General features: G+C 34.0%; 28 protein-coding genes (2 of these 28 cut by a window edge). 27 read left to right on the forward strand and 1 reads right to left on the reverse strand.

Annotation, left to right across the window (positions count from 1 at the left end; translation table 11 throughout):
* From CSW08_RS02240 to CSW08_RS02255, 4 genes are all read left to right on the forward strand, one after another.
* On the forward strand, positions 1-508 hold the final stretch of the coding sequence (locus CSW08_RS02240) for an MFS transporter (RefSeq protein ID WP_203226836.1). The gene continues 836 nt to the left of window position 1, outside the view; only the last 508 of its 1344 coding nucleotides appear in the window; its start codon lies off the left edge, out of view; the stop codon is at positions 506-508.
* An 11-nt stretch (positions 509-519) separates the two neighbouring features.
* Positions 520-1755 carry an MFS transporter gene (locus CSW08_RS02245; RefSeq protein WP_106658280.1) on the forward strand — a complete coding sequence of 412 codons (1236 nt, stop codon included), beginning with the start codon at positions 520-522 and terminating at the stop codon, positions 1753-1755.
* Positions 1752-3605: a trehalase family glycosidase gene (locus CSW08_RS02250; protein WP_106658281.1), complete on the forward strand. Its 1854-nt coding sequence runs from the start codon at positions 1752-1754 to the stop codon at positions 3603-3605. Before CSW08_RS02245 ends, CSW08_RS02250 begins: the two co-directional genes overlap by 4 nt.
* Positions 3606-3699: 94 nt before the next feature.
* Entirely contained in the window at positions 3700-3996 is a 297-nt protein-coding gene (locus tag CSW08_RS02255) for a type II secretion system F family protein (protein ID WP_238987181.1), read from the forward strand.
* A gap of 622 nt (positions 3997-4618) precedes the next feature.
* Here CSW08_RS02255 and CSW08_RS02260 read toward each other — a convergent pair.
* Positions 4619-7015 (reverse strand): glycoside hydrolase family 95 protein, encoded by a 2397-nt coding sequence (locus tag CSW08_RS02260; RefSeq protein ID WP_106658282.1) that lies wholly within the window; start codon positions 7013-7015, stop codon positions 4619-4621.
* A 390-nt stretch (positions 7016-7405) separates the two neighbouring features.
* Here CSW08_RS02260 and CSW08_RS02265 point away from each other — a divergent pair, with 390 nt between their 5' ends.
* The 23 genes from CSW08_RS02265 to CSW08_RS02375 form a co-directional block, all read left to right on the forward strand.
* Entirely contained in the window at positions 7406-10525 is a 3120-nt protein-coding gene (locus CSW08_RS02265; protein WP_106658283.1) for a glycoside hydrolase family 2 TIM barrel-domain containing protein, read from the forward strand.
* Positions 10526-10530: 5 nt separating this feature from the next.
* Positions 10531-12099, forward strand: a complete 1569-nt coding sequence (locus CSW08_RS02270) for a glycoside hydrolase (protein WP_238987182.1) — start codon at positions 10531-10533, stop codon at positions 12097-12099.
* Positions 12100-12118: 19 nt separating this feature from the next.
* Complete coding sequence (locus CSW08_RS02275) at positions 12119-13144, forward strand: family 43 glycosylhydrolase (protein ID WP_106658285.1); 1026 nt, start codon at positions 12119-12121, stop codon at positions 13142-13144.
* Between the two features lie 397 nt (positions 13145-13541).
* Entirely contained in the window at positions 13542-15728 is a 2187-nt protein-coding gene (locus tag CSW08_RS02280; protein ID WP_106658286.1) for an alpha-N-acetylglucosaminidase, read from the forward strand.
* A 55-nt stretch (positions 15729-15783) separates the two neighbouring features.
* Positions 15784-17121, forward strand: a complete 1338-nt coding sequence (locus CSW08_RS02285) for a sugar MFS transporter (RefSeq protein ID WP_106658287.1) — start codon at positions 15784-15786, stop codon at positions 17119-17121.
* A gap of 39 nt (positions 17122-17160) precedes the next feature.
* Complete coding sequence (nagB, locus tag CSW08_RS02290) at positions 17161-19089, forward strand: glucosamine-6-phosphate deaminase (RefSeq protein WP_106658288.1); 1929 nt, start codon at positions 17161-17163, stop codon at positions 19087-19089.
* A gap of 159 nt (positions 19090-19248) precedes the next feature.
* The gene (locus CSW08_RS02295; RefSeq protein WP_106658289.1) at positions 19249-22296 is read left to right on the forward strand and encodes a SusC/RagA family TonB-linked outer membrane protein; all 3048 of its coding nucleotides are present in this window, start codon (positions 19249-19251) and stop codon (positions 22294-22296) included.
* A 27-nt stretch (positions 22297-22323) separates the two neighbouring features.
* Positions 22324-23955 carry a RagB/SusD family nutrient uptake outer membrane protein gene (locus CSW08_RS02300; RefSeq protein ID WP_106658290.1) on the forward strand — a complete coding sequence of 544 codons (1632 nt, stop codon included), beginning with the start codon at positions 22324-22326 and terminating at the stop codon, positions 23953-23955.
* Between the two features lie 142 nt (positions 23956-24097).
* Positions 24098-26404, forward strand: coding sequence for a GH92 family glycosyl hydrolase (locus CSW08_RS02305; protein WP_106658291.1), 2307 nt, complete (start codon positions 24098-24100; stop codon positions 26402-26404).
* A gap of 44 nt (positions 26405-26448) precedes the next feature.
* Positions 26449-28728 (forward strand): GH92 family glycosyl hydrolase, encoded by a 2280-nt coding sequence (locus CSW08_RS02310; RefSeq protein ID WP_106658292.1) that lies wholly within the window; start codon positions 26449-26451, stop codon positions 28726-28728.
* Between the two features lie 7 nt (positions 28729-28735).
* Positions 28736-29302, forward strand: a complete 567-nt coding sequence (locus CSW08_RS02315) for a hypothetical protein (RefSeq protein ID WP_106658293.1) — start codon at positions 28736-28738, stop codon at positions 29300-29302.
* Between the two features lie 27 nt (positions 29303-29329).
* Positions 29330-32293, forward strand: coding sequence for a glycosyl hydrolase 115 family protein (locus CSW08_RS02320; protein ID WP_106658294.1), 2964 nt, complete (start codon positions 29330-29332; stop codon positions 32291-32293).
* Between the two features lie 7 nt (positions 32294-32300).
* Positions 32301-34136, forward strand: coding sequence for a metallophosphoesterase family protein (locus CSW08_RS02325; RefSeq protein WP_106658295.1), 1836 nt, complete (start codon positions 32301-32303; stop codon positions 34134-34136).
* Positions 34137-34192: 56 nt separating this feature from the next.
* A complete protein-coding gene (locus tag CSW08_RS02330) occupies positions 34193-38236 on the forward strand; it encodes a hybrid sensor histidine kinase/response regulator transcription factor (RefSeq protein WP_106658296.1) in 4044 nt (1347 codons plus the stop codon).
* Positions 38237-38358: 122 nt separating this feature from the next.
* Positions 38359-39231 (forward strand): inositol oxygenase family protein, encoded by an 873-nt coding sequence (locus tag CSW08_RS02335; protein WP_106658297.1) that lies wholly within the window; start codon positions 38359-38361, stop codon positions 39229-39231.
* 66 nt (positions 39232-39297) lie between these two features.
* Positions 39298-40878, forward strand: a complete 1581-nt coding sequence (locus CSW08_RS02340) for a solute:sodium symporter family transporter (RefSeq protein ID WP_106658298.1) — start codon at positions 39298-39300, stop codon at positions 40876-40878.
* Between the two features lie 36 nt (positions 40879-40914).
* Complete coding sequence (locus tag CSW08_RS02345) at positions 40915-42057, forward strand: acyltransferase family protein (protein WP_106658299.1); 1143 nt, start codon at positions 40915-40917, stop codon at positions 42055-42057.
* Positions 42058-43588: 1531 nt separating this feature from the next.
* The gene (locus tag CSW08_RS02350; RefSeq protein WP_106658300.1) at positions 43589-45595 is read left to right on the forward strand and encodes a glycoside hydrolase family 97 protein; all 2007 of its coding nucleotides are present in this window, start codon (positions 43589-43591) and stop codon (positions 45593-45595) included.
* 32 nt (positions 45596-45627) lie between these two features.
* On the forward strand, positions 45628-47199 hold the full coding sequence (locus CSW08_RS02355; protein WP_106658301.1) for a GH39 family glycosyl hydrolase: 1572 nt from the start codon (positions 45628-45630) through the stop codon (positions 47197-47199).
* 24 nt (positions 47200-47223) lie between these two features.
* Complete coding sequence (locus CSW08_RS02360; protein WP_106658302.1) at positions 47224-49617, forward strand: glycoside hydrolase family 31 protein; 2394 nt, start codon at positions 47224-47226, stop codon at positions 49615-49617.
* Positions 49618-49694: 77 nt separating this feature from the next.
* Positions 49695-51935, forward strand: a complete 2241-nt coding sequence (locus CSW08_RS02365; protein WP_106658303.1) for a beta-glucosidase family protein — start codon at positions 49695-49697, stop codon at positions 51933-51935.
* Positions 51936-52211: 276 nt separating this feature from the next.
* On the forward strand, positions 52212-56225 hold the full coding sequence (locus tag CSW08_RS02370; protein ID WP_106658304.1) for a hybrid sensor histidine kinase/response regulator: 4014 nt from the start codon (positions 52212-52214) through the stop codon (positions 56223-56225).
* A gap of 451 nt (positions 56226-56676) precedes the next feature.
* Positions 56677-57671, forward strand: partial view of a SusC/RagA family TonB-linked outer membrane protein gene (locus CSW08_RS02375; protein WP_106658305.1) — the 5' end (the start) only. Its footprint extends 2188 nt past the window's final position; 995 of the gene's 3183 nt are visible here — the first part of the coding sequence; its start codon is at positions 56677-56679; the stop codon falls past the right edge of the window.

Raw genomic sequence — 57671 nt, forward strand, 5'->3', positions numbered from 1 at the left:
AACTTCCGAAGCAGTGTCGCAAGCAGCAAAAATGAGTTTAACATACAATATCGTAACCATGTTGGTGGCACTGGCTTTAGTGCCTTTAACATTGCATTTTGGTAAAAAAAAAGTTTATGCATTAAGCTTAATTGGTACTGCCTTTGCATTATTTTCCATACCCTATATTACAAATCCCACATTAGTTTTAGTGCCCATGGTATTGTTCGGTATAGGATGGGCAGCAATTATGGGAATACCTTACACTATGGTTTCAAAAATTGTTCCTCAAGAACGTAGAGGCGTTTATATGGGTATTTTAAACATGATGATTGTAATACCTATGTTTATTCAAACGTTAACATTTGGTCCCATCTATAAATATCTGTTAGGAGATAATGCAGTTAATGCCATGTTGTTTGCAGGTGTTTTCTTTGCCATTTCTGCATTATTAGCAATGCGTTTAAAAGAAACAAAATCAATATATGATACCAAATATACATTTGTGACAACTGGTGGAGGCCATTAATAAATATAGAAATGAAAAACCTAAGTATTAAAATATCCATTTTCTTAAACTATTTTGTTTTTGCTATTTTACTGAATAGCGTGGGCATTGTTATCGCTAAATCAATCAATGTGTATCATATTAGTGAATCACAAGCATCATTATTAGAAGCATTTAAAGATTTACCAATTGCGATTGTCTCGTTTTTTGTAGCTTCGTTTTTGCCACGATTTGGTTATAAAAAGGCCATGTTAACGGGGTTGGCAATCGTATTTTTTGGTTGTCTTTTAATGATTTTTGGCAATTCATTCATTTACACGAAATTTTTATTTCTATCGATAGGAGTAAGTTTTGCACTTATAAAACTTTCGGTGTATTCGCTTATAGGAATTGTAACAACCACAAAAAAAGACCATTCTTATTTAATGAGTTCTATTGAAGGCGTTTTTATGGTAGGTATTGCATCAGCTTATTTCTTGTTTCCAGCTTTTTATTCTGAAACCAACGAAAAAGCTTGGTTAAATGTATATTATTTACTTGCTGTGTTAATAGTAATTTCTTTCCTTTTCTTATTGTTTTCTAAAATTGAGTATGAAGTAGAAGCCATAGGCACTAATTTAAAAGAAGATATGACCCGTTCTTTAAAATTAATAATTGTACCATTGGTTTTAGTGTTTTTGGTGTCAGCATTTTTCTTTGTTATGATTGAGCAAGGAATTATGAGTTGGTTGCCCAGATTCAATGAAAAAATCTTCAAATTTAGTGCAGTATTAAGCGTTCAAATGGCCAGTATTTTGGCATTATCTTTAGCATTGGGTAGGTTTATGGCTGGTTATTTGTCCAAATTTATATCTTGGGTTTATTTGGTTATCATTTGCGTTGTTATTTCTGGTATTACTTTATTAAGTGTTTTGCCTCAATTAAATACAGAAATAGATTCGTTGGTAGAAATTAAAACTTTAACCGAAGTGCCTTTACTTGGGTATATCTTACCTTTAATCGGACTTTTTATAGCGCCAATTTACCCATTATTAAATTCAACGGTACTAAGCTCGTTACCAAAAAAATTACATTCTCCTATGTCTGGTTTAATTATCATTTTTTCGGCATTAGGAGGCACTATAGGTTCTAGAATTGTAGGAGAATTATTCGAAAGTATTGGTGGAGCAAAAGCTTTTTATTTTCTTTTAATACCAATGGTGTTGTTAATAATATTTGTTTTACTGATTGATAGAATAACCAAAAAACAAGTAATTAAAACACTATGATTTTTCACTTAAATATACAAGACACTTTAAGTAAACTATTGCATCAAGAAGATACAGATGGTGATAAAAAAATCACTATTGAAGATAAAGGTTTAAAAACATTTGTAGTTAAAACAACTTCTGGGGAAGATTACATAATTAAAGGCACCTACCATCTTTCTAATTTATTGCAAGAATTGGCAATTGCAAAACTTGAAGGTTGTAATGTTGCCAAAATCCCATTATCTAAAATTGAAGAGCCGCCAGTAACACGTATTTCTAGATTAATAAAAGATTATTTTTGGGAAGCTCTTACCAGAACCATGGATAAAAACGGTGTAGAGGATCTTATTCACGATACAAAAAATGAATCATTAACTTCAAGTAAATTAAGAATATACATTCCGTATCAAGATTCGGTAGCTTTCAATTATTATAAAAATCTTGAATCATCATTGCCCATAGAAACCATTCAGCTACCAGAAAACGTAACGCCTCAGTTCGTAAAATCCATTAACATTAAACCAGGCATATTATCATTAAAACTTCAAGAAAATAATGGTTTAATTGAAGGTGTTCCATTTGTAGTTCCTGGTGGGCGTTTTAATGAGATGTACGGTTGGGATAGTTATTTCGAGTCGGTTGGATTGTTAATTGATGGTAAAGTTGAATTATCTAAAGCTATGGCAGATAATTTTCAATACGAAATTGAATATTATGGTAAAATTTTAAATGCCAACAGATCTTATTATTTAACCAGAACCCAACCGCCTTTTTATACCAGTTTAATTAAGGAAGTTTTTGAATTAGCAAAAGATAAAACATGGTTGAAAAGCCATCTTCAAACCGCAATAAAAGAATATGAAACGGTATGGATGGTAAAAGGAAAACGGCTTACAGACAATGAGCTTAACCGATATTTGGCTGAAGGTATTGGGCTTCCACCTGAATGTGAAGAAGGTCATTTTGATACGGTTCTTAAACCATTTGCCGATGCACTAAATATGAGTGTTAGAGATTATGAAAAACGATATGCCGAAGGTGCTATTAGCAATGATGCTTTAGATATTTATTTTACACATGATAGGACTGTAAGAGAATCTGGTCACGACACTTCTTATAGAATTGAAGGTCATTGTGCGGACTTAAACCTTGTGGAACTTAATGCGATGTTGTATAAATATGAAAGAGATTTTTCAGAAATAATTGAGAGTGAATTTAATGGTGAGTTTCAAGGATACACTACTACTTATTGGAAAGATAAAGCGAAAACCAGAAAAAAAGCTGTCGATAAATATTTATGGAACGACAGTAAAGGCTTGTATTTTGATTTTAATGTTATCACCAATCAGCAATCACAATTTATTGGGGCAACAACCTTAATACCATTGTGGGCTAATTTGTGTTCAGAGCATCAAGCTAATAAACTTGTTAAAACAGCCATCCCATTACTAAAAGAAAAAGGAGGAATTGCAGGTAGTACAAAAGCAAGTATTGAAATGGTTTCTAAAAATCAACCCCAACGCCAATGGGATTATCCAAATGGATGGGCACCGCATCAAATGATAATCTGGAAAGGATTGTTAAATTATGGTTTTGTTGAAGAAGCACAGGAATTAATTTATAGATGGTTGTTCATGATTACTAAAAGTGTTGTGGATTATAATGGAACTATACCCGAAAAATACAATGTTGTTGAAGCTACCCACAAAGTATATGCAGAATATGGCAATGTAGGCACCAATTTTCAATACATATCTCAAGGTGGTTTTGGCTGGATGAATGCTTCCTATCAATATGGTTTATCCTTATTAAAACAGGAATACATAAAAAAACTAAATAATCTTATCGAGCCAAAATTAATTTTTTGAAGGATTTTATTTAAATGTTAATAAAACTAAACAATATGAAGAACATCACATTTTTGGGTTTGTTATTTATGACTGGATAGAACGGACACCAATAATGACTAACAAAGGGCAGCATATTCTAAAAGGTCAGTCGCTTAGTCAAAGTTTGGCTCAACATAAATTGTTTGCTGATAAAATGATAGCCTTGGTAAAAGTAGCAGAGGAAACCAACCAAACGGAGTTTATTTTTGACAGACTCAATATGCAATACAATACCCAAGTTCAACAGCAGTCCAAAATGTTGTCCACCATTATGGAACCCTTTATTATTTTAATTGTAGGTGTACTGGTTGGTGTTATTCTTATTGCCATGTACTTGACAATGTTTAAGTTAAGTAGTGTGATTGGGTAGAATAACTCAATTAGTTTGCTTTGTTTTTATTTAGAATATCTGAGGCTAAGCTTTTATATTTTATCAGCAATTAACTAACAAGCCTTTTATAATTACTCAAATGTGCTAGTGATTTAGAATTTGGTTTTTGTTAATATTATGAGAGACAAAAACGATAGGAGTATTAAAACATAATAAATATTATTAAGCAGTTTAATAATCTAGATCACTTCCATTAATCTATAATAAAAAACATTAATTTAAATTATGTTTTTTTACCATATTTTGTATATTGGCAATCTCAAAAGACAGATAAAATTTGTTTTTAAATAGTTCTTTTTGACTTTAGTGTGCAATTCGGTGAACCATACTAAATTAAAAGTGTTTAAAATACTGATAATAAAGGGGTTGCGGATTTGTTGAAAATCCTGCCACCCCGACTTTTTAGTATATCAAATAGTGTCAAAAACTTGGTAATCGAATGATTATCAAGTTTTTGCATTTTAAAGGCTCTCATTTAATTTGCTTTGGTTTGATTAAAAAAGTGACCTATTCGGTTACCACTTTCAAAAACCCATAAAAAAGGTAACCGAATGCATTGATTTGACTTTTGTTTTTAATGTTCTCTTATTATCAAGTAATCTCACCAAATAACATCTATTTTTTCGCCCTTTTTTAACTCAATTTCCTTTTGTTCGTTATTGTAAACTAAGGTTGCTTTTCCTGATATTTTAGAAGTTATTTGTGTTTTTGTTAATGCGTTATTTTTCCACACCATAGAGATTTCAAAGCCACCACGGGCACATATACCTTTTATAGAACCATCTTTCCAAGCATCAGGTAAAGCAGGTAATAAATAGATTTTATCATTAGTTGATTGCATGAGCATTTCAATAACGGCAGCGGCACCACCAAAATTGCCATCTATTTGAAATGGAGGGTGTGCATCAAAAAGATTGGGATAAGTACCTCCGTGCCCTTTGTGAATTCCAGTGGACTTGTCGGGGTCAACATATTTAAGTAATTCCCTGTACATTTTATAGGCACGATTGCCATCCCAAAGCCTTGCCCATAGATTTATGCGCCATCCTTTGGACCAGCCTGTGGTTTCGTCACCTTTTATTTCTAAAGTTGTTCTGGAAGCATCAGCTAGATCTGGAGTATTGGTTACGGTAATATGGTTTCCGGGATAGAGACCAAAAAGATGGGATTGATGGCGGTGTTTTGGGTCTTCATCTTCCCAATCATAATACCATTCTTGCAAATTACCTTTTTTCCCAATAGTGTAGGGATGTAAATTGTTTTTTGCCTTAATGACTTCATCTAGAAATTCATCATGAATGTCTAAAGTTTTTGAGGCACTAATAAAATTATTAAATAATTCCCTTATCATAGCTAAATCGGCCGTTGCACCGTACAAAGTGGCTCCATGATAACCTGTTGGGGTAATATAAATGTTTTCTGGTGACGTTGAGGGGGATGTTATCCAATGCCCTTTATCATCTTTCACCATCCATTCCAAACAAAATTGTACAGCACCCTTCATTAATGGATAGGCATCTTCCTTTAAATAATTTTTATCTTGAGTAAAAGAATAATGCTCCCATAAATGTGTAGCAAGCCAAGTGCCACCCATATTCCAATTTGCCCAATTAGGATCACCACCACCAAAATCGCCAACAGGATTACTCAATGCCCATATATCGGAGTTTTGGCAAGCTGCCCAACCATTGACACCATAATAGGTTTTGGCCGTAACGGCTCCAGTAGTTGCAACATTTTTTATAAAAGTTAATAAAGGCTTATGTAATTCTGAAAGGTTTGCAATTTCTGCAAGCCAATAATTTTCTTCGGCATTAATGTTTAAGGTGTAATTACTGCTCCATGGTGGACGCATATAAGGATTCCAAATGCCCTGTAAGTTAGCAGGAACACCTTCTGTTCTTGATGAAGATATTAGCAAATACCTTCCAAAATTAAAATATAGAATTTCTAAATTTTTATCTTCAGGGCCATCCTTATAACGTAATAGCCTTTCGTCTGTTGGTAATTTAGGAGCATCGGAATTTCCTAAATCTAAGGCAACACGGTTGTATAATTCTTGGTAATCTTTTATATGCCTTTCTTTTAAGGATGTATATGATTTTTTATAAGCTTTTTCAAGATTTTTTATAGCTAATGCTTTGTTATCAACGCCTTCAGTCACTGGATTTTTATCAAAGCCATTAAAACTGGTCGCTATGGAAACATAGATAGTAGCTTCAGTACAATTTTTGAGCTCTATGGAATTACCAGTGTTTATTACATTTCCATCTTTGTTTGAAACTTTAAAAAGGGTTGTAAAACGAGTGCCTTTTTTCTCATCAAATAGGATGGCATTTGGTATATCCCCTCTATAGCTTGGTTCTGCATGATAAGGCGCATAACCATTAACTTTCATGATGTTTTTTTCTCTTGTGATATTGTATTTTAAAAGACTTTCAAACCCAATGGAACAATTAATGGATTCTTTCTTATTACTTGTTAGGTGAATAACCATTATTTGGTCTGGGTAGGATATAAAATATTCACGCTGAAATTTAACACCATTGGTTTCATAAGATACTTTGGAAATAGCGTTGCTAATATCAAGTTCCCTGTGGTAATTTTTAAATGTTTCTTGGTCTTTATAATGTATGGATATAGTTCCTAAAGGTGCATAGGATTGAGAAAACTGACCTTGAATAAAACGGTTTAACGAATCGGCAAGCTTATAGTTCCCTTCTTTTAAAGCGTTTCTAACGGGCTCCACATATTTGTAAGCTTCAGGATTATTGTTGGGGTTTATAGGTTCGCCCGACCATAATGTGGCGTCGTTAAGGTATATTTTATCTGAACTCACACCCCCAAAAACAGAAGCCCCCATTTTGCCGTTACCTAATACCAAGGTTTCCTCAAAGTAATTGGCGGGTTCATCATACCATAAAACTTGGCTTGATTGAGAATAACAGAGGCTAGGAACAGATAAAAGAATAATTAAGATGGATAACGGTTTAATCATAAATTATTAATATTTAAAATAGTATTCAATTTGATGATGATTTTATAATTAAGATTTGAAGTTTCAAGCAGTAAGAAAATCGAAGATATATAATTAAAAAATCTTTGTCAAAACTTTTAAAGGATTAAAAGACTTAAATCAAAGTATGTCCATGCATTTGGATAATATATCTATGCCGACACTATATGTTCTCTATAATTTTACTATCTCTATTGATTTGCGAATGTTTATTTTGAAATCTTTAGTTTAGTTGGGATCGATTAGGAGAGGTGTTTTTTACCTCCCCTTTTTCCAAATATTTGAATTGGTTGATAGAAAAATGATTAACAACACAATGGTAAATACCTACCTTATATTCATTTTAAAAGTAATAACAATAACATTCACCCTATGAAAAAAATCATTTTCTATTTATTGATAATAATCTTTTGTCAAAATGCATTCAGCCAAAACGATTGGGAAAATCCTGAAATGTTCCAACAGAACAGAGAAAAAGCCCGAGCTACTTTTCATCCTTATTCAAATACAAAGAATGCTTTAGACAATTATATAGAAAATGAAAACTTTGTTAAATGTTTAAACGGAAAATGGAAATTTAGTTTTACGGACCATTCCGATAAAGGTATTCCAGATTTTGAAAAAACGGGTTTTGATGACAGCAACTGGGATGAAATCCCCGTACCTGGAAACTGGGAACTCTACGGATATGGCTATCCAAACTACACCAATATAGAGTATCCTTTTGAGAAGAATCCGCCATTTATAAAAGACACACAAAACTCGGTAGGCTCTTATATAACTTATTTTACAGTAGATGAAAATTGGTTGAACCGTGAGGTCTATATCCAATTGGGTTCTGTGAAATCCGGTTATTATCTATGGATAAACGGAATTAAAGTGGGCTACAACCAAGATTCCAAACTTCCTGCAGAATTCAACATCACGCCCTATGTGAAAAAAGGGAAAAATAAATTGGCGGTTAAAGTCTTTAAGTTTACCGATGGCAGTTATCTGGAAGACCAGGATTTCTGGAGGTTATCGGGGATCCAACGGGATGTTTTCCTGTATGCTAGATCAAAAACCCACATAAGTGATTTCTTTTCAAAAGCCTTATTAGATACAAACTATGAAAACGGTGTTTTTACTTTAGAAACAAAAATAAGGAATGCATCCACTAAAAAAGTGTCCAATTTAAAATTGCAATATCAAGTTTTGGATGCTCAAGGCAAAGAAGTTTTATCAAATGAAAGTTTATTCAGTATTAAAGCTTCAAGCATACATAAATTGAGCTTTTCTGGCGACATCACTAAAGTGAATGCATGGTCTGCGGAAAACCCATACTTATACACTTTAGTATTAAATTTAAAAGACAGTAAAGGAAACACCATGGAGGCGACTTCAATAAAAATAGGCTTTAGAACCACAGAAATTAAAGGAGGACAGTTATTGGTAAATGGGAAACCCATTCTTCTAAAAGGCGTCAACCGCCATGAACATAACCAATATCATGGACATGTTGTCAATGAAGAAAATATGGTTGCGGACATTAAAATGATGAAACTGAACAACATCAATGCCGTTCGAACCAGCCACTATCCCAATGATCCGCTTTGGTATAAATTATGTGATCAATACGGTCTGTACATTTATGATGAGGCCAATGTAGAATCACATGGTATGGGTTATAAGCCATCAGAAACTTTGGCAAATAAACCAGAATGGAAAGCGGCGCATGTAGAACGTATTTTGAACATGGTAAAAAGAGATAAAAACCATCCCTCTATAATTATTTGGAGTATGGGCAATGAAGCCGGTGATGGTCCTAATTTTTTAGCAGGTTATAAAGCTATTTTGGAATTGGATAAGAGCCGACCCATACATTACGAGCGTGCCGAACGCATGTCGGATATTACAGAGCAACATACCGATATTATTGGTGAAATGTACAGGTCCATAGAAGATGTTGCAAAGTGGGTGGGCACGGATGCGGAGCGTCCTTTTATATGGTGCGAGTATTCCCATGCCATGGGCAATAGTTCTGGCAACTTTAAGGAATACTGGGATTTGGTGCGTGGCAACAGACAGATACAAGGGGGGTTCATTTGGGATTGGATGGATCAGGGTATTACAAAATACAGTGAGAACGGTACCAAGTTTTGGGCCTATGGAGGACATTTTGAACCAGAAGGCATACACCATGATGATAATTTCTGTTTTAATGGCTTGGTGAATCCAGATTTAACACCGCATCCCGGACTGTTTGAAGTTAAAAAAGTCTATCAAGACATACATTTTAAGGATTTGAAAATTTCTGAGGGAACGATTACCGTTTTCAATGAGCATTTTTTCTCGAATTTGGATAATTACTTAGTTAATTGGGAATTAATGGAAAACGGTAAAGCCATTCAATCGGGGACATTCAACCCAACTGGTATTTCTCCTCAAACAGAAAAAATAGTCAACCTTGGCATAAAAAATTTCAATCCTGAAAAAGGGAATGAATATTTCTTGAGTATCTATGCTTTGCAAGGAAAAGAAACTGAACTGATTCCATTCGGGCATGAGGTAGCTTCAGAACAGTTTTCGTTGCAAACCTCAGATTTGCAATTTATCAATCCAATGGCTTTAGGTAAGTTACAGGTTGAAGATGGCCAAGATGGCATTGTTGTTAAAGGAGGAAATTTTATTATAAATGTTTCTAAAAAAACGGGAGCTATCACGTCATACAAATTGAATCATTATGAATTGATGAACAATCCTTTAACCCCAACATTTTGGCGAGCCCCAACGGATAACGATTTTGGAAATAAAATGCAGGTAAGAGCCGTGGTGTGGAAAGAAGCCATGAACAATGCCATGTTAGAAAGCATCAACCATAACATCGTGTCCACTTCGGAATTAACCATCAATACAACATTAAAATTACCAACGGTGGAAGGTACGATAGATATGGTCTACAGCATTTATGGTAACGGGGAAATTAAAGTGGACTATACTTTTAAATCCAGTAAAGCAGATTTACCTGAAATCCCACGTATTGGAGTTGTGTTCAGAATGCCCAAAGAATTCGATAATCTAAAATATTATGGTCGCGGTCCTTGGGAAAATTATATAGACAGAAACACGGCGGCATTTATTAGCATCTACCAATCGAAAGTAGCAGATCAATATGTGGTGTATGGCAGACCACAAGAAAACGGACATAAAACAGACACTAGATGGCTAAGTTTAACCAATCAATTTGGAATGGGTTTTACAGTTAAAGCTCATAACACGCCTATTGAATTTAATGCCTTGCACCATGGTGCCGAAGATTTTGATGAAGGCAAGAAAAAGAGTTTAAGAACTCCAATTGATGTCAAAAAAAGGGATTTTGTGGAAGTGCATTTAGACCATAAAATGATGGGCGTTGGTGGCGATGATAGCTGGGGCGCAAAACCACACGCTCCATATATGTATTATGCAAATACAGTTTACCAATATTCGTTTTCAATGGTTCCAAAAATGTGATTAAAATGATGAAGTATTTTAAACATTTTAGAACATTTTATCTCATACTTCTGGTTTTCTTTGTTAAGAATGTGGATTGTATGGCACAAAAAGAACCTGTTTTAGAAATCACATTGCATACAAATAAAACATTTCAAACCATACATAACTTTGGCGCTTCGGATGCCTGGTCCATACAAGCTGTTGGTAAATATTGGAGCGAAGATGTAAAAAACAAAATAGCATCTCTATTATTTAGTACCTCAAATAAGCCAGACGGAAGTCCAGAAGGTATTGGGTTAACCGCCTGGCGATTTAATATTGGTGCAGGTAGTACAGAACAAGGTGAAGATAGCCAGATACTTACGGAGTGGAGAAGATCTGAAAGTTTTTTAAACGCAGATGGCACCTATAATTGGAACAAACAATCTGGGGAACTTTGGTTTTTAAATGAAGCTAAAAAAAGAGGGGTTAAAACATTTGTTGGTTTTGTAAATAGTCCGCCCGTTTTTTATACAAAAAATGGTAAAGCATTTTCAGAAGATGGGCTTTCAGCAAATATTAAAAGTGAAAACTATAAAAAGTTCGCCGATTTTCTATCGGAAGTTGTAAAAGGCGTAAAAATTGAAACAGGCGTTGATTTTGATTATATAAGTCCTTTTAACGAACCTCAGTGGGATTGGAAATGCTGTAAACAAGAAGGGTCTCCTTGGAACAATGATGAGATAGTTGAGGCAACGAAAGCGATAGATGCCTCTTTTAATACACATAATATTTCAGCTAAAATAGAAATTACCGAAGCGGGTCATTTGGATTTTTTGTATTCGGAAAAAAACAGACCTAACCGAGGAAATCAAATCGCCTACTTTTTTGATAAAAATTCGCCCGGTTATATCGGGGATTTAAAATCAATCGCTAAAAAAATTGCAGGTCATAGTTATTTCTCTACATGGGATTTAGAAACCCTAAAAAATACAAGACACCTATTAAGCAAGGAAATACAAAAAGTTGATCCTTCTTTGGAATTTTGGATGTCGGAATATTGTATTCTTGAGGATAATGACATTATTAAAGGCGGTGGACGCGATTTGGGTATCGATCCCGCAATGTATATAGCAAGAGTCATTCATTCGGATTTGGTTTTGGCAAATGCTTCGGCATGGCATTGGTGGTTGGCAGTTAGTCCCTACGATTTTAAAGACGGTCTCATTTATATAGATGACAATAAGTTTGGAGGCAATTATTATGAATCGAAAATGCTTTGGGCACTTGGGCATTATTCAAGATTTATAAAGCCAGAAATGATACGTATTGGCACATCGCACTCTGATAAAAAATCCCTTGAAGAAGCTCTTGAAGGCGTTTTGCAATCGGCGTATATGAATGAAGATGAGGTAGTAGTTATTTTGGTAAACCAACTTGACACTTCAAAGGATATTAAAATTTCAAGAATTCCAAAAGAATTTAAAGCCATGGAGGTTTACCAAACAACTAACACAACAGATGTCAATTTAAAAAAAGTGTCAGTTCTTGGAATTAAGGAAGTCATGACACTTCCAAAAAAATCATTAACAACGTGTGTGTTAAAAAGATAATCACCAAAAATATTGAACAATGCTTAAAATTTCAAAAAAAATAAACCTATTAAAAAAGCCATTGTATTTTTTAATCCTTTTATTGCTCGTTTTCAACTGCAAACAAAAAAAGAAACTTGAAGATATTAAAGAGCCTGTAACAACCAGAATTGAGAACCCGGTAATCCCAGGCTATTTTGCAGACCCTTCCATGGTTAAGTACGAAGGAAAATATTATGTGTATGCTACTATAGACCCTTGGGGTGGAGATGAGTTAGCGGTTTTTGAGTCCTCAGACTTTATTAATTGGGAACAAAAACACATTAACTGGCCAACTAAGGAAGCATGTACAAGTTTAACCTCAAATGGAAGTATGGTATGGGCACCATCTGTAATACAAGCAAAAAACGGAAAGTTTTATATGTACGTTTCGGTAGGTAGCGAGATTTGGGTTGGAGAAAGTGAAAACCCATTGGGGCCATGGAAAAACGCTAAAGAAGATCATTCACCTTTTATAAAAGGCGATATGTTTCCAGAATATCATATGATAGATGCCGAAGCTTTTATAGATGAGGATGGCCAAGCTTATTTATATTGGGGGTCTGGTTTAAATTGGGAAAACGGACATTGTTTTATAGTGCCATTGAATGATGATATGGTGTCTTTTAATGAAAATGAGATACAGGATATTACGCCACCACATTATTTTGAAGCACCCTTTATGTTAAAGAAAAATGGCACCTATTATTTAATGTATTCTGAAGGAAAATGTACAGATAGCACTTATATGGTTAGATACTCAACCGGAAATTCTCCTTATGGGCCTTGGCAAGAAGGTGCCAATAGTCCCATACTTTCAACGTCTAAAAATTCAACTACATTAGGACCTGGCCACCATACTGTTTTTAATGTTAACAATCAAAATTATATTTTCTACCACAGGATTAAAGATAACAATGATACCCTTTTACGTGAATTGGCTATAGATAGTTTGAATTTTAATGCTGCAGGCGATATTTTAAAAGTTATTCCCCAAGGAGGTGTAAGTAAGTTTACATATGAATAGTTTTATAAAAATATTTTGTGGGCATGAAGAATGCCATGTCTAATAAATTTCTTAGGATTTTTTTGTAAAAGCAGTATATTTTTAAATAAAGAGTAATTTGTCTATGTTTTTGAGTAATGTGTCCATCTTAAAAAAGGTCTTCCCTTTTAATTTTACAAATAGTTAGTATAAAATTTGTTAATAGCAAATGGTTTCAATTTGAAACCGCAATGTTTAAATGAATGGAACCTCAAATTTTAAATTTAAGATTTTGGGGGTTAAATTCAAAGTTTAGTTGGTATATAGGGAGATGATTTATTCTAAAATAATTTATTCTCCCTATTTTTTTCCACTTTTTCTAATAACAAAAGTGCTACACTAAATAATAAACTTTAAGCTTCAATCTAATTTTTTCACAATGAAAAAAAAGTATTTAAAAATCAAACACTATAAGTCATTTAAAATTTTAGTTCCACTTTTATTGATGTCATTTTTTTTGATGTTCACTATATCATGTAAAAATACAAAAGAAATAAAAAGTAAAAGCGCCTATGAAGTTATAGAAAATCTTATTGGCGAACGTGCCAATGATTTTGAACTCATTATTGTAGAAAAACAAGATGATACATCCGCTGATTGGTTTGAAATTGAAGCAACAGCAAATAAAGTAACAATCAAAGGAAGCACCCATACGGCCATTTGTTATGCGGCCTATCATTTTCTTAAGGATATTGCGGCAGTTTTGGTTAGTTGGGAAGGTCATAGAATAAATGTGCCTAAAACATGGCCAATTTATTCTAAAAAAGGAGCAACACCCTTTAAATACAGAGAATATTTAAATGCCTGCACCTTTGGATATACTACACCTTGGTGGGACTGGGAGCGGTGGTCGCAAGAAATAGACTGGATGGCACTTCATGGTATTAATTTGCCAACGGCTTTAGAAGGACAAGAAATTGTTTGGCAACAGTTATGGAAAGAATTTGGGTTAACAGATAGCCAATTGCAAGAGCATTTTACAGGGCCCGCATTTTTACCATGGCAACGAATGGGTAATATAAATAGCCATGAAGGACCATTGCCTCAAACGTGGATGGATAAAAAATCCAACATTCAGAAAAAAATACTGCAAAAAATGAGAGCATTAGGCATGCATCCCGTTGTGCCGGCTTTTAGCGGCTATGTACCAAAAGCATTTGCAGAAAAATATCCAAAATCAAAAATAAGCGAATTAAGTTCTTGGTCTGGTGGAGGTTTTGAAAGCACGTTTTTGTTAGATCCAAAAGATCCACTATTTAAAGAAATAGGAAAACGGTTTATAGAATTGTATTCAGAATTATATGGACAATCCGATTTTTATTTAGCAGATTCATTTAATGAAATTCAGCCTCCGGTATCTGAAGAAAACAAGTATGAAGAACTATCAGATTATGGAAAAACTATTTACGAAACCATTAACGAGGCAGTTCCTGGGGCTACTTGGGTGATGCAAGGGTGGCTTTTTGGTAATGATAAAGATTATTGGACAAAAGAAGCAACGATGGCTTTTTTAAGTAAAGTTCCTGATAACAGATTAATCATTCAAGATTATGCCAATGATAGGTACAAGGTATGGGAACATCAAGAAGCCTTTTATGGGAAGCAATGGACTTATGGGTATGTGCATAATTACGGAGGATCCAATCCTGTGTATGGTGATTTGAATTTTTATAATCAAGAACTTAAAAGTTTATTGGATAACTCAAACAAAGGAAATTTAGTGGGTTATGGTGTGATGCCAGAAGGATTGAATAATAACCCAGTAGTTTACGAATATATTTATGATCTCGCATGGGAGCAAGGGAAAGAACCCGTAAAAGAATGGTTGAAAACGTACTTAAACGCTAGATATGGGAACACATCCGATACGGTTTTTAAAGCATGGAAATTATTAATAGAATCTGTTTACAGCACTAAATATTGGGAGACCCGTTGGTGGGATAGTAGAGCAGGGGCTTATTTATTTTTTAAACGACCAACTTTAAAAATAACTGAATTTAAGGGAAATCCTGGGAATAAAGAAAAGCTAGGTCAAGCTTTAAATATGTTGGTTAAGGAATCTAAAAACTTTGATGAAAATAGCTTTTTCTATTATGATTTGTTAGATGTATCCAGACATTATTATTCTTTATGTATTGATGATTTATTGGTAGAATGTGTTAAGGCATATAACGCAAAAGAATTAGCAAGAGGAGACGAATTGTACAAAAAAATAGAGAAGCAATCTTTGGATATAGATGCCATGCTTTCAGGTCAACCCACAAATAATTTAAATCATTGGTTAACATCTGCCTACAATTATGGAGATTCTGCAGAAGAATCTAAACTTTATTTAAAAAATGCTAAAATGCTCATTACTTTATGGGGCGGTGAAGGTCATTTAAATGATTATGCTTCTAGATCATGGCAAGGCATGTACAAAGAATTTTATTGGCCAAGATGGAGCATGTTTTTACAGGCACTAAGAGAATCTACAATAACTAATCAACCTTTTGATGAATTAAAAGAAAGGGAATCAATAAAAGAATGGGAAATGAATTGGTGTAATAGCGACGATATGTATTAAAAGTACGCAAATATAATATCACCAATTTTTTCATAAATTAATAATAATAAATGCTATGTCAACAACAAAACCCAAAGCAAAGCCCAATAAAAATTTAGTTCCAATCATAATCATTGCGGGACTATTTTTCATTTTTGGTTTTGTAACATGGATAAATGGGGCACTCATTCCTTTTATGAAGACCATAAACGAGCTAACCGATGCGCAATCTTATTTTGTAGCTACAGCATCTTATATTTCCTTTGTGGTGATGGCGTTGCCAGCTTCTTATATTCTAAATAAAATCGGGTATAAAAAAGGCATGTCCTTAGGTTTAATTATAATGGCGGTTGGTGCTTTAGTCTTTATTCCTGCTGCCGAAGCGCGAACATATTGGGTGTTTTTAACCGGTATTTTTATTCAAGGTATAGGCATGACACTTTTGCAAACAGCAGCCAATCCTTATATTACCATATTAGGCCCTATAGAAAGTGGTGCAAAGCGTATTGCCATTATGGGAATTGCAAACAAAACAGCAGGAGCTTTAGGGTCATTGATTTTTGGTGCTTTATTATTATCTGGGATAGATGAAGTTAAAGAGAAATTATCAAACGTATCTGTAGAAGAAAAAAGTGTGCTTTTAGATGGTATGGCAGATAGTGTGTTTGTGCCTTATCTGGTTATGGCACTGGTTTTATTCGTTTTAGGATTATTAATCAGAAAAGCTCCCTTACCTCATGTTGAAGCTGCTGAGACTATTGAAGCTAAAGATGGGGGAACAACAAAGACAAACATTTTTCAGTTCCCTAACTTATGGTTAGGTGTATTAGCGCTGTTTGTTTACGTAGGTGCAGAAGTCATTGCAGGTGATACCATTATTGCTTATGGTATTTCTTTAGGGTTTTCTGCGGCTGATGCAAAGTTTTTTACAACATTTACCCTTTTGGCCATGGTGGTTACATATGCTTTAGGAGTTATTTTAATTCCTAAATACTTAAAGCAAAGTACGGCACTTAAAATGAGTGCGCTATTGGGTATTGTTTTTAGTGTTTGTATTTTATTAACTTCAGGATTTACTTCTATTCTATTTGTTGCATGTTTAGGGATTTCAAACGCATTGGTTTGGCCAGCCGTTTGGCCATTGACATTAGAAGGTTTGGGCAAGTTCACTAAAACAGCATCTGCTTTACTTATTATGGCTATTTCAGGAGGGGCTATTATACCGCCTTTGTATGGACGTTTGGTAGATGCCAATAAGCATGAACTAATGGCTAAAGGAGTTGGAGAAGTTGAGGCGTTAGCATCGGCAGCCAATAGTAGTTATTGGATATTGATTCCTTGCTATGCCATTATATTGTTTTTTGCAGTATGGGGACACACATATAAAAGTTGGTCTATAGGAAAGCGTCATTAAAATAATCAAAATATATAACCAAGAAATAAATCAAAAACAATGTTAAAGAGTGGTATAGATAAGGCAACAAGTTTTGAAAAACGATTTGAAAATATAGGAACTGTAGTTTACCAAAATTCAACAGAAGCTTCCAAATCGGTTGCCAAGGAAATAGCGGATTTAATTAAGGTTAAGCAGGCCCAAAAGCAACCCTGTATATTGGGATTGGCAACAGGATCGTCTCCAAAAGGATTGTATGCGGAATTGGTGCGTTTGCACAAAGAAGAAGGACTTAGCTTTAATAATGTCATCTCATTTAATCTGGATGAATATTATCCCATGGAACCAGATTCCATCAATAGCTATGTGCGGTTTATGAAAGAGCAACTGTTCAACCATGTGGATATACTTCCAGAAAACTATCATATTCCAGATGGGACATTGACAAAAGAAGCTATTTCGGATTTTTGCAATCAATACGAAGCAAGAATAGAGGCTTTGGGCGGTATTGATTTGCAGATTTTGGGCATTGGCGGCAATGGTCACATTGGTTTTAACGAGTCTGGGTCGCTCCAAAACTCAAAGACTCGCTTAGTAGCTTTGGATCATATTACAAGAGTAGCGGCAAGCAATGATTTCTCAGGATTGAACAATACACCAAGAACGGCCATTACTTTGGGAGTGAAAAAGATTATGGAGGCTAAACGGGTGATATTGATGGCCTGGGGGGAAGGAAAGTCAAACATTATAAGAACCTCTGTGGAAGGCACGATTACCAATTTGGTGCCAGCATCATTTTTACAGGAACATAACAATGCTACGTTTGTTCTGGATAAAGCAGCAGCATCCAAATTAACGCGCATCAATACGCCTTGGTTGGTTGAAAAGGTAAATTGGACGGATAAGCTCATCCGAAAAGCCGTTTTGGGTTTGGCACTTCATTTAAAAAAACCAATCTTAATGTTAACCGATGCGGATTATATAGAGAATGGTATGAGTGATCTGTTGGCAGATTCTGGACCCGCATATGATATTAATATTAAAATCTTCAATAAATTACAAAATACCATTACGGGCTGGCCAGGAGGTAAGCCAAATGCTGATGATAGCAAACGGCCAGAGCGTGCTGAGCCTGCCAAAAAGCGAGTGCTTATTTTTAGTCCCCATCCAGACGATGACATCATTAGTATGGGGGGCACTTTCAAGCGCCTTCAGGAACAAGGGCATGAGGTACATGTTGGGTATCAGACTTCGGGCAATATAGCTGTTGCTGATGATGAAGCTCTCAGGTTTGCCAGTTTTGTTTGTGATTATAATACTAAGTTCAGTATAGAAAGTAAAGAGGCCAAAGCAATATATAAAAAAGCTGAAGCATTTCTTAAGAATAAAAAAGCAAGTGAAATAGATATACCTGAAGTTAGGTACATTAAAGGTTTAATACGAAAAGGGGAAGCCCAATCTACCTGTTATTTTGTTGGTTTACCAGATAGCCAAATCCATTTTATGGAACTTCCTTTTTATGAAACTGGTACCATAGAGAAAAAACCATTAGGGGAAGAAGACATCCAAATAACGATGGATTTAATAGAAAAAATAAAACCCCATCAAATTTATGCTGCTGGTGATTTGGCCGATCCACATGGCACCCATAAAGTATGTTTAGATGCGGTATTTGAAGCTGTGAAACGCTTAAAACCCAAAAAGTTTATGGACGATTGTTGGGTTTGGTTATATCGTGGGGCATGGCAAGAATGGGGCATCGATGAAATAGAAATGGCCGTACCAATGGGGCCAGACCAAGTATTGGAAAAACGAAAAGGAATCTTTAAACACCAGTCTCAAAAAGATGGTGTGGTATTTCAAGGTGCAGATAGTAGAGAATTTTGGCAACGTGCGGAAGACAGAAACAGGGAAACGGCAGATTTGTATGATCAATTAGGTTTGTCGCACTATGCAGCCATGGAAGCCTTTGTAAGATGGATGTATTAATCTTAAAAAAAAATTAAAAATATTATGTGATTGATACTAATAAAATACCATTATTCCTAAGATTAATGAAAATATCCATACAATTGAATAAGATGTCCATTACTTAACAGATCCTTAACAATAGTTTAGCATAACTAAAAATAATCAAACAATTATAATATGGAAAAACTAAAACTTTTATTATTAGCCTTTTTTATAGGCTTCTCATTTAATTCATGGGCGCAAGATGAAGTATCTGGTGTTGTGTCAGATGCAAATAATGTTCCTGTAGCAGGAGCTAATGTTAGTATTAAAGGCACTTCGGTAGGAGCTGCCACAGATTTTGATGGTATTTTTTCCATCAAGGCATCTAAGGGAGATATATTTGTGTTTTCTTATTTGGGCTACAAAACCTTAGAAGTAACTTATAATGGTCAATCTACTTTAAATGTAACATTACAAGAAGATAGTGCTAAACTTGATGAGGTACTTATTATAGGTTATGGTACGGCAAAGAGAAGTGATTTAACAGGTTCTATTGCATCAATGGATTCTAAGCAATTAGAAAAAACAAACAAAGTTGATGCTATTTCTGCATTACAAGGACAAGCTGCGGGCGTGGTTATTCAACGTACAGATAACAAACCAGGAGCCGGTGGCTTTAATATTCGTATACGTGGAGCCAGTACCATTAACTCTAATCAAACTGCAGATCAAGGAGGTTTTAATCCTGGGCAAAATCCACTTTTTATTGTAGATGGAATTTTTGTGGATGATATATCATTTTTAAACCCATCAGATATTGATAGAATGGATATTCTTAAAGATGCTTCTGCCACGGCTATTTATGGATCTAGAGGTAGTAATGGTGTGGTGATTATAGAAACTAAGCGAGGTAAAAAAGGGAAACTAAGAGTTAATTATAGCAATTATGTAGGATTCAAACAAGCATATCATTTACCATCTATTCAAGATGGGCCAGGATATGTTGAATATCTTAAGGATGTTGTAGTTGGTAACCAGTTTGCTTCAGGCAACTTAAGTTATACAAGAAATGATGTTGTATTGTCAGATTATTTAGATGCCGAAGAATTGCAAAATATTGCAGATGGGGTAAATACAAATTGGGTTGATCTTGCATTACAGAATGGTTTCCAAACAAATCATACCATTAATATGAGTGGCGGAAATGATAATACTAAATATGCAACAGGTCTTGCGTATACTCAGGATGAGGGAACACTTGGTGGAGAGATTTTCGAAAGATATAATATTAGAGGAAGTTTAAGTAGTGACCTTAATAAATGGTTGAACATAAGTGTGAGTAACTATATAACTAATGCAATACAAAATTCAAGTAGCTGGGAAGGATTTAGAAGTGCATACAGGTTAAAGCCTATTGGAAGACCATACAATGATGATGGGTCATTAAGATTTTTTCCAACAGAGAAAGAAACTCAAATTACCAATCCATTATTTGAGCCAACTGGAGAAACTAAAGAGACTAAATATTTACAATACATTGGTGATATAGCATTACGCGTTAAGCCTATGGAAGGATTAACTTTAACTACTAAATTCTCACCAAACATTAAATATACTAGATATGGTGAGTATCGTGGACTTTATTCAAAAAGTGTTACTGGCAATCCAGTAAACAGAAGAGCCCAGGTAAATAATTTTAACTATTTTTCATATTCTTGGGATAACATTTTAAACTATAAATTTACTAAGGGTATACACTTAATTGATTTTACTGGTGTAATTTCAAGATTCATGGAGCGTTCAGAAGGTTATTACAACCAAGTTAGAAATTTTACTACTGATAATTATTCTTTTTATAATTTAGATGCAGGACTTGATATTAGAGAAGTTTCTGGTGATTTTTCTAAGCAAACACTCGAATCATATACGGCAAGATTAAATTATACTTTAATGGATAAGTATTTATTTACTATAACAGGAAGGTATGATGGCTCATCAATACTTTCAGATAAGAATAAATGGGCTTTTTTCCCATCCGCAGCATTTGCATGGAAAATGATGGACGAAAAATTCATGCAGTCACAAGAAATATTTTCTAATGCTAAACTAAGATTAAGTTATGGGCAAACAGGAAACAATGGACAAGGAGGAGGATTAGGACCTTTAAGATCTCAATCCTTATTAGGTAGTAGTGCTACAAATTTAGGTGATGCTGCTGTGCCATCTTTGTTTGTAACTGATATAGCAAATGAAGATCTTACTTGGGAAAAAACAAGTGAGGTAAACATTGGTTTTGATTTTGGTCTTTTAAATAATAAAATAAATGGTTCTATTGATATATATAATAGAAAAAATACAGATATTATATTTTTTAAAAGCTTACCATCAGTTACAGGGTTTTCAGGTATTTACGATAACATAGGAGAGTCAACTAATAAAGGAGTTGAAATTGCATTGAATACTGTAAATATTGACAAAGGAGATTTTAAATGGACGACTAATTTTAATTTCGCTTCAAACAAGAATACTATCGATAAGTTAAATGGAAGCGATATCATATTTAATGTGTCTGGCACCAACCTTATTCATAGAGTAGGAGAACCCATTGGGGCAATTTATGATTATGAACTTGATGGAATTTGGCAACTTGATGAAGTTGATGAAGCTGCAGTGTATGGACAAACTCCTGGTCAGGTTAGAGTAAAAGATTTAAATAACGATGGACAAATTACGGCTAGTGCAGATAGAAAGGTTGTAGGACAGATTACACCTAAGTGGACTGGTGGTGTTACTAGTACAATGAATTACAAAAACTTTGACTTTACATTTTTTGTTAGTACAAGCCAAGGAAATAAGGTAAATAGTAACTTCCATAGTAATTTATCTTTTCCTTGGGATAGTGATCCTTCAAGGCTTTTTAATGCTTACAAGGTAGATTATTGGACTCCTAATAATCCAACAAACGATTGGTATCAACCTGGTAATGGTGGACAGTATCAACATACTATTAAATATAAAGATGTTTCTTTCACAAAAGTTGGATACATGACATTGGGTTACAGCTTTCCAACTCCTATTATGGATAAGCTTAAAATTGAAAGTTTAAGAATATATACAACAGTACAAAATCCATTCATCATTACAAAATATGATGGATGGGATCCTGAAAGTGCAGGCAGGAATTCTTGGGGCGCATCATACATGGCACGTACATACATGTTAGGTCTTAGTTTAAACTTTTAATTATTTGTTAAATAAAATTTATAGAAAATGAAATATATTAATTATAAAATAATTGCAGTACTACTTACAGCAGGTATATTTAGTACTAGTTGCGATAGTTATTTGGAGGAAGAAAATAAGTCTTCTTTAACTGTTGAGACCGCAAATTCTGATTCAGAAACTTTTGATCAATTAGTTGCTTCAGTATATGAAAGAGCTAGAGAAACCACAACACATTATACTTCTGATTTGTATTATGCTTTAGAAGATTTAGGTACAGATATTGTAACAAGAAGATCGCCAATTCAAGGAACAGATGAGATAAACGATTATGTGAACATGAACTCGTTTACTTGGGCAGTTGGCGTATTTTGGAATAATCAATATAGTATTATAGCAGCAGCTAATGTGGCTATAGATAATGCAGATAAAATCGAAGGTCTTACAGAAAGTGAAAAATTTCTTGGAATTGGGGAATCTAAATTTTTTAGAGCTTGGTCATACTTTAGTTTAGTTGAGAATTATGGTGGAGTTCCTCTAATTTTAAATCCAGTTACTACAGGTGATGTTAATTATACTCGTGATACTGAAGAGGCTGTCTATACACAAATAGTACAAGATCTTCAAGATGCATTAGACGCAGTTCCAGTTAGTCCATCTGCTTATGGTAGAGTATATAAAGATGCTGTAAGACACCTTTTGTCTAAAGTATTGTTAACAAGGGGTTATAAATCGTTTGGCCCTTCAACAGACTTTACTGATGCCGTTTCTTTAGCCGAGACAGTTATTAGTAATCATAATTTAGTTCCTTCGTTTGCTCAATTAGTAAGTATAAATAATCAAAGAAATTCAGAAGTGATTTTTTCTTATTTGTTTGGAAACAATTCTGTAAGTCGAGGTTGGGGAAATTCAAAACACATGTTATATAAGTTTAGATTTTATGATTATCCAGGTTTAGAGAAAACGGTACAAGGTTTAAGTGGTATGCCAACACCTTTTTACTATTCGCTTTTCGATGATAACGATGAAAGAGCAGAGGCTACTTTCGCAAGAGTTATTTATGCTACAGAAGATTATACAGCTACTGTAGGTGGTTTGCCAGTTAATGTAGTTGCAGGGGATACAGCTATATATTTTCCTAAAACGGCATGGTCTCCGGTAGTTATTGCTACTAAACCTTATAAAGTAATAAATCCAGGAACCTATTTTCAAAGTGATGGTATAACAAATACTCATTTTCCTATGTTTAAAAAGTTTGATGATCCAGATGTTCCTTTTACTCAACCTGATCAATCTTCGCAAGGAGAGAGAGATATGGTTATGATGAGAAGTGGTGAAGCATACTTAATTGCAGCTGAAGCTTATTTACAGTTAAGTAATACTAATGATGCAGCATTGCGTCTTACAGAACTACGTTCAAGATCGGGGTTAACAACTGCGGTAGACCCAGGTGATGTAGATATAGATTTTATCTTAGATGAAAGAGCAAGAGAGTTAACAGGAGAAGTAAATAGATGGATGGATTTAAAAAGAACTGGAAAGTTAATAGAGAGAACTTTATTACATAACCCACATGCTGCTTTAAATAATGTACTTACTACAAAACATCTTTTAAGACCTATACCTCAATCTGAAATTGATGCCACTGGAGGTAGCATCGTACAAAATCCTAATTATTAATAAGGAGATTTCAAAGAGGTTTTATTAAGTAGTTAATTTAAATAGGCAGGAGATTTTTTCCTGCCTATATTTTTAATATTTCATACCAAACGTCCCTTATCGATAAATAGTTATGAGGGATTTTAAACAGATTATATTAAATATGAGTAGAATTTTTATATATAGAAATATAAGAATATTTTTTTTTCTTATTCTTATAGCATCATGTACTGTTCAAAAAAATAATTCATTTAAAAAAGAACCATTAGTAGATAAAGTATATCCTTTTTTAGATACTGAAAATTCAAGATGGTTTTTCTTTTCATCTGCCAGCCGCCCTTTTGGAATGGTTAATTTAAGTCCAGACACGCAAATTGGAGGCGATTGGGGAACTGGGTATCGCTACAATACGGATACAATAAAAGGTTTCAGTCATATTCATGCTTGGCAACTATCTGGAATTTCTGTTATGCCTGTCGTAATAAGCAAATCGGATAACACCTCAATATTTACCGACTTTTATTCTAAATTCAGCCATGAAACCGAAAAAGTAACTCCTGGATATCACTCACTGGTATTGGATAGATACCAAATAACAGCTGAATTAACCAGTACAAAAAGAGTCAGTTTTCATAGATATACATTTCCAGAGTCTGCGGAAAAAGACATTCTTTTTAATTTAAATACTATTTTGGGTCCATGTGAAAATATAGAGGGGGTTTTAGAACAGAATAATGATACAGAGCTTTCTGGTTCCTTAGTAATGACACCAACACATAGGCGTCCAAAACCTTTTAAAGTTTACTTTAAAATTATACTCAATCAACCAATTGTTTCTATAAAACAAGATGCTTTAACAGGAAATTATTTAATCAATTTAGGTGAATCTAATGAAAAAGTATTGATGAAAGTAGGGATATCCTATACTTCAAGCGAGAATGCTGCCAATAATATGGAACAAGAGTTGCCTCATTGGGATTTTGATAAAGTTGTTGATGATTCTAAAGCCGAATGGAATACTATGTTGTCTAGAATTCAAGTAGAAGGAGGAACACATACTGAACAAAAGCGCTTTTATACCGATTTGTGGCATGCCTTACAAGGACGTAGGATCATTAGTGATGCTAATGGCGCTTATCCTGATAATACTGGTGAAACGTTTAGGATTGGGCAGTTGCCTTTAAAAGAAGATGGTAAACCGCAATTTAATCATTATAATTCCGATGCTTTTTGGGGCGCGCAATGGTCAATCAATACGCTTTGGGGATTGGTATATCCTGAGATTATGGAAGAGTTTGTGTATTCTTTAATGCAATATTATAAAGACGGAGGGATGATTCCACGTGGACCATCGGGCGGGAATTACACGTTTGTAATGACGGGAGCTTCATCAACACCATTTATAGTAAGTGCTATTCAAAAAGGAATCGTAAAAGAGGATTTAGAATCTATTTATGTAGCGCTCAAAAAAAACCATATGCCCAATGGTATTATGGGAAAAGCTGGTTACGAGCACACAACTAATGAGGGGGGAGGTTTAACACATTATATGGATAAAGGCTATGTTCCATATCCACTCCCAGAAGGCAATTTTGGAAGTCATCAAGACGGTGTTAGTCAAACATTGGAATATGCTTATCAGGATTGGACATTGGCGCAATTGGCTAAGAAATTGCATCATGAAGAAGATTACAATTATTTTATGGCCAGGTCTAAAAATTATCAACATGTGTTTGATACCAATATAGGTTGGATGCGTCCTAAAAATGTTGAAGGGAAATGGTTTGAAAATTTTGACCCTTATCAATACGAACATGGATTTATAGAGTCAAATGCAGCGCAATCTACTTGGTTTGTACCACATGATATCGATGGTTTAGCAACATTGATGAGCGGAAAAGACAAAGCTGTTGAAAAATTAAATACGCAATTTGAAACAGCCAAAGCGTTAAAATTTACTTCAGGAACATCACATGATGCCGAATTACATCCTGAGTATAGCCGAATTCCAATCAATTTTGGGAATCAACCTTCTATACAAACCTCATTTATATTTAATCAACTAGGTAGACCAGAATTGACACAATATTGGACAAGGACTGTGATTAAAGAAACTTTTAGTGGTTTGTCTCCAAGCACAGGCTATAACGGCGATGAAGATCAAGGCTTAATGGGAAGCTTGAATGTGTTGCTTAAAATTGGTTTGTTTCAAATGAATGGAGGTACAGAAGAGCATCCGGAATATCAAATAGGAAGTCCTATTTTTAATAAAGTCACCATACAATTACATCCAAAATATTATTCAGGTAAAACGTTTGTTATTAAGGCGCCTGATAATAGTGCAGAGCAGATTTATATAAATAATTTACAACTGAATAATAAACCATTAAGACAACTAAATATATCTCATGATGCCATTACAAATGGTGGTGAGTTGTACTTGGAAATGTCTAGCAAACCGAATCAATAATAGAATAAATTTTAAAATCGTTGCCAATTAAAACTTTTAAATAGATGAAATTAAAGCTTAAACAACTTATTGTTGGAATAATAGTATGCTTTGTTATACAGAGTAATGCTCAAAATAAGTTGCATACGTATGTAGATCCTATGATTGGATCTGAAGGAGACGGACGTGTATTTATTGGACCTTCATGTCCGTTCGGAATGGTAAAACCAAGTCCGGATTGTACCGTAAGTCCGAATAGTGGTTGGTTACCCATGCCGAAGGAAGTAACAGGGTTTAGTCAAGTACATGTGAGTGGTACGGGCGGCGGACCAAAATACGGAAACATTCAAATCATGCCATTTTCCGGGGAATTAAATAAGATTGACCAAACTTCATTTAGACAGGAAGAAAACGTAAAACTTGGATATTATGAAACTGTTTTTAAGGAAAACCAAATAAAAACAGAAATAACCACAGGAGAAAAAGTGTCTTTTTATCGCATCACATATCCTAAATATGTCACTAAAGATTTAAAGATTGATCCCGGGTTTTTCTTAGGAGAACCAAAAGAACCAGATCCAGATGCTAGAGAAGCTCAGCAATTTGTGGGATCTCAAATCGAAATAGTTTCAGACACAGAAGTTAGAGGCTATAGCCGAATTAGAGGCGGTTGGAATAATGGTCGTGCCTATACCGTTTATTTTTGGGCCGTTTTTGATCAGCCCATTGCAAAATACGTGACTTGGAAAGATGGAAAATTTTATTCCAATACATCGGCTCAATTTGATTCTGGAAAAAAAACAGGCGCTTTATTATCTTTTGGAAAAGAGGGCAAACAAGAACTTAATGTTAAAATAGGCATCTCGTTTTTAAGTTCATTAAAAGCAAAAAACAATATAGAAGTAGAAATCCCGCATTGGAATTTTAATAGCGTTTTATCAGCCTTAGAAAATAAATGGGAACAACTGTTAAGCCGTATCACAATATCACCAGATACTTCAGAAGATTATAAAAAAATGTTTTATACAGGCTTATATCATACCATGATCATGCCTGTTGATAGAACAGGGGAAAACCCTTTATGGACCAATGATGAACCCTATTACGATGATTTTTATTGTATTTGGGACACATTTAGAACCTCTAGTCCGTTAATCACAATCATCGATCCAGACAGGGAAGTTGAGATTATTAATGCTATGTTGAATATTTATAAGCGTGATGGCTATTTGCCAGAGGGCAGAAGTGGAAACGAAAATGGACGTACACAAGGAGGCTCTAATGCTGAAACAGTAATTGCTGATGCCTTTGTTAAAAATTTAAAAGGTATTGATTATGAATTAGCACTAAAAGCCATGCTTAAAGACGCCGAAGTGCTTCCGGGAGGTAATGAAGAAAAAGAAGGACGTGGCGGATTGAATGAATATTTAAACCTAGGATATATTCCTTATGGCATCGACCGTGCAGGAAATAGAACTATAGATTATGCCTATAATGATTACAATATTGCTACAGTAGCCAAGGGTTTAAACCATACCGCTATTTATGATAGATATATCAAGCAGTCGGAATATTGGAAAAACCTTTGGAGAGCTGATTATGAAGATAATGGTTCTAAAGGATTTATTATGCCCAAAGATGCTTCAGGAAATTGGTTGGATGATGTGGTTTTTGGCGAGTCAAAAATTCAGAAACCAACGTTTAAATATACACCAACAATTACCGAATCTCCTTGGTATGTTTGCCACTGGTGTGTGTTTTTTTACGAAGGAACTTCTTGGGAATATTCGTTAAGTATCCCTCATCATATTCCTGAAGTTGTTGCTAGGTCTGGAGGAGATTTAGCTTTTAAAAACAGATTGGATACGTTTTTTGAAAAGGAATTGTATGATGTGTCAAACGAACCTTCTTTTTTAGCGCCTACCATGTACCATTGGATTGGTCGCCCAGACTTAAGTAGCGATAGAATACATACCATTATAAAAAATAATTTTAATAGTTCACCAAAAGGTTTGCCGGGTAACGACGACTCTGGAGCCATGTCTTCTTGGTTGGCTTTTCACATGATGGGATTGTATCCCAATGCTGGGCAGCCTTATTATTTAATAAATACACCCTTGATTAAAGAAATCACATTCCAATTAAAAGGAGGCAAATCTTTTAAGATTTCTACTAAAAATCTGAGTGATAAAAAGAAGTATATCAATTCGGCGACATTAAACGGAGAGCCCTATAACAAAGCATGGATTTTACACGAAGATATCGTTAATGGTGGCGAATTAATTTTAGAAATGGCATCAAAGCCATCATCTTGGGGAACCACTATGTTACCACCAACAAAATAATCGGAATATGAAAAATATAATTATAACTTTTATTTTTTGTGTAAGTTATCAAATAGGAACGACGCAAAACAATGTGCCATCGATTGAAAATAATACGACTTTGCATTATATCTGTAAGCTACATGGGCAAACAAGAACGTTGACGCTTACCACAGAAATGACCTCGGATACGTTGGTACTAAACCTAGAAACAAGAGGCGTAAAAAGTAGTATTAGAACGATGCCAGAAGCATTTAAAAATGGCACTGAATTGAGTTTTAATCAGGGCGAAAATGCACCCATTTTGGTATTGAAACCCACGGAAACGTTTTTTATGATTTCGCAATCGGCTTACCGAGATTTATTAAAAAACAATCAATTTGTTTATAATAATACCACGTATGTATGGGATAAAAGTGAAGAAAAAAATCCTGTAGTTATTGATGGAAAAGCACTAAAAACTATACATGTAGTCGCGCAAATTGATGATACTGAACTATGGATTTTAGAAAATCCTGATTTCCCACTCCTTTGTAAAGTGGATAAAAACCCATTAGGCATCAATTTTACGCTTACAGAAATTGTTGGTCGATAAGGTTTAATCAAAAAATAGGTTCTGAATATGACTAAGCTAAATAGTTTCCTGATACTGATTTTACTGCAATTTTCTATTTTGAATGCTCAAAAAAGTCATGATTTTATAGTTGTTAATGAAGTAGAATCATGTCAAATTGTTATTGATAAAAAAGATACCAAAGTCGTTGAAATCGCTGCAAATATATTAGCAAATGATATAAAAAACAGTACAGGCATAGCCATTAAAGTTTCGAATAACATAGGCTCTAATATCATTCTCGCTGGCACCATTGGAAAGAATAAATTCATAGATCAACTCATCCACTCCAATAAAATAAAAATCGATTCGATCAAGGGTAAATGGGAGCGTTATAGTATCCAAGTCGTTAAAAATCCCTTCAAGGGCGTCCATCAAGCCTTAGTAATCGTGGGAGCAGATAGGCGAGGAACCGCTTACGGTTTGCTTGAAATCTCTAGAATGATTGGGATTTCTCCTTGGGAATGGTGGGCAGATGTGACACCCGAAAAGAAAAATGAGATTGTCATTTCTGTTGAAAACAAAACACATAAGGGGCCATCAGTAAAATACAGAGGCGTGTTTTTAAATGATGAAGATTGGGGATTGCAACGTTGGGCAGCATTAAATTTTGAACCGGAAACTGGCGATATGGGACCAAAAACCTATGCGAAAGTTTTTGAATTGTTGCTGCGTTTACGAGCCAATACCATTTGGCCCGCCATGCATTCGAGTACTAAACCATTTTATTCCTATCCCAAAAATAAACAGGTGGCAGATGATTATGCCATTGTTGTAGGCACATCACATGCCGAGCCTATGTTGAGCAATATCAATACCGAGTGGAACCATAAAACTATGGGTGAATATCGTTATGACACCAATTCAGAGGTTATAAAAAACGTGTTTACCAAACGCGTAAAAGAAGCTGCTCCATTTGAAAACATGTACACTACAGGAATGCGAGGGGAACACGATTCGCCTATGATTGTTGGTGAAGATGATACCGATAAACAAGTCAAATTATTAGAAAATATTATTGCCGACCAAAGGGCGATTTTAAAGAAAGAACTAAAAAAAGATCCGAAAGCGATACCACAAGCTTTTATTCCTTATAAAGAAGTATTGACCTATTATCAAGAAGGATTACAGCTTCCAGAAGATATTACACTGGTTTGGACGGATGATAATTACGGTTATATGCGCCAGTTTAGTAAGCCCGAAGAACAAAAACGGTCTGGAGGCGCAGGCGTGTATTATCACACATCCTATTGGGGGCGTCCACATGATTATTTATGGTTAAACTCCACCAACCCCGTTTTAATGTGGGAAGAAATGTCAAAAGCCTATGAATTTCAGTCCCGTGATTTATGGATTCTCAATTGTGGCGACATCAAACCACACGAATACAATATCGAATTGTTCTTAGACATGACTTGGGATATGGATGCTTTTGAAAAAAGTTGTGCGGTCAAAAGTCACATGAATGCTTGGGCAGCAAGAGAGTTTGGAAACAAACATGCAACCGAAATCACCGATGTCATGTTCGAAAATAATCGTCTTGCCTTTATAAGACGTCCTGAGTTTATGGCGTGGAGCCAAGTGGAGCCTATTACAAAATCGGGTGTTACGGAATTGACTCAGTTTCATTATGGTGATGAAGTTGAAACGCGAATAAAAGCCTATCAATCCATTGAAGATAAAGTGGAAAAATTATATCCTAATATTGCCACTCATCGCAAAGATGCTTTTTATCAATTAGTGTATTATCCTGTAATAGCCACTTCAAAAATAAATCAAAAGTGGTTGTACAGTTTCAAAAATGATTATGATGCCAAACAAGGTAAAATCAGTGCCAATTATTATGCTGAGCAATCTGCCAATGCTTTTGATCGCATTCAAAAAGAAACCCAATATTATAATGAAACGTTGCATCAAGGAAAATGGCATCATATTATGACTATGGAACCAAGGTTTCTTCCTGTATTTTCAAAACCATCCTATGTTTTTGTTGAACCAAACGAGAAAGCGGCTTTAGGCTTGGCATTGGAAGGTTACGAAATGGAAGTCAATCATAAAATCATTAATAGTTTTGCTGATGTTTTGCCCATTTTTAATAGGTATACCGATAGCCATTATTTTATTGATGTGTATTTAAAAGGTGAAGGAAGTGTAACATGGAAAGCTATCCCGAAAGCCGATTGGATTAAAATTTCCGATGATCAAGGGATATTGAATAGTAAATCTGGAAATCTCACAAAACGCTTATGGGTAAGTATAGATTGGGAAAAAGTGCCTCAAGGAGAGAACAAAAAAGAAGCACCTTTAGGGCATGATTTTCAGTTGATCCCGCCAAGTTATAAAGTAAATAGTGCCATTGATTTTATTTCAGAAGATAGTACGATAACAATAGGAGTTTCGGTTTACAATCCGAAATTTAAAGCATTGGAAAATTATGAAGGATTTATAGAGGACAAAGGTTTTGTGTCGATATATGCTGAAAATTTTACAAGAAATAAAGCGGGAAAACAAGCGCAATGGGACGTATTTGATGGTGTTGGTTATACGGGAAAGGTCATTGCGGCATTGCCGAGAAGTGTCGATTCGGAAACCGATTTAAAATTAATTCAGCAAAATAATCCTTTACTGGAATATGATTTTTATACCTTTAATTTCGGAGAAGCAGACGTTCGAGTGCAAGCAATCCCTACGCATGCAGATTATGAAGGGCGCGGCGTGCGTTGTGCTGTTGCTATAGACGATGCAACCCCCGTTATTGTTGATTTTCAAACTTCTGGTAGAAGTGAAGCTTGGAAACAAAATGTGCTCAAAAATGCCAGTGTACAATCGGTGAAACAAATTATCAACAAGGCAGGAAAGCATACACTTAAAATTTGGATGGTAGATTCAGGTGTCATGATAGATCAAGTGTTGATTGATTTGGGAGGATGGAAATCGAGTTATGCGTTTCCAAAAGAGACTTTTAAAGAATAAATAATTCATGGGATTTCAAAAATGTCTTTTTAATTTATTGTTATTGCTTGTTTTGGTTTCCTGTAAAACAGAACAGCAAGCCATTGAGAAAAATGAGCGTATTGTTTTTATAGCTGATGCGCATTTAAGTGATATTTTTGGCACATTTCAAGATATCGATTATAAAGGCATTCCAAATCCGGTAACGGGTGAGTATGCCAATATCAGAACCATGGGTTCGCAATTACAATCTACCCGAATTTTCAATGAAAATTATTTTGCGTTTATAGCCGCCTTAGAAGATATTTCTAAAAAAGGAATAAAAATAGTGGCGTTGCCTGGTGATTTTAGTGATGATGGACAACCTGTGCATTTAAGAGGTTTGAAACGCATTTTGAATGAATATACAGAAAAGCATGGTATGTCTTTTTTTGTTACCACAGGAAATCATGATGCGGTAAGACCTTTTTCCCAAGACGCTAGCAAAATCGATTTTTTAGGAAAAGATGGTAAAGAACAAATCATTACAAGTTCAAGAGCTAAATTGACGGTTGAAGAAGACGAATTGGAACCCATTATTACCTCCGATATCAAGAATTGGGGCTATAAGGAAATGACACAGGAAATGGCTGATTTCGGATTCTTTCCTCAAAAAAAATACTTTTATTGGGAAACCCCTTTTTCTAATTATGCTTATGAGGATTATACTTATGATAAAGCTTTAATAGTAGCGCCATTAGATAAAAGAACGTATAGCATTAAAAACACCAATCTGTTTCTTCCAGATGTGAGTTATTTGGTCGAACCGGTAAAAGGAATCTGGTTGTTGGCTATCGATGCCAACGCTTACGTTCCTGTTGAAAAATTATCGGGAGAAAAGGATAATCCTAAAGATTTTTCAGGGGTAAGCATCGGTTATGATAATGTGCTTTTATATAAAAGCCATTTGATTGATTGGGTGAAAAAAGTTTCGGCTCAAGCCAAGGAAAAAGGGAAGCTATTGATTGCCTTTAGTCATTACCCTATGGTCGATTTTAATGATGATGCTTCCACGGAAATGAAAGCTTTTTTTGGAATCCATAAAATGCAATTGCAAAGAGTACCAGTTGAAGCCGTGGCACAATCTTTTGCAGATGCTGGGCTTCAAATTCATTTTGGTGGACACATGCATATTAATGATACGGGCGTGCGTACTACAGCACAAGGCAATACTTTGTTTAATATTCAAACCCCTTCGCTGGCAGCTTATATGCCGAGTTATAAAATTTTGACCATACATTCAAATGAAAAAGTTGAGGTAGAAACAGTGGTTGTTGGTACTGTTCCAGAATTTAGTAGTTTATTTCCTTTTTATGAAGAAGAATATGCATACTTAGAACAAATAAAAAGCCCCAAAATTTGGAATAAAGAGATTTTGGAAGCAACAGATTATAAAAAGTTTACAGAATGGCATTTAGAGGAATTGACAAGGCTTCGTTTTTTGCCCGAAGATTTTCCAGTAGCATTTTTGGCCGATATAGCAAAGCTTTCTGGAAAGGATTTATTGTTGATTAATAAAGGTGCTTCAGAAATTGAGAAACAATTATTAGCTAATGATTTAACGATTCAGGATTTTGAAACATGGACAGGCTATGATATGATTTTTGATTTTTACCGATTGAGAAATGCCGATGAATTGGCCGTTCCAGATATAGGTTCTAAAAGATTAAAACAGTACAAAATGGTTTGTGAGCAGCTTGAAAAATCAAATAATGAACAGCTTGTTTTATGGTCTAAAATAGTTCAGAAAACATTACAAGGCCTGCCCTCAAATCATTTTAAAATCGATTTAAAAACAAACAAAATCGATAGAATAACACCTTGATAAAGGATGAATGTTTATTTATTCAAAATAAGTAAATTGCATATGTAAATAATTCTATGAAACAACATACTCTCATATTATTTTTTTCCTTAATTGTTTTTTGTGTTTCTAATTCCCAGAACATAAAATTTGAGCATTATAATGATAATGATGGCTTATCGCATAATTCGGTTAGGCACATTGTTCAAGATAAAAAGGGTTTTTTGTGGTTTGGTACTTTCTCGGGATTGAACCGTTTTGATGGTTATCAATTTAAAACCTATTTAAGTTCTGCGTCGGGTAATAACAAATTATATAATGATGATATCACAGCATTGGAATTAGATGAGGAGTCTAATAATTTTTGGATTGGTACACGAAAAGGGTTAACTCTTTTTAAAATGGACACAAACATTTTTACTACTTTTTTGCCACAAAAGAATAATCCGAATAGTTTGCCTGAGGAAGAAATTCGGTCAATTCATGTAGATAAATTCAAAAGAGTATGGGTAGGAACCAAAACCAAAGGGATATACATATTTATTTATGGAGAAAACAGATTTGAACATGTGCCCATTAAAGATTTTGATTATGTAAAAGAAATTTATGAAGATAAGAATGGCAATATTTGGTTGGGGAGTTATGGAAATGCATCAGTTGCAAAAATCACCCTAGATGTTGGTGGTAATGTTGTAAAAACTAAAACATATACGCTATCAATTCCTAATTCCAACGAGAGAAATCCGTATGTTAATTTTATTTATGAAGATGCAAAGCAAGATATTTTTATTGGTACTCGGGAAGGGCTTTATAAATTAGATAAAATAAATGATGAATTCGTAACCCTTTATATTGATAATAAGGATATTAGGATTGCTTTGGGTAACCATTTTTTATCAGTTGCTCAAGCCCCAGATGGGAAGTATTGGGTAGGAACTTTAGGCGGTTTGCTAGTTTGCAATGCATTAGAAGACATAAAAAATGGTAATTACAAATGGTATTATTCAGTTTTATCTGATAATACATCGTTAGTAGATAATTTAGTATCGGCCTTATATTTTGATGCTTCTGGTGTTTTATGGATTGGAACAGAAGATGGATTGGATAAATACGATCCTTATGAAAACCAGTTTGCTCTAAACAAAGATATTTCGCGTTATATTGGTAATCAAGCGCCACGAATTAGAGGTTTTTCTAAAACATATGATGAAAAAGTAATTGTACAAACTAGAAATAATGGACTTTTTATTTCTAGTAATGAGAATTTTATTCCGCTGTATGACAATAAAAAGGATATGGCGAGTATTTATTCAGATGATGGCAAAGTATTTTATTGCGGTTTGTGGAATGGAAATGTGCTTGTATACAATTACCTTAATAATTCATCAACAGAAATAAATATTGGATTTGAAACGGCACCTGTATTTGCTTTTTCCAGGATTAATGAACAAGAAATGATGGTAGGCTCCTTTGGCGAAGGAGCTGTGGTTTTGAATACAAAAACATTACAAGTTCAGCCATCGGCAGACAGATTGCTTCCAGGCTTTCAAATAAATGCTATTGAAAATGATAAGAACAATACCATGTGGTTTGCAACCGAGACAGGAGCAGTAAAGTACAGTATTAAATCTGGGCACATTGAAATCTATAAATCGCTTTCTAATAATGAAAATGGCTTGCCCCGAAATGATAATGTTAGTGATGTCATGATCGATTCCCAAGGAAAGGTTTGGGCTTCTACACCTAACGGATTAAGTTTTTATGATGCTTTAAACAATAATTTTAAGGAGTTAATAGAGCCTAAGGAACTCTCTGGGAAATGGATTACAGATATGCTAACAGATGATAATGGAGACTTATGGTTAAATATCAATAACAATAGTGTAGCCAGACTTAAAGCTAACCTAAAAAATATAAATATATACCATGTAAATAGCGGCAACAGATTAGATGTTTTTAGTTCAAGTGGATTTTATAATTTCAATAATTCAAACATTTATTTAGGAGGTAAAAATGGGATTATTTATTTTTCGCCACATACTATGACCAAAAATAAATGGTCGCCCATGCCAGTTATAACAGAATTTAAGATTCAGAACGAAGAGGTATTTCCGGGCATGAATATTAATGGGCAAGTGCCACTTTTAAAAGATTTTAATTATACTAAAGAAGTATCACTAAGCTATGCCAACCGCAATTTTTCATTTCAGTTTTCTGCACCCTCATTTACAAATGAAAGGCTTAACAAATTTCAATATATGTTAGAAGGTTTTGATGAAAGCTGGATAACAACTAACAGCAATTCTAGAACGGTTCAATATACAAACCTCTACCCAGACGATTATGTTTTTAAAGTAAGATCTAGCAATAGTGATGGAAATTGGAGTGATACAGCGTCTTATCAAATAAAAATTCTGCCACCATTTTGGTTAACCCCCAGCGCTTTTATACTTCTTTTTATTTTGTTGGTTACTATTTTTTATTTTGTTAGAAGAGAGATTAAAAGCCGTATTAAATTAAAACAAGAATTACTTACAGAAAAAGTTAATAGAGAACACAATCTTAAATTAAATACTGAAAAACTTAGGTTTTTTACTAATATTTCCCATGAACTAAGAACACCATTAACCCTCATTTTAGGCCCTGCCAAACAATTAATTGATGAAAACAAAACCAATGCTACCGACTATCAAAAAAGTAGATATAATCTTATTTACCAAAATGCAAGCAGGTTGTTAAACCTAGTAAACCAAGTACTTGATTTTAGAAAAGCGGAATCTGGGGAATTAAAGCTTAAAGTTTCAAAAACGGACATTCTTTCTTATTCTAGAAATATTTTTGATTCATTCAAGGAAATGGCCAATAACAAAAAAATAAGATTGAATTTTATTTCTGAAGAAGAGAGCATTATTGGCTGGATAGATAATGATAAGTATGATAAAATTCTTTACAATCTGCTGTCAAACGCCTTAAAATTTACCAATAAATTTGGCAATATAGATGTATTTATAAAGCTAAAAGATGGAGCTAGAGAGTTCTTAATAGTTGAGGTAAGCGACGATGGCATTGGAATTCCTTTAAAAAGTCAAGAAAAAATTTTCACAAGGTTCTATCAGGCTACCAATAGCAAAGCCAATAATACGGGCACGGGTATTGGTCTGTCTTTGGTAAAATCATTGGTAGAACTTCATAAAGGATCCATAAAAGTAGAAAGCGCAACCAATAAAGGAAGCATATTTAAGGTTGAAATTCCCATAGAGCGCCATTTATATAATGATAAAGAAGTATTTGAATATATTTTAAAAGATGAGAGTTTAAAAGATGTACTTGTTACAGATAAACCAGCTAAAAAAATAATTCAAAACACAGAGTTAAAACAAAAAATACTGGTGGTTGAAGATAATACCGAGCTGAGAAAATATTTGATTGATTATCTGTCTGACTATTATAAAGTGTATGATGCAGAAAATGGGGAAGAAGGGTTGAGGATTTGTAGACAAATGAAGCCCATATTATGTGTTGCAGATGTTATGATGCCCGTTATGGATGGCCATGAATTTTGTAGTGAATTGAAAAAGGATGAGTTTATTAGCCATATTCCTGTTGTGTTATTAACGGCGCTTTCTGAAAATGAAGATAAGGTAAAGGGTTATGGGCTAGGAGCCGATGGTTATTTAGTAAAACCCTTTGATCCGTCTTTATTAAAAACGGTTATAGAGAATATTATAAAATCTAGATTAGAATTAAAATCGAAATTCTCTGGCGAAGTAGAAAGCGAAATAGGTTTACTAACTCATTCTCCAATTGATGAGGAATTTATGGAAAAAGTAACTAGTTTAATAAATGATAATTTAAGTGAATTGGATTTATCAACAGAATTTCTGTGTGATAAATTAGCAGTAAGTTCTTCAAAATTATATCGAAAAATCAAAGAACTAACCGATTTAGCTCCTAACGAATTTATCCGGACTATACGCTTAAAGAAATCGGCGCAACTACTTAAAACCAAAAAATATAATGTATCTGAAGTAACTAATTTAGTGGGCTTTAACGACCCTTTGTATTTCAGTAGATGTTTTAAGAAACAGTTTGGTTTTCCGCCAAGTAAATTGATTAATTGATTCTTTTTCTTCTAAATAGCATATATGTCAAAAAATATCCATGTTTTTGATGTATTAATCCATCCCTTTCCTTAGTCTATATTTTAGTTTCGTTTAAAACTAATTTTTTCAATTATAGCATCATGAAAAAGGCATTTGATTCAAACAATCCATTGAATAATTTAAATGAATGGGAAGATGATTTGTTGTCACGATATCCAGATCCATCTGAAAAGAAAAAGGAAAAAGATGAATTTAGAAATTATGTGGATTCAGAACGGGTAGAAACGGTTAAAGAATTTTACAGAATAAATCATACCTATCAAACCTACGATTTTGTATGTAGTAAGGAAGAAGAATTTTTAAAATTCAATAAAAAGAAAATGTCTATTTGGGAAGCTGTTGATTTTTTAAACACGCTTGTTGATGATAGTGACCCTGATATTGATTTAGACCAAACACAACATCTTTTACAAACTTCTGAGGCCATTAGAGCAGACGGACACCCAGATTGGTTTGTGCTTACAGGATTTATACACGATTTAGGAAAAATTTTATGTTTGTTTGGAGAACCACAATGGGCAGTTGTAGGCGATACATTTCCTGTTGGGTGTGCTTATTCAGATAAAATAGTGTATTCAGAATTTTTTAAAGAAAACCCAGATTATACAGATGAAAGGTTTAATACAAAACTAGGTGTTTATTCTGAAAATTGCGGATTAGACCAAGTGAAAATGAGTTGGGGGCATGATGAATACCTGTATCAAATTATGAAGAACTATTTGCCTGATCCAGCTTTATATATGATTCGCTATCATTCGTTTTATTCCCAACATAAAGAAAATGCGTATACCCATTTAATGAACGAGAAAGATATTGAGATGTTTGAGTGGGTAAAAAAATTCAACCCATATGATTTATACACGAAAGCTCCTGTGAGGCCAGATGTACAAGCATTACTGCCTTATTACAAAGGATTGGTAGCTAAATATTTGCCAGAAAAATTGAAGTTTTAATCAAATATGTATTTATTCTGATTAGTGCTTCTGCTTTTATTTATCTAACCAACTGAGACCAAAAATATGTATACCGTTATAACTTTTATTGCCTTTACGGCGTTTGTTGCTTTTTATTCTTGGTTCAAACTAAGAAAACAAAAGTTGAGCTCCAAAGACGGTTATTTTCTTGGCGGTAGAAGTTTAACAGGTGTTGTTATTGCAGGGTCGATGCTACTTACGAATATTTCTACGGAGCATCTTATTGGTATGAATGGATCTTCCTATAAAAATGGCTTCATCATAATTGCTTGGGAAGTAACATCGGCCCTCGCCTTAGTGGCAGCGGCCATTTATTTTGTGCCACGATATTTAAAAATGGGACTTACCACCATTCCGCAATATTTAGAAAAGAGATTTGATAGTACCACAAGAACATTAGTCGCCCTTTTTTTAATGATTTCATTTGTGGTGACCTTATTGCCCATTGTGCTTTATACGGGTGCTATAAATATTGAAAGTATTTTTAATGTTTCCGAAGTTTTTCAGGTATCTAAAGAAGAAGGGCTATGGATAACGGTTGTGTTGATTGGTGCCTTGGGTTCTGTGTATGCTATTTTTGGCGGATTGAAAGCAGTAGCTATATCTGATACCATTAATGGTTACGGACTTTTATTAGGAGGCCTTCTTATTCCATTATTGGCACTTATAAGTATTGGCGATGGAAATCCGCTAGAAGGCTTAAGTAAAGTATATTTAAAGAATCCTGAAAAATTTAATGTTATAGGTGAAAAAGATTCGGTATTGCCTTTCGGAGTCTTATTTACGGGTTTGATTATTAACCAATTATATTTTTGGTGTATGAACCAAACCATTATTCAACGTGCGTTTGGTGCTAAAAATTTAGTGGAAGCACAAAAAGGATTATTGTTTACGGGTGTTTTAAAAGTATTAATACCACTTGTTATCATTTTGCCCGGTGTTATTGGGTTCTATTATTTTGGAGATGCTCTCTACGATAATCAAGACATGATTTACCCCGAACTTATTAAGAAAGTATTGCCTGTTGGATTAGTGGGTGTTTTTGCGGCCATTATATTGGGAGCCGTGTTAAGTACTTTTAATAGTGTATTGAATAGTGCGGCAACCATATTCAGCATAGATATTTACAAAAGGCATTTAGGGAAAAATTCTAGTGATAAGGTTTTGGTTAAAGTAGGTAAATTAACCTCTACCATATTAGCCGTTTTTGCCATATTGGTCGCGCCTATGGTAGCAAATGCGCCTGATGGGCTCTATCAACTTTTGCAACAATTAAATGGCATCTTTTTTATACCTATTGCATCCATTATGTTGGCCGGGTTTTTTCTTAAAAATATATCGGCTGCAGGAGCCAAAGCATCACTTTTTGTCGGACTCTTATTTTACATATTAACAACCTTTGTTTTTAAGGTCGATATACATTTTGTACACCTCTGGGGCATAGAGTTTTTATTAAATATAGGAGTCATGTTTTGTGTCTCCCATTTTTATCCCCAAGGTAAAGAATACATACAGGAAGATTTCCATATAGTTGAAATGAATGCATGGAAATACACGAAGCCAATGGCCATTTCACTTTGTGCCATTACGGTGCTCATTTATGTTTTTTTAGGAAAAAATTATTAATAAAAATTTATCTATAATAAAATAGAATTACAAATTATGGAAGAAGCATTACATCAGAAGTCTAACCGTTTTTTATCTCTTGATGTTTTTAGAGGGCTCACTATCTGTTTAATGATTATTGTTAATACGCCAGGAACAGGAGCGCATTTGTACCCTTATTTGGTGCATGCCGATTGGTTTGGTTTTACACTGGCTGATTTGGTTTTTCCATCATTTCTTTTTGCTATGGGAAATGCCATGAGTTTTTCTATGGATAAATTAAAATTTGCGTTGCCTAGTTTGGTATGGAAAAAAATTTTAAAACGCACCTTTCTTATTTTTCTTTTTGGCTACTTAATGTATTGGTTTCCTTTTTTCAAGCAGAGTATAGATGGTTCTTGGGAATTTAAACCATTTTCCGAAACCCGTATTATGGGTGTATTGCAACGTATCGCCTTATGTTATTTTTTTGCATCTATCATATTTTACTATTTTTCCCAAAAAGTAGCGGTCATTTTATCTGTATTTATTTTACTATGTTACTGGATATTGCTATATATATTTGGAGTGCCAGGAGAGGAATTAGGAACAACAACAAACGCAGTAATACGGATGGACTTGTCACTTCTGGGCCAACAACATATTTATAAAAAGGATAGCATACCTTTTGATCCAGAAGGCCTTTTAAGCACACTGCCATCTATTGTGAACGTGCTAGGAGGATATATTGCAGGGAAGTATGTTCAGAAAAAAGGAAAGTTTTTTGAAGGAATCACCAAATTATTTATAACTGGATTAATATTCGTTTTATTGGCACTTTGTTGGGATTTGGTTTTTCCAATTTCCAAAAAACTTTGGACAAGTTCATTTGTGCTGTACACTATTGGTTTGGATTTATCCATTATGGCTATTTTGATATATGCCATTGAATTAAAGGATGTAAGATTTGGAGTTGGGTTCTTTGATGTTTTTGGAAAAAATCCCTTGTTTATATATCTGTTTTCTGAGCTATTTTATATCATTTTACGTCTTATTCCAACAAGTTCAGGATTGGATGTTTTTGAATGGGTAAGTGAACATGCTTTTCAGAATCTATTTCCAGGAGCATTTGGTTCTTTAGTTACAGCATTAGTATTTATGTTACTATGTTGGTCTTTAGGATGGTGGCTCAATAAAAGACGTATTTATATAAAAATATAGCCAATTTCATAATGTGTAATTAGTAAGATTAAAATAGAAAACCTTTATTTTGTCTTAGAATAACTAACTATCCAAATTTAATTTAAAATTGTTATTAGTATACTATATCATAAACGGGCATTATTATTTCTTTGCTTTTCTACAGAAGTCTTATCACAATTTATCCAAATATTATTTTAGAAGAACTAAATTAAGTTTTCTTAATTCTATTATGATAAATATTATTAATAAAATTCATAATAATTTATCTTGCTTTATAAATAATACTAAATTATATTTGCACTGCTCTTAAAGTAAGAGCAAAATAAAACAAAAGTTCATATTAAATAAGTTACTTTTTCGGTTACCAATATGTAAATTGATACGTAACTATTTGAATATTAAAAACATATGTTTGGGATGTGCTTCCTGCCACCCCGACCAAAAAACATCCAACACGAACGTGTTGGATTTTTTTATTTGTGAAGTTTCCATGTTTAACTGAAGAAACTTAGTAAAAGAAAATTTACTATCGGATTTATTGAGTAATCCCACTTCCCCAGTTTTTATTCGTTTACTAATGATAGAAATTCATCAAAATGTAACTAAATGTATTAATCTGAATTTAATTTTTGATGTTTACATTGGTATTAAATCCCATATATTTCAATCAACCAAAGCCATCTACTTTTAAAATACCAAAAGAATAATTTGAATATGAAACAAATTCTTTCTTTTGATAATCTTCTACATGATTTATCCTAGTTAATTTAAAAAGAGACCTAAAACATTTTTGAAATTTCAGCAAATCATTAACCTAGCCAAACTTTTCTTAAAAGACTTAATAGGTGATGAGTTATTATGTTTCTAACCCCATATAATATTTTGATTTATAGAAGATTAAAAAAGAATATAATCTATAGTTGAAATCTTAAATGACTTACTTTTTAAAAGTAAAAGACTACAAAAAAAAATTAATATTATTTATAGACATTCAAATAACACATAAGTAGCCCATATAGAATACATATTCTATCGCTCTTTATTCAGTGAAACTATAATTTTACATTTATATAATGATGGTTCAATAATTAAAAAAACCTGAACCAAAAAAACCTAAACTAAAACCAAAACTTTAAACAAATAGTTATTATGAAATTCAAACAAAAAAACAAAATAAGGTTATCTGTATATATTACCGATACATTATATTAGAACAAGGTTGCACAACAAATTCATATTGTCTTAGTGATACTTTTAGAAAGCATCTAAATGGTCATGAACTACAAGATTAATATGTGATAGGTTTCTTTCTGGAAGTTGGCAATTCTTAAAACATTAGCCGTTCATATTTTCTATGTAAACTTTAAGGAAAATGATAGTGTTTTTTTAAAATTTTGGAAAACAACCTATTGTTTTGTGCTTACCATAACGAAAACCCGGTAATTGTCGGGCTAATTAGTAAATTTAGTTTAGTTGTATTTAGTTTTTAACTGGGGGGTTTGTAGTTGGTCTCCCCAGTTATTTTTGTTCCTTTTTAAATTTAAAAAAAATGATTCAAAAATTGATAATCCCTGTTTTGCTTTTTGTAATAATTTCTGGATGTAGTAAAGTCGAAGATAAAAACGATTTTGAGGTTGTTTCACCAAATGGCCTAAACAAAATTGAGTTTAAATTAATAGAAAATGAACCTAAATATGCTGTTTATCATGGTGAAACCGAAATATTATCACTTTCAGATATGGGGTTTTTATTAAAGGATAATGAAGATTTAAGCAAGGACTTTGAAATTGAAAATGTAGAGATATCTGTTTTTGATGACACTTGGGAACAGGTTTGGGGAGAAAAAAAGAGAATACGTAATCACTATAATCAATTAGTGGTCCATTTGCAAAAAAAAGATAAAAACAAACGCAAACTAGATATACAGTTCCGTGCTTTTGATGATGGAATTGCCTTTAGGTACATATACCCAAAACAGGAATCAAAGGACAGTATTTTCATCATGGATGAAAAAACAACCTTTAACCTAAAAGAAGAAGGTCAAGCATGGTGGATTCCTGCCTACAGGGAAAACCGTTACGAATATTTATACGAGAAATCGCCGGTTAGCACGTTAGATACCGTTCATACTCCTTTAACCATAGAGAGCAAAAGCGGGTTGAAATTGAGTTTTCATGAAGCCAACTTAATTGATTTTGCCAGTATGACCTTGGTTAATACGACAGGTACACAATTAAAAGCAGATTTGGTACCATGGTCAGACGGCGTAAAAGTAAGGGTAAAAGATACCTTTACGTCATCATGGAGAACACTTCAAATAGGCGAAAGTGCCGGAGATTTGATAGATTCATATTTGGTATTGAATTTAAATGAACCCAATAAATTAGGAAACCCATTTTATGTAAAGCCATATAAGTATTTTGGTATTTGGTGGGGCATGCATATTGGAAAATACACTTTTTGGGAGAGTGATACACAAGGGGCAACCACTAAAAATGCCATAGAATATATTGATTTTACTGCAAAAGAAGGTTTTCATCATTTGTTGATAGAAGGCTGGAATAAGGGATGGACACCAGCTTGGTATGAAAACCATATGCACATGTTCAGCTTCACTCAATGTGCCGATAATTTTGATATTGATAAAGTTGTTGAATACGGGAAACAAAAAGAGGTAGAGCTTATAGGTTACCATGAAACAGGTTCTAACCTTATAAACTACATGAAACAAATTGATGAAGGATTTGCTATGTACAAACGTTTGGGGATCCATACCGTTAAAATAGGACATGTAGGATCTAAATTAAATATGAAAGAGTGGCATCACGGACAGTTTGGAGTAAATTACTTTAGATATGTTTTGGAAAAAGCCGCTGAATATGATTTGGCTGTATTTTACCATGAATCCATAAAAGATACAGGTGAACGAAGGACCTATCCAAATATGTTGGCAAGGGAAGCAGCACGTGGACAAGAATATAATGCTTGGAGCGAGGGGAACCCTCCGAATCATGCAGTCATTTTACCTTACACAAGAATGTTGTCAGGACCTATGGAATACACACCTGGTGTTTTGGATGTTGAAATTAAACAAGGATTTCCTGGAAAAAGAATTCAAGGAACTACGGCACAACAATTGGCTATGTATGTGGTGTATTATTCGCCCATACAAATGATGGCAGATCTTCCCGAAAATTATGAAGGAAGAACAGAGTTTCAATTCTTAAAAGATGTACCAACAGATTGGGAAAACACCCTAATATTGAATGGTGAAATTGGAGAGTATATTACCACGGTTCGTAAAGACGGACATAGTGACGATTGGTATTTGGGAAGCATGACGAATGAAAAAAGTAGGGATATAACAGTTCAACTATCATTTCTAGATCCAAACGCTGATTATGAAGCGCAAATTTATCAAGATGCAGAAGGAACAGATGAAAAACACAATCCAGAGGCAGTAACTATTTTCAAAAAGATGGTAACAGTTTCAGACACTTTAAATTTACATTTGGGTGGCTCTGGAGGAACAGCTATTAGGTTTAAGAAACTATAAACCAAGAAGAATAAACTATTGTAAGAATAATAATGAATAAACAAATCATTTTACTAATCACGATTTTATGCCTTTTTAATACTGAAATATTTGCACAGAAGAATAATGATAGATCTATACAAGTAGATTATAATAAAGTAAAAGGTCAACTAAATACCATGTTTAAAGAATGTATTGGTGCTGGAAGGGCTAATGAAGGTCTTCGTGCCGATTGGCAACAGCAACTTGCTTTAGCAAAAAAGGATTGCGATTTTAAATATATTAGATTTCATGGTTTACTTGTTGATGATATGGGAGTGTATGGGGTTAACGATAAAGGGGAACCTCAATATAACTTTCAATATATTGATGTTTTGTTTGACTATATTTTAGAAATTGGGATGAAGCCTTTTGTAGAAATAGGATTTATGCCTAGCTCCTTAGCTAGTGGTAAAGAAACCATTTTCTGGTGGAGAGATAATGTCTCGCCTCCTAACGATTATGATAGATGGCAAGAGTTAATTACAAACTTAGTGACACACTTTACACAACGCTATAGTGAAGAAGAAGTTAAAACATGGTATTTTGAAGTTTGGAACGAGCCAAATTTAAGCGGGTTTTGGGCAGGTACTCAAGAAGAATATTTTAAACTTTATGAGTATACGGCCAAAGCTGTTAAAAGTGTTAATCCGGAATATCGCGTTGGTGGCCCAGCTACCGCTGGTAATGCATGGATAGAAGAAACCATACAATTTACAGATGATAATAAATCACCAATAGATTTCATTTCTACCCATTCTTACGGTGTTAAACACGGATATTTGGATGAGTTTGGAACTTCTGGAACTATTTTAAGTAAAGATGAATGGAGTGTTAGTGGGGACGTTATTGGGGTTAGATCTAAGATGGACAGTTTGCAGAAACAACATCTGGAATTACACTATACAGAATGGAGTGCATCCTATACGCCCGCAGATCCTATACATGATAGTTACCATGAAGCTTCTTATATTATTCAAAAAATGAAGCAAATTGGCAATGCAGCTAATTCAATGTCGTATTGGACATTTACCGATATTTTTGAAGAAGCAGGACCACGATATACACCTTTTCATGGAGGCTTTGGGTTGCTTAATTACCAAGGTATTAAAAAGCCAGCTTATTTCGCCTACCAGTTTATGAACAAACTGGCAGATATTGAACTGGAAAATTCAGATGACAAATCTTGGGCAACAAAAGACAAATCAGGTAATTTTCAACTCTTATTATGGGATTTCACCAATACGCATCCTGGTGATACAGAACTTAACCAAACTTACTATGCACAAGAGCTTCCTTCTGAGGATAAGGGTAATGTAACCATACAACTTGAAAATATTCCAAAAGGAACATATGAACTTCAAGTTTTTAAGGTAGGCTACAAAACCAATGACGCTTACACGATGTATATCAATATGGCAAAACCTAACCAGTTAACAAGTGAACAGGTTAAAACTTTAAAAGAGGAAGCAAATGGCGCACCTATGTTAAGTGAAACTATAAATGTGACATCTAATGGCGTGTTTAATAGAACATTAAACATTAATGAAAATGATGTATTTTTTTTAAATTTAAAGAAAATATAAATTAAAAAATAAAACCAACTTAACATGTTAAAAAACAAAATCAACTGCAGTACATTTTTCACATTATTAAATATGCTATTGATTGCAAATGTGGCATTTGCACAAATTCAAAATACGAATGTTTTAAATGAACCACCAGACATCAGTAAAGATTTTGAAGATTATAGAAACACCTATTATTTAGCGGATGAATTATCATCCTTTAATCCTGAAACAGGAAAAGGAATGATCAAGTATTTACGTCATAATATAGCCACCAGACAGGCCTTTAACAACATGTTAAGTAAACTTGTGCCATCTGAAGCAAATGAGTTCCCAACAACCGAGTATGCTGTATCTCCAGAATTACCTTTTTCAATTGAATTTATTTCTGATAGAACTATAAGAATAAAAACAAGCTCTGGCCCTCAATTTAAAAAAGAAGAGCCTTCATTAATGCTTGTAAATGGTATTGCTAATGATGCTAGAAATCTTTGGAAATATTCAAAGGTTACGGAAGGTCATAAATACACTAGCAACAAAGGTTCTGTGTTGATAACCGAAAAACCATGGCATGTTTATATTTATAATGCCAAAGGAAAACTATTAACAAGTACTTTGCATTTAGATGACGTTACAAGCACGTATACACCAGTAACACCTTTTTCATTCGTTAGAAGAGCGGACGATTATTCACGTAGCATGAATGCCGTATTTTCCATGTCGCCCGAAGAGAAAATATTTGGCTGTGGTGAATCTTTTACGCAGTTTAATAAGCGTGGGCAAAAAGTGATTCTGTGGACTGATGATGCCAATGGTGTGCAGAACGAAACGATGTACAAACCTATTCCGTTTTACATGAGTAGCCGTGGGTATGGTGTATTTATGCATCACTCTACGCCTATAACCGTTGATTTTGGGAAATATTTCAATGCGGCAAACTCTATGATGATTGGAGATGATGAAGCTGATTTATTCGTTTTTATTGGCGAGCCAAAAGATATTCTTGATGAATATACAGATCTTACAGGGAAAGCGGAGATGCCTCCACTTTGGTCGTTTGGGTTTTGGATGAGCCGAATTACTTATTTTTCAGAAGAAGAAGGGCGAGACATTGCTAAAAATTTAAGAAAACATAAAATCCCTACCGATGTTATTCATTTTGATACAGGTTGGTTTGAAGTGGATTGGAGAAATAATTATGAATTTTCAAAAAACCGATTCGATAACCCAACAAAAATGATTGCCGACATGAAGGAAGATGGCTTTAATGTTTGCTTGTGGCAACTTCCTTATTTTACACCTAAAAACACCTTATTTAATGAAATCATCGATAAAGGTTTAGCGGTAAAAGATAAAAAAGGAAATATCCCTTATGAAGATGCTGTACTGGATTTTACAAATCCTGAAACCGTAAAATGGTATCAAGATAAAATAGCGTCGCTTTTAAAAATGGGTGTGGGCGTTATTAAAGTCGATTTTGGCGAAGCAGCACCAGCTACTGGCATTTACAGCAATGGGCGCACAGGATTTCACGAACACAATATGTACCCTTTACGATACAATAAAGCTGTAGCCGATATTACCAAAGAAGTTACAGGCAACAGCATTATTTGGGCACGAAGTACGTGGGCTGGTAGCCAACGTTATCCATTGCATTGGGGCGGTGATGCCGCTACAACCAATACAGCCATGGCTTCAACTTTAAGAGGAGGCTTGTCATTAGGATTGTCTGGTTTTTCGTTTTGGAGCCATGATGTGGGTGGATTTGTAACAAAATCCCCAGAAGATCTATATAGAAGATGGTCGCCTTTCGGAATGCTTACATCACATGTGCGTAGCCATGGTGAGCCTCCAACAGAACCTTGGGAGTATAGCGATGAGTTTTTAAAAGGCTTTAGGGATGCCGATAATATGCGTTACAGATTAATGCCCTATATTTACGCACAAGCAAAGCATGCTTCAGAAAATGGATTGCCAATGTTAAGAGCATTATTTGTGGAATATCCTAACGATCCAGGTGCTTGGTTAATAGACGACCAATATCTTTTTGGTTCGGATATGTTAGTGGCGCCATTGTTTGAAAATGTTACAGAAAGGAATGTGTATCTGCCAGAAGGCAAATGGATTGATTATCAAACAGGCAACGTTTATGAAAAAGGTTGGCATACTATTAAAGCTGGAGATATTCCTATTATTGCTTTAATTAAAGATGGTGCCGTGATTCCACATATTAAATTAGCCCAATCAACTAAAGATATGGATTGGAGCAATATAGAACTTAAAGTATATGCTGCTGATGCCTCACAGGCCAAGGGCAAATTATTTTTGCCCAATGATTCGCAGCTGCGTGACTTAATTTTAAATAAAAATGGGGCAAATTTTATACTAGAATCCACTCCCGTTTCAGAAAGAACAAATTTTAAAATAATTAAATAGAATAAACGCTGGAGTATTTAAAAATTCCAGCGTTTTTTTAACCAACAACCAACTAAATAGATTAAAGACAATTATTTATGAATAAAAATGCTATCATTATATCAACTGCATTGGTATCATTATTAATAATTTCATGTAAAAATGAAACCAAAACTTCTACAGAAAAAATAGCTGTTGAAACTACTTATGAACCCAAAGAATTTATTCTTTCGAAATTTGAATCGAAAATTGATTCTTTGATTGCACAAATGACTCTTGAGGAAAAAAGTGGGATGTTACATGGCAATAGTATGTTTGCTACTGGCGGTGTTGAACGGTTAGGGATTCCAGAACTTAAAATGGCGGATGGCCCTTTAGGGGTTAGAGAGGAAATTGCTAGAGACAATTGGGGCTCTGCAGGTTGGGATAACGACTTTGCTACCTATTATCCAGCAGGGGGCGGGTTATCTGCAACTTGGAATACAGATTTAGCATATCTTTTTGGCAATAGCGTAGGGGAGGAAACACGTGCGAGGGGAAAGGATATGCTGCTTTCTCCAGCAATCAATATTATAAGAACGCCTCTTGGTGGTAGAACTTATGAATACTTTAGTGAAGATCCTTTTTTAAACAAAAAAACAGCAGTTCCATTTATTGTTGGACTACAAAATAATGACGTCATGGCATGTGTAAAGCATTTTGCCGTAAACAATCAAGAAACGAACCGAGGCACTGTAGATGTTATAGCAGATGAGCGAACCTTACGTGAAATATATTTACCAGCTTACGAAGCAGCTGTTACAGAAGCCAATGCCCATAGTTTGATGGGTGCTTATAATAAGTTTAGAGGTGATTATTTATGTGAGAACGATTATATGCTGAACAAAATTTTACGTGACGAATGGGGCTTTAAAGGTGTTGTTGTTTCCGATTGGGCCGCAGTACATTCTACGGTAAAAACCTTGCAAAACGGTTTGGATATTGAGATGGGAACGCCAAAACCATTTAACGAATTTTTTCTTGCCGACAAATTAATTGCTGCTGCCAAAGCAGGAGAGATTTCAGAAGAAGAAATCAATAAACATGTAAAACGCATTCTAACGGTATTGTTTCAGGTAAAAGCAATAGATGGAAAAGACCGTGTGGAAGGCAGTATCGCCACCGAGGAACATTATCAAGATGCCTACAAAATAGCATCAGAATCTGTGGTATTGTTAAAAAACGAAAACAATGTATTACCCTTAAAACTGGATGGTATTAAATCCATTGCCGTTATTGGTAACAATGCCATGAAGAAGAATGCTTTGGGTGGATTTGGAGCTGGGGTAAAGACCAAAAGAGAGATTACTCCTTTAGAAGGTCTTAAAAACAGATTACCAAAATCCATTACAATTAACTATGCCGAAGGCTATCTGGAAAGATATTCGAAAAATGAGAATAATAAAAAAACAGAAGTTACTTTAGATGGCCCTGTAACCGTTGAAGAATTAGATGAAGCTAAGTTGCAAGAAGCGATTGAAGCTGCTAAAAAATCGGATATTACCATCATTTTTGCTGGTTCAAATCGTGATTATGAAACAGAAGCATCAGACCGCAAGGATTTATCTTTACCATTTGGTCAGAAAGCATTTATTGAAAAAATATTGGCTGTCAACCCTAATACCATCGTTGTTATGATTGCTGGAGCGCCGTTTGATATTGAAGACATCAGTAAAAAAACGTCTGCTCTGGTTTGGAGTTGGTTCAATGGCTCGGAAGGGGGTAATGCGCTAACCGATGTGCTTTTAGGAAACATAAACCCATCAGGTAAATTACCTTGGACCATGCCAAAAAAACTTGAAGATTCGCCTGCACACACCACCAATAGTTTTCCAGGGGATGAATCGGTGACTTATGCAGAAGGCATCTTAGTAGGTTATCGTTGGTTTGATACCAAGAACATAGAACCTTTATATCCTTTTGGTTACGGACTTTCATACACAAATTTTCAGTTTTCAGATTTAAAAACCGATAAAGATGTTTATAGTAATGATGATACTATTGAAGTGTCTTTCAGTATTAAAAATATTGGAAAAATGGATGGAAAAGAAGTTGCTCAACTCTATGTTTCAAATCCAAATTCTAAAATTGAAAGAGCAGCCCAAGAACTAAAAGGGTTCAAAAAAGTATTTGTTAAAAAACAAACTTCTGAAAATGTGACTATTCAACTGCCACTAAAAGAATTGGCCTATTATAATGTAGAGAAAAAACAATGGATGGTGGAGCCGGGAACTTACAATTTAAAAATAGGGAAATCTTCCAGAGACATAGTTGCTGAAACTACTATAAATATTAAATAAGCATTATAGGTATAAGGTAGTACAAATAGGATATTTAGTGTGATAAATAATAAACTAATGAAAGGGTTTAAATTTGAATGGTTTAATTCCATTATAGATTTTAAGTATATAAAAAATAATAATGTGTTTTTTGGTATAACCACTGCTCTTTACCCTGTGCTGTTGTATCATAAATATCAGTCAATAAATATTGTTAACGATAAAGGGAGTACTTAGATAAAAATTAATTAATCTTTTTTATTTAATACTTTCATTTTTCAAAAAATGATCCATAATATGAAAACAAATAAAACACTGTTATATTTCACTATAGTATTTTGGATCATTACTTTACAAAATACTATAGGGCAGTCTTCATATATTTTTCGTCATTTAAATACAAATGACGGTCTTTCAAATGCAAGTGTTAAAGCAATTCTTAGAGATAGCTATGGATTTCTTTGGGTAGGTACTGAATCGGGATTAAATAGATATGATGGCTATGGGTTCAAGGTGTACAATGCGAATTCGAAGATGCCCCATTCCTTAGAATCAAATGATGTTATGGGATTACAAGAAGATGGTTTGGGGAATATTTGGGTAGACCTTGGGTTCACTTATATGGTTTACAATAGGGAAAAAGATCATTTTATTTCAGAAAAGGAATCTTTTTTTAAAGAGTTAAATATCCAAGCAGTTGATAATAGTAAAATTTATGTTGATAAAAAACAGAATCTATGGGTTCTAAATAGGGAAAAGGTATTTTGTTATAATATCAAAAAGAAAACGACATCGGGTTTCAATTTAGAAATACCATTAGATGACATTGGTAATGTTAATATAACTGATAATGGGGATTCTTTATTTGTTATTAGTCAGTCAGGGGAATTTTGGCAACTAAATGTGAATTCAGGGAAGCAAACTATAATAAAATTACCAAATTTTATTATGCAAGCTATAAATAAGTATTTCAATAAAATATATGTGGATAGTAACAATGGGTTATGGTTACATTCGAACATGGCTGATGTGGTTTTTTATAGAAAACATCCAAATAGCGAATGGATGACCATAGAATTAAAATCAGAGATACAAACCGATGGGAACTCAATAACGAGCATTATAGAAAATAGGCCCGGGCAAATTTGGATTGTAACAGATCATAAAGGGGTGTTTGTTTATAATAAAGCTAAAGGTTCCATAGAAAATATTATTAGTGATCCATGGGAAAGTAGCACTTTATCAAGCAATAGTATAAAGTGTATATACCGAGATAGTAACGAAACTGTATGGATTGGTCACTCAAAAAAGGGACTTTCTTATTATCATGAAAGTTTTAGAAATATTATGAATTTCGAACATCCAGAATGCTCTGATATTAGTGTGATAATGGAGGACCATCTTGAAAATATATGGTTGGGAACCGATGGAAATGGATTGTTTGTAAAAGATAAAAAATTAGGGAATGGCGTAATAAAGCTCCCAATTCCCAATGTAGCTATTGTTTCTATATTAGAAGATAGAGCTAACCGTATTTGGATTGGCACATTTCAAAAAGGGCTGTATTGCTATGAAAACGGCAAAATGGTACAATATACCACAGGCAACAGCAAATTAAGCAATAACAATATTTGGGATATAGAGGAAGATAGGTATGGAAATATATGGATAGGAACATTAGGAGGGAAAATTCAATTATTACCTTCTGAATCCTCTAATTTCGATTTTTTATTATCACCTTTTGAAGAGGACACGGCTGTGCTGGATATGTTTTATGATGGAGGTGACAAAGTATATGCAGGCACGGTCTCTGGACTTTTAGAAATTGATATTACAACCAAAAAACATGTAATCTATTTTAGTAATATAAACGGTACTCAGCGTTTTTTGCGAGATGCAGTTACAAATGTATATAAGGATAATCGGGACATTTTATGGCTAGGACATAACATTGGTTTAACCATATGGGACAAAAAAACAGATAAGATTTATTATTTTAATAAAGCCAAAGGTTTATGTGATGATTCAATAAAAGGCATTGTTTCAGATAATCTCAACAATATTTGGGTAACAACAAGTAATGGGCTCTCCATATTAACTGCTGATCGAGATTTGGATAATAACCTCAGTATTACAAGTAAAAATTATTCGGTTAAAGATGGCCTTATGGATAATTTTTTTAATGCCCATTCCATTAGCAAATTGAAAAATGGAGATATATTATTAGGAAATATAGATGGTTATTCCATTTTTAACCCAAACAAAATGGAGGAGAAAAACCGGCCTTTAGCAAAAGTTAAATTTACTGGATTGACTGTTAGCAACCAAAAAATTCAAGTAGATTCAATTTACAATGGGCATAAATTGCTCGAACGTCCCATGGAATTGACTTCAGATTTAATCTTTAAATATAATGATAAACTCATCTCTTTGCAGTTCACAACAGGGGATTTGTTGAATGCCGATAAAATAAGATATGCTTATCAAATTGAGGGGTTCAACACCGAATGGATTCCAACTCAAGAAAATAAAATAGAATTATCTACACTGCATCCAGGAGAGTATAAACTATTAATAAAAGCATCTAATAGCGATGGTGTTTGGAACAACGACCCCACCATATTAAATATAAAAGTTACACCACCTTTTTATTTTTCTATTTGGGCAATTGTTTTGTATGCATTGGCAACCATTGGCATAATTATTTATTTTATTCTTAGATCAAAAAGGCGGCATCTAATAAAATTAGAGCAGCATCGTATAAGGATGGATCGCGAAAAAGAAATGCAGGTAAATGAAATGAAATTAAAGTTTTTTACAAATATAAGTCACGATTTACGTACTCCGCTTACACTTATTATTACACCATTGCAAGTATTGCTTAATGAAACAATGGAAGAAAATATGAAGAAAAAATTGAGTACCATATATAAAAATGCTCAACAATTACTTTCATTAATAAACTCGTTGCTCGATTTCCGTAAATTGGATGTTGGCATAGATACGCTTAATTTAAAACCAGGAGATTTTGTTGATTTTGTTAGGGATATTTACTTATCCTTTAGTGTGTATGCTAATGAACGCCATATCAACCTTTCTTTATCGAATGAAATAGATAATCTACTAATGCAGTTTGATCGAGATAAAATACAAAAAACACTTACCAATTTACTTTCAAATGCATTTAAATATACCTCAGATGGCGGGGCTATCAATATTCATATAGATAGCTATGATGATTATGTTTACGTAAGTGTATCTGATTCAGGCCCTGGCATTAGTGATGAAGATAAAGAACATGTTTTCGAACGGTTTTATCAGGCTCAGCAAAAACAAGATAAAACAGGAAGTGGAATAGGTTTGCATATTGCAAATGAATATGTTAACCTACATGGTGGTGCTATTACCTTAACGGATAATATACCGTACGGGTGTGTGTTTACCATTAAACTTCCAATCAGGGAAATTAGTCAAACTGAAAACTTATATTCATACAATACATCCGATGAAGACGTTTTAGAAGATGTTGTAAAATTAGACGCTATTAATAATAAACCTTTATTGTTATTTGTAGATGACAATAAAGATTTTTGTGGTTTTATGGTAGACAATCTTGAAGATGAGTATTCAGTAATAACCGCTAATAATGGGCTAGAAGCCATAGAACAATTAAATAAGCAAGACGTAACTATTGTTATAAGCGATGTCATGATGCCCATAATGAGTGGAACCGAACTTTGTGAAAAGATAAAAACAAATATTTATTGGTCTCATATTCCAGTAATATTATTGACAGCACGAGCAGCAGAGGAGCATCAAATTGAAGGATTGGAATTAGGTGCAGATGATTATATTACGAAGCCTTTTAATTTTAATTTGTTAAGGCTCCGCATTCGCAAATTCATTGAATGGACCGAGAGAAGTCATAATATATTTAGCCAAAAATTAGATGTTGCACCATCAGAAATCACAATCACGTCTTTAGATGAGAAACTTATTGAGAAGGCCATCAAAGTTGTAGAAGATCATATTAGTAATTCCGAATTTTCTGTTGAAACATTAGGGATGGCTGTAGGATTAAGTCGAGGACACTTATACAAAAAGTTAATGGTTATTACGGGTAAAGGTCCTTCAGAATTTATTCGAACAATACGGTTGAAAAGAGGACGTCAGCTACTAGAAAAAAGTCAATTACAAATTTCAGAAATAGCCTATGAAGTCGGTTTCAATTCTCCAAAAAGATTTACAAAATACTTTCGAGATGAGTTTGGGGTTTTACCATCTGAATATTTACGTATCCATAAGGAATAAGAATAGTACATAGTCTGTAATTAAACTTATGTTATTTCTCCACATATAATATCATCTTCCCTTTATTTCCAAATTTTATAATTCCAGAATAAAAAATGTCTTATGCTCAATTCTATTTAATACTTAAATAGATGGTTTATCATACAAAATTTTTAATTCTATAAGCAAATACAGCAATTGCAACATTTCAGACTGTTTTCTGATACAAAACGACCATATAGATTTAAGTAACTTAATGTAGGTTTACATGCTTAGTTTATTCCTCACAAATGGGAGAATAAGAAAACCCTGCGTTTTATGCATAAAATATTAACAAAATATTAACACGTATAGAAAAGAACAATAACTAAAAAACACAAAGAATGATTAAATAATTACTAGGATTAAAAAGATTAAAAAAGCATAGCAATTGTATGCTTTAAACCATAACCAAACTAAAATTAAATTAAATATGAATGAAAAACATGTGATTAGATATGTCATAAAGCTATCTAGAACCCTTATCAAGAAGTATGCTATTATAGCAATACTATTTCCGTTTTGTCTGGCATCAGCCCAAAATTCCACTGAAAAAATTACTGGTGTCGTTTTAGACGAATCAAACGGTGAACCGCTTTTAGGAGTTAACATTTTACTGAAGGATTCCAACCAAGGAGCCGTTACAGATGAAAATGGTACATTTTCCATTACGGCCAAAATTGGAGAAACACTTACAGTAAGCTATTTAGGGTTTGTGACCCAACAGGTAAAAATTACCGGTAATCAATTAAGTATTCGATTAAAAGAAGATATTAATTCTTTGAACGAAGTGGTAGTAATTGGTTATGGTAAATCAAAGAGAGGAGATCTTACTGGTGGTATTTCTTCTATTAGTGGAGAAGAACTTCTCAAAACAAAACCTACTACATTTGATCAAGCGCTACAAGGAAAAGTAGCCGGTGTAGTGGTACAACAAACATCTGGGCAACCAGGAGGAGGGGTTAATGTACAAATACGTGGTTTGTCTTCTTTTGGTGGAAGTTCTCCTTTATATGTAATTGATGGAGTTATAATTGGTCAAAGTTATGATGGAGGCAATGGTACAAATCCATTAGCTGCTATTAGTCCCTCAGATATTGAGTCTGTTGACGTTTTAAAAGATGCATCTGCAACTGCTATTTATGGATCGCAGGCGACTAATGGTGTCATTGTTATTACCACTAAAAGAGGTAGAGAAGGGAAGCCAAAAATTACTTATGACTATAGTAGTGGATTTCAGCAATTAACAAAGCAATATCCTACTATGAATTTGCAAGAGTATGCCCAGTTTATTAACGATAGATCTGTTATTTGGGGATTTGATGAAAGGCCTGAATTTGCAAATCCAAAGCACTTAGGCAAAGGCACAAACTGGCAAGACGAATTATTCAGAAGTGCTCCAATGAGCAATCATGTACTTACAATGAG

Source organism: Confluentibacter flavum (genome assembly GCF_002843175.1).
Lineage (GTDB): Bacteria > Bacteroidota > Bacteroidia > Flavobacteriales > Flavobacteriaceae > Confluentibacter > Confluentibacter flavum.

Coding starts and splice junctions, on each gene's coding strand:
- CSW08_RS02245 (WP_106658280.1), top strand. CDS start 520: ATGAAAAACCTAAGTATTAAAATATCCATTTTCTTAAACTATTTTGTT.
- CSW08_RS02250 (WP_106658281.1), top strand. CDS start 1,752: ATGATTTTTCACTTAAATATACAAGACACTTTAAGTAAACTATTGCAT.
- CSW08_RS02255 (WP_238987181.1), top strand. CDS start 3,700: ATGACTAACAAAGGGCAGCATATTCTAAAAGGTCAGTCGCTTAGTCAA.
- CSW08_RS02260 (WP_106658282.1), bottom strand. CDS start 7,015: ATGATTAAACCGTTATCCATCTTAATTATTCTTTTATCTGTTCCTAGC.
- CSW08_RS02265 (WP_106658283.1), top strand. CDS start 7,406: ATGAAAAAAATCATTTTCTATTTATTGATAATAATCTTTTGTCAAAAT.
- CSW08_RS02270 (WP_238987182.1), top strand. CDS start 10,531: ATGATGAAGTATTTTAAACATTTTAGAACATTTTATCTCATACTTCTG.
- CSW08_RS02275 (WP_106658285.1), top strand. CDS start 12,119: ATGCTTAAAATTTCAAAAAAAATAAACCTATTAAAAAAGCCATTGTAT.
- CSW08_RS02280 (WP_106658286.1), top strand. CDS start 13,542: ATGAAAAAAAAGTATTTAAAAATCAAACACTATAAGTCATTTAAAATT.
- CSW08_RS02285 (WP_106658287.1), top strand. CDS start 15,784: ATGTCAACAACAAAACCCAAAGCAAAGCCCAATAAAAATTTAGTTCCA.
- nagB (WP_106658288.1), top strand. CDS start 17,161: ATGTTAAAGAGTGGTATAGATAAGGCAACAAGTTTTGAAAAACGATTT.
- CSW08_RS02295 (WP_106658289.1), top strand. CDS start 19,249: ATGGAAAAACTAAAACTTTTATTATTAGCCTTTTTTATAGGCTTCTCA.
- CSW08_RS02300 (WP_106658290.1), top strand. CDS start 22,324: ATGAAATATATTAATTATAAAATAATTGCAGTACTACTTACAGCAGGT.
- CSW08_RS02305 (WP_106658291.1), top strand. CDS start 24,098: ATGAGTAGAATTTTTATATATAGAAATATAAGAATATTTTTTTTTCTT.
- CSW08_RS02310 (WP_106658292.1), top strand. CDS start 26,449: ATGAAATTAAAGCTTAAACAACTTATTGTTGGAATAATAGTATGCTTT.
- CSW08_RS02315 (WP_106658293.1), top strand. CDS start 28,736: ATGAAAAATATAATTATAACTTTTATTTTTTGTGTAAGTTATCAAATA.
- CSW08_RS02320 (WP_106658294.1), top strand. CDS start 29,330: ATGACTAAGCTAAATAGTTTCCTGATACTGATTTTACTGCAATTTTCT.
- CSW08_RS02325 (WP_106658295.1), top strand. CDS start 32,301: ATGGGATTTCAAAAATGTCTTTTTAATTTATTGTTATTGCTTGTTTTG.
- CSW08_RS02330 (WP_106658296.1), top strand. CDS start 34,193: ATGAAACAACATACTCTCATATTATTTTTTTCCTTAATTGTTTTTTGT.
- CSW08_RS02335 (WP_106658297.1), top strand. CDS start 38,359: ATGAAAAAGGCATTTGATTCAAACAATCCATTGAATAATTTAAATGAA.
- CSW08_RS02340 (WP_106658298.1), top strand. CDS start 39,298: ATGTATACCGTTATAACTTTTATTGCCTTTACGGCGTTTGTTGCTTTT.
- CSW08_RS02345 (WP_106658299.1), top strand. CDS start 40,915: ATGGAAGAAGCATTACATCAGAAGTCTAACCGTTTTTTATCTCTTGAT.
- CSW08_RS02350 (WP_106658300.1), top strand. CDS start 43,589: ATGATTCAAAAATTGATAATCCCTGTTTTGCTTTTTGTAATAATTTCT.
- CSW08_RS02355 (WP_106658301.1), top strand. CDS start 45,628: ATGAATAAACAAATCATTTTACTAATCACGATTTTATGCCTTTTTAAT.
- CSW08_RS02360 (WP_106658302.1), top strand. CDS start 47,224: ATGTTAAAAAACAAAATCAACTGCAGTACATTTTTCACATTATTAAAT.
- CSW08_RS02365 (WP_106658303.1), top strand. CDS start 49,695: ATGAATAAAAATGCTATCATTATATCAACTGCATTGGTATCATTATTA.
- CSW08_RS02370 (WP_106658304.1), top strand. CDS start 52,212: ATGAAAACAAATAAAACACTGTTATATTTCACTATAGTATTTTGGATC.